Here is a 44,798-nt window from a genome sequence, read left to right as displayed (position 1 = left end):
GTCACCTTTGCCGGTGTGCCCGACGGTGCTGTTCTCAGTGCAGGCACTGACAATGGCGACGGCACATGGACGGTTGATGCGGCTGATCTGATTGGTCTGACCCTGACGCCACCAGCTGACTTTAGTGGAACGCTGAACCTGTTTGCGGTCGCAACAGCAACTGACGGCACAGAAAGTGCCACAACCAGTGCTGCTTTCTCTGTCGCAGTAACACCGGTGGCCGATGCACCGCTTCTAAGCGTTGGCCTCGCTGCCGGGGCAGAAGACACCGCCATTGCACTTGATGTTACTGTCGCCTCACCCGATACGGTCGCGGTCACCTTTGCCGGTGTGCCCGACGGTGCTGTTCTCAGTGCAGGCACTGACAATGGCGACGGCACATGGACGGTTGATGCGGCTGATCTGATTGGTCTGACCCTGACGCCACCAGCTGACTTTAGTGGAACGCTGAACCTGTTTGCGGTCGCAACAGCAACTGACGGCACAGAAAGTGCCACAACCAGTGCTGCTTTCTCTGTCGCAGTAACACCGGTGGCCGATGCACCGCTTCTAAGCGTTGGCCTCGCTGCCGGGGCAGAAGACACCGCCATTGCACTTGATATCAATACAGCCCTGACCGATGGCAATGAACTTTTGTCGGTTACGATTGGTAATATTCCCGATGGAGCAGTGCTTAATGCGGGCACGGTTAATCCCGATGGCACAGTAACGCTATCACCAACGGAATTGACAGGGCTGACATTGATGCCACCAGCAGACTTTAACGGAGATTTTTATTTGGACGTAACCGCTACCTCGGCAGCCGGTGCCGATACGGCATCTGTTTTTGATGTGTTGGCAGTTTCTGTTGCTGGCGTAGCAGATGCGCCGACGTTGATAACTGTCGATGGGAGCGGAGCAGAGGACAATGCCATTGCCCTGGACATTTCCATAGCCTCGATCGATACCACGTCCATTACTATTTCCGACATTCCGGATGGCGCAGTGCTAAATGCGGGGACGGTTAATCCTGATGGTAGCGTAACGTTAACTCCCCAAGAGTTGAGTGGATTAACCCTGACGCCGCCGGAAGATTTTTCTGGTACAATTAATCTGGCTATAAGTGCCACGGCAACGGATGGCACAAGTACTGCGGCGGTTCAGGATGTCCTGTCGATTACAGTCACCCCGGTTGTCGATGCGCCGACACTTACAGCTTCTCTTGGCTTGGGAACAACCGTGTCCCAAACAGCCCCTGTCACAAATGACTTTGTCGATGATGGCCGTTTCAATCATCAAGGGACGAGTGCCGACGAAGTGTATGTCATTGACCGTGACCTGAATATGAATGAATCATTTGATATGCAGGGCGGTAATGACGCCGTAACCCTGAACGGGAACACCACACTAGGTAACAACATAAAACTGGGCGATGGTAATGACAGCCTGACGCTCAATGGTGATATTTTGCTGGCCTCGGCGCTAGACGGCGGGAATGGCAGTGACGTCCTTTATCTCGGGAAGCCATCGACCTCTTATTTCTTACAGAATTTGACGATCAATTCAGGGGTTATCAATACGCAAATCCTCGATCTCGATACAGGGCAAATCCTGACAGTTAACAACATAGAAGCCATTGCGTATGGTGACGGCGTGATTGTTGGCGATGCCTCCATTGTTCAGGCACCCGCCCCTGACCTTGTTGAATACCCGGTTACAATTAATGCCGGTTTGGCCGATACGGACGGTTCCGAAACCTTGAGCATTGCTGTTTTCGGTGTTCCCGAGGGCGCAAGTTTAAATGCCGGTACGTTAAACCCGGATGGGAGCTGGACCGTTACCCCGGCAGACCTGGCGGGCCTGACATTAACAACCCCGGCCGACTATTCTGGTCCGATTGAATTGACAGTGACAGCCACATCGACCGAAATTGATGGCACCACGACAAGTACGAGTGCCGTGATTTCGCCAGACGGTTCAGGGTCGGGCATACCATCGCTGGGTGTTGGTTTGCCCTTGACCATCCTTGAAGACATTACGACGCCTTTCCCGATTGATATTGGGCCCCTTGCCCCTGGCGAAATACTGGAAGTGACCATAACCGGGTTGTCAGAGGGGATGACCCTGAGTGCAGGCACCATTAACCCGGACGGTAGTGTAACTCTTCTTGAGGCGGACTTGCAGGGGCTGACATTGACCGCGCTGGAACCTGGCAGTGCGCCGATTGAAGTTACTGCAACAATTACAGACCCGGTAACCGGAACAAGTACCAGCCTTAACACCAGTCTTGCGCTTGATGTGCTTAATGTTGCCGATGCGCCTGTGCTTGACATACCTGATGCATCAGGTTTCCAGTATTTGCCCATTCCGCTCGTAATCGGGGTTCTGGACCTGGCGATAACGGAAGACGTTTCGTTTAATATTGACGGCCTTGACGGCGCAACGCTGAGTGCCGGCACCCTTAACCCGGACGGCTCCTATACACTTGAAGCGGCCGACCTGGTCGGGTTGACGCTGACATCGGTGACGCCAGACGATGTGGTTCTATCCGTAACGGCGACGGTCACAGACGCCAGCACCGGGACAAGTGCCGATACAACCAGCCTTGTGGATGTCGACGTTATTCCTTTGATACCTATTTGATTTAAAACTGGAGCTCAATAAATGGAAATATCAGGAAACCAAGATTCCGGTGTTGAACCTGTCAAAGTTCTGATTTGTGATGATTCAGTTTTTATGCGTATGGCCATCAAAACCGTGTGTGAAGATCATCCGGAAATTCAGGTTATTGGCGAAGCTGAAGATGGGGAAGAAGCAATTGCGGCTGTTCGCGACCTGAAACCCGATATCGTGACCATGGATATTTCCATGCCGGGGCTCGATGGGGTATCGGCAACGACCGAAATTACCCAAATTGACGATGTCCCGGTGATTATCCTGAGCTCCCTGACCGAACGGCGCAGTGCGCTGGCGTTGCGGTTGCTTGAAATTGGTGCAGTCGATGTAATTTGGAAATCGGCATCGTTAATGGACATCGATATCGATGGCATTGTTACATCCATTTCAGAAAAAATTCTGTTTTGGGGCAAGCGCCATGTCGAAACCGTCGCTGATGATGATGCACCTGATCGCGATTTTGATACATCCGAAACCGGTTGTGTTTTGCTTAATCTGGGACAGGGAAGTGCTGCTGATCTGCGGGTGATTCTGGGGACGCTAGGCGACAACACCCCGCCGGTTATCTTACAGGCAGACGTCCCGGCCTCGTGCGTTGAAAACTTTTGCCGTTTCGTTCAGCGTATATCGGGTCGTCCGGTCCGGATTGCAGAAAACGGCCAACAACTTGTTGATGGCGAGATTTTTGTGCTGATAACGCCATCGCAATTCACAATTGCCCGCGAAGAAAGCGGAACGTGCAAGTTTTATCATGTGCCGTCGACAACAATGCCAAATATCTCGGCAAGTAAAATGCATGCCTTGCTGCGGCAGTCCGGCCTGGCACCCCTATCGATTGTGCTTTCAGGGGCGGTTCCTGTTGCCAGCAATGAAGTGGCCTATTATGGCGACAAAACCAAAGAAATTATCGTGCAGAGACCTGAGACCTGCGCTGTTGCGGGCAGCGTGAAATCAATCTTGGGCGTTCTTGGTCAGACCACCGGTGTTTATACGCCAGCGGGGATCGGGAAAATTTTAGGAGCGATCAAATGACAACCGATCCGGAACGCAAGCCAACGCTGCGCGAGAAACTTTTAAAATTACAGCAGGGATATGCCGACAAGGTGCCCGGGCGGCTTGAGGATATTCAGGGCATGTGGCAGTGCTATTTAGAGGATGGATCTGAGGATATTCTTGACCAGGTTACCAGCCAAATTCATAAAATGGCTGGAACGGCGGCCACTTATGGCTTTGCCGATCTTGGCCTACGGGCATCACAGGCAGAAGAAACCCTTCTTGATTTCAAGGAAAGCAATGCGCCCGAACGCAATGTTGATACCGCAAATAATGTCGTTAAAAATTTAACGACATTCAAAATTTCTCATAAGGTTACGATGTAAACAGGATGAATGTTGCCTGGCAGCACCTATGCACTGCCAGACAATGTCAAAATATCAGCCCTTCTTGCGCACATGAACCTTGTCTTCGCGGTCCCACAAACGCAAATCGCCGCACGCCTTGATAAATGTCTTGGCACTGGACGCATCGGAAATGGCGAAAAAGCCATCATCTTTTTTAATGCTGTCTTTTAAGCCAGCGGCTTCAAGCAATGGAACAGCCCCGTCATTGTAGCCAATGAATTTCAGATGCGCGAATGCATCGGACAGGAAATCGCAGGCAGTTGCTTCCACCGCCAGCGCGCGACTGTTCTCCGGCGTTCCCATTACTGTGATGGCATCGAACAGAACCGATGGACCGCCATCAATTTTATGATTGGCAGAAATGGTCTCGCCATCACTGGTTTTAACACCACTGATTGTCGGTGCAACAACTTCCACCACCCCTCCGGCGGCTTCGGTGGTCTCTTTTAAGGTCTTAAACATCTTGCCATCAATACCGTCGGTAACCAGCACACCCAGCTTGCGGCCCTTGAATGAGCCCGGCCCGTTTTTAAGGATGCTCAGCGCATCTGATGGTTTGAGATCATCACGGGTTTTTTGGGCGGCCGGTGCCGGATCGGGCATATTTTCCAACCCCAGATTTGCCGCAACCTTTTTGGCCAATCCCTTGTCGATGTTTAACAAATGGGAGACCACCCGTTTGCGAATGGCAAGTTTTTCAACCTTGCTAAGTTCAAACACCAATGCATCAACAATGTGGTTTTGCTCTGTGCTGGTCTGGCTTATGAAAAACTGTCGTGCCTGACTATAGTGGTCGGCAAAGGTTTCAGAGCGCACCCGGCATTTTTCGCCTTCTTCATGCGCGTTATAGGACGTAAATCCGTGTTGCGGCGATTCACGGGGGCCTTCATCCCATGAATTGGGCTCGTAATTTGCCCGACCTTGAACATTTTTAAATGCCATATGGCCGTCTTGCTGGAAATGATGCATCGGGCATTTCGGCGCGTTGATGGGCAACTGCGAAAAATTGGTGCTGCCCAAACGTTTGACCTGGGTATCGAGATAGGAAAAATTCCTGCCCTGCAACAGCGGGTCATTGGTAAAGTCGATGCCGGGCGGGACATTCTGGGTCATGAAGGCCACTTGCTCGGTCTCAGCAAAGAAATTGTCGGGCATGCGATCCAGCACCAGGCGGCCGACACAGATGGTCGGCACATCTTCTTCAGGGATGAGTTTGGTGGGGTCGAGGACATCAAATTCGAACTTTTCAGCAAATTCTTCATCAAAAAGCTGCAGATGCAGTTCCCATTCCGGCAACATACCGGACTTTATCGCCCCCCACAGGTCGCGCCGGTGGAAATCGGGATCGGCCCCGTTAATTTTCAGGGCTTCGTTCCACACAACAGACTGCAATCCAAGCTTGGGCTTCCAGAGAAATTTAACGAAGGTTGATTTGCCGTCTTCGGTGACCATGCGGAATGTATGGACCCCAAAGCCTTCCATAAACCGGAACGACCGGGGAATGCCGCGGTCAGACATGGCCCACATGACCATATGCATGCTTTCCGGTGTCAGGCTGATAAAATCCCAAAAGTTGTCATGCGCAGTTTGGGCCTGGGGAAAGTCGCTGTCAGGTTCCTGCTTGGCGGCGTGAATAAGGTCTGGAAATTTGATGGCATCCTGAATAAAGAAAACCGGGATGTTATTGCCAACAAGGTCCCAGTTCCCTTCCTTGGTATAGAATTTTACCGCAAACCCGCGCACATCACGCGCAAGATCACCCGAGCCCTTGTTGCCTGCAACCGTCGAGAACCGGACAAATACCGGGGTTTTTTCGCCTTCACGCTGGAAAATATCGGCGCGGGTATAGTTGGCAAGCGATTTGGTGGTTTCGAAATAGCCATGTGCGCCATAGCCCCGGGCATGAACCACACGTTCGGGAATGCGTTCATGGTCAAAATGGAAAATCTTTTCCCGGAAATGGAAATCTTCCATTGCCGTCGGCCCGCGTGAACCGATCCGCAAGGAATTCTGATCATCCGATACCGGCCCGCCTTGCGCGGTTGTCAGAACCGGATCATTTTCACCTGCGGTCTGGTGATATTCTCCGCCATTTCCAACTGTAACCTCTTGATCAACAATCTTTTGTGTTTTGGTTGCTGGTTTTCCGCCGTCGGATTGGCTGGGTGAATGTGCCATTACATGCTCCTCTCTCCGGGTTGGGTTTTCCTGAACCTGTCGTGGTATTCTCTGACTGTGACCCCGTATTGCTAACCCGCAAGATTGGTTAAAGTTCCCCGCGATGTTGCAGAATTCTGCCTGCAAAAGCACGTTAATCAGGAAAAACCCCGGAGCTTCATACAGTTACATATGGTTTTTCCGTTTATCGTTCGGAACAAAGACCACGCATGAAAAAGACATCAAACCCGGGAAATATCAGTTCGACTCTCCCATGAAATCCCCGTTAACTCGTTGATATCAAGCCCGAAAAATTCGCATAAGATAAATTTAATATGAATCAGTGTGCCAACACACGATTACAGCTATGATGTAATCAACCAGCTTGATAAAATTCCCAAATCCCCCAACCGGCTATGATCAGGAGGGCCTCCTATCATGCAATTGGATGACGCCCCGCCACACAATGATGCCGGCCAGGCAGAAGGCATTATCCATGCCGTTCGCGGTGCAGTTGTTGATGTGGTTTTCAAAGATGCAGACCTGCCAGCGATCAATTCTTCGCTGATCGTGAAATGGGATATTCCCACACCCTTGATCCTGGAAGTGCACAGTCATCTTGATCTGCACACCTTGCGGGCTGTTGCCTTTCAGTCCACGGCAGGGCTGGCACGCGGTGTTGCCGTTTATGCGACCGGTTCCGCTGTCACTGTTCCGGTTGGCGAGGCTGTATTAGGACGGCTTCTTGATGTTGTCGGCGAGCCAAAGGATAATGGCCCACAATTGCCAAAAGACACGCCGCACCGTCCCATCCATGGCCTGCCCCCGCCTTTAAAATCGCAAACAAGAACAACGGAAATCTTTGAAACCGGAATCAAGGTTATTGATCTGCTGACCCCGATGGCGCAAGGCGGCAAGGCGGCCATGTTTGGCGGTGCCGGGGTGGGGAAAACGGTTCTGGTCATGGAACTGATCCGGGCGATGGTCGAAAAATACGAAGGAATTTCGGTTTTTGCCGGCATTGGTGAACGATCCCGCGAAGGGCATGAACTGCTCACCGAAATGCAGTCCTCTGGCGTGCTGGAGCGAACCGTTCTGGTTTACGGCCAGATGAACGAGCCGCCCGGTGCCCGGTGGCGGGCCCCGCTGACCGCCCTGACGATCTCCGAATATTTCCGCGATCAGAAACATCAGAATGTTTTGTTGCTGATGGATAATGTCTTTCGTTTTGTTCAGGCCGGAGCCGAGGTTTCAAGCTTGTTGGGTCGTTTGCCATCACGCGTTGGCTATCAGCCGACACTGGCTTCGGAAGTTGCCGGGCTTCAGGAACGCATTGCCTCGGTTGCCGGGGCGGCGGTTACCGCCATTCAGGCGGTTTATGTGCCGGCCGATGATTTTACCGACCCGGCTGTGACAACAATTTCCAGCCATATGGATTGCGTGATTGTGTTGTCACGAAGCCAGGCTGCCGAAGGTTTTTATCCCGCCATCGATCCGCTGGCCTCGTCATCAATGTTGTTAGACCCGCTGGTTGTCGGCGAAGAACACTATGCCACGGCCGAGGCCGTCCGTCAGGCCTTAGCCAGATTTCGCGAGCTAACCGATATTATTTCGCTGCTTGGGATTGAGGAACTGGGGGTTGCCGATCGCAAGATCGTCAAGCGTGCCCGCCGGTTACAGCGTTTTCTCAGCCAGCCTTTCATGGTGACGCAGGCATTTACCGGTACGCCGGGCACCAGTGTCGCCCTTGCCGATACACTGTCGGGCTGTCGGGCCATACTAAATGGTGATGCGGACGACTGGGATGAAAGTTCGCTTTATATGGTTGGAACGCTGGAGGATGCGCGCGCCAAAGAAGCAAAAGCAACCACACCTGTAACGGATGATGCCGCCCCCGAGGTCTCATCATGAGGCTGACCATCATTACCCCGCTGTCCATTGTCGTTGACGAAGATATCGACAGCCTGCGGGCCGAAGATGAAAGCGGGAGTTTTGGTATCCTGCCCGGTCATGCGCCGTTTCTGACGGCCCTTGCGATTTCAATCGTGAGTTGGCGCGTTGCGGGTAAAGACCGGTTTTGCGCCGTGCGGAACGGTGTAATGACCGTAGAAGGACAGACAAAGGTTGCCATCGCAACCCGCGAAGCCGTCACAGGCGACGATCTTGCCACCCTGGATCAGGAAGTTTTGCAACGGTTTCAATCCGAGGCCGATGACGAACGGGTCGAGCATGTCGAAACCATGCGCTTGCAGATGCACGCCATTCGCCAAATGATCAGCCGTCTGCAGCCCGGCGCAAACAAGGAATCGTTCCGATGACGGCGGATCATAATGCACAACAGCCCCCAGCCCCGGCCGAAGACGACCCGCTGGTGCGCGAAACGCGCCTGCGCCGCGACCGACGGGAACGCTGGCAGCGCGAGGGGGATATGTCGATTGGCCGCCGTCTTGCGCAAATCGGCGTGCTGGGCTGGATCATTGTTATACCGACGCTGGCGGGATTATTCGCCGGACACTGGATAGATGCACGCCACGGAACTGGCATTTTCTGGACGGGCCCTTTTTTGGTGGCGGGGTTGGCCGTTGGTGGCTGGACCGCCTGGAAATGGATGAACTCACGATGATGTCTTCCGATACATTGCCCCTTCTGTTGCTGCTGCCCTTCTGCTTTGCGGGCGGGGTTCTGTTAGGCATTCTTTATTTCCGCTGCATTAAGGTAACTGCGGATCTGATTGTATCAGGGAGAAAACCGGTGCTGGCGATCGCACTGGCCATTGCGCGGCTGGGTCTTTTGGCTGGCGGCTTTGCGCTGGCCCTTCAGACAGGCGGGTTCGGGATTATCGCCGTGTTGGCCGGCGTTATTGTCGGACGCGAATGCGTGATCCGCCGCAAACGGGGGGCGCAGGCATGAAATCCCCGCTGGAATCCCTGCCGGTTTTCCATCTTGGCCCGGTGCCCATTACACAGGCCGTCTTGACGACATGGGCAATCATGATCGTTATGGTCATCGGGGCCTTTTTGCTAACCCGGCGGCTAGACCTGGTTGCAACCCGTCGCCAGGCGGCACTTGAACTTCTTGTTACGACACTCGATAACCAGATCCATGAAACAAGCGGCGCCAAACCCGTCCTCTATCGCAGTTTCATCGGAACGTTGTTCCTGTTTATTCTGATTGCGAACTGGTCCTCGCTTATCCCCGGCATTGAACCCCCGACGGCACGCCTTGAAACAGACGCCGCCCTTGCCGTTCTGGTTTTCCTGTCGGTCATCTGGTTTGGCATCAGGGGCACGGGAGTGGGAGGATATCTTCGGTCTTTCGCCACCCCGAACCCGGTCATGATCCCGCTCAACATGCTGCAAAGTATTACACGGGCTTTTTCAATGTTCGTGCGCCTGTTTGGCAATGTAATGAGCGGGGTGTTCGTTATCGGAATCGTCGCCTCGCTGGCAGGTCTTCTTGTTCCAATCCCCCTTATGGCGCTTGATCTGCTAACCGGGCTGGTGCAGGCCTATATTTTTGCGGTTCTGGCCATCGTATTCATTACATCCACCGTCGAAGACGGCGCACGTCATCCTGAAGACCCCAAGTCGCCTCTTCCCTCTGACAAAAAGGATATCTGATGGATTATCTCAGCCTTGCAAGCATCGTGTCCGCAGCATTCGCCGTCGCCTTTGGTGCCATCGGCCCTGCACTTGCAGAAGGCAAGGCGGTTGCTGCGGCACTCGATGCCATCGCGCGCCAGCCGGAATCTGCCAACACCATTTCACGAACCCTGTTTGTTGGCCTGGCGATGATTGAAACAACAGCAATTTATTGTCTGGTGATTGCCCTGCTGTTGCTGTTTGCCAATCCGTTATTGGCATAACACAATGACAATTGACTGGTGGACCCTTGGGCTGCAGGCAGCCAATGTTCTGATCCTGATGTGGCTTTTGTCGCGTGTTTTCTGGCGCCCGGTGGCCGGTGCCATTGCCAAACGCAAAGAAACTGTGCAAGCCATGCTTGATGTGGCAAAAACAACGCAAGAAAATGCCGATACGGCCCTTGTTGAGGTGACGAAAATCCGCGAAGATATTGCGGCTGAACGTGACGCGATCCTGAGTGCCGCCAGAGAAGATGCTGACAAAGCCGGCAAGGCTGCCCTTGATGAAGCGCACAAAAAAATTGAAAAAAACAATGCCGCAGCACAGCTTTCGCTCGCACACGATACGGATGTTGTCCGCAAGAAAACAGCGGCACAAGCCGCCGAACTGTCGACAGAAATTGCAGCAAAACTTTTGGGAAGCCTGAACAAATCTACTGTTCAGACAGCTTTTCTTGATGCCCTTGTAAACGCCATTAAAAATATGTCCGCAAAGGACAGGGCAACACTGGCTGAAAGCACGGAAGGCATCAATCTGGTGAGTGCCGCCGATCTCGAAGATGCGGATAAAGAGCTGATCACGAAAGCTGTCACCCGGGAACTGGGCAACAATTCGGGCATCCATTTCGCAACCGATCCCGACCTGATTGCCGGGCTGGAAATCCGCACTGCACATTTCACCCTTCATAACAGTTGGCAATCCGATCTGGCCCGCATTTTAAGGGAGATGAAGGATGCCATCTGATGACACCGACTGGCGCATTGCTGCGCGAGTTGCCATAGGCAAGGCATCTGTGGGACCTCAGGCCGAACATAAAGGCCGGGTCGAGGAAATCAGCGACGGTGTTGCCATGATTTCGGGCCTGCGGAATGTTCGCCTCGACGAAGTTCTGCGTTTTGAAGGGGGACAGGTTGGTTTTGCCCGGGTTCTTGACCCCGATCTGATCGGCTGCGTTTTATTTGACAGTGCCACCGACGTTGAGGCTGGCGATGCGGTATTTGGCACCGGCGAAATTGTTCAGGTTCCGGTCGGTGAAACGTTGCTTGGCCGCGTTGTCGATCCGCTGGGTCGCCCGTTGGATGGCAAAGGCGACATTACATTTGGTACAAAACTGCCAATCGAACGCCCTGCCCCCTCCATCATCGAACGCGACCTTGTCACCGAACCGGCGCAAACCGGACTGGTGGTGGTCGACACTCTTTTTGCCCTGGGGCGTGGCCAGCGCGAACTGATCGTTGGCGACCATTCAACCGGAAAAACCACCCTGGCAATCGATGCCATCATTGCCCAGCGCGACAGCGACATGATTTGCATTTATGTCGCTGTTGGCCAAAAAACATCAAGTGTGCGCCGTGCGATTGATGCCCTGCAATCCGAAGGGGCCTTTGAAAAATGTATCGTCCTTGTCGCCGGATCGGCTAGCGCACCGGGCTTGCAGTGGATTGCCCCTTATGCCGGAATGACGATGGCGGAATATTTTCGCGACAAGGGCCAACATGCCCTTGTTGTGATTGATGACTTGTCAAAACACGCCGCAACCCATCGTGAAATTGCCCTGTTAACCCGCCAGTCGCCCGGGCGCGAAGCCTATCCCGGCGATGTTTTTTACATCCATGCCCGCCTGTTGGAGCGTGCAGCCAAACTGTCAAAAGAACTGGGCGGCGGGTCGCTTACCGCGCTGCCGATTGCCGAAACAGATGCCGGCAACCTGTCGGCCTATATTCCGACCAATCTGATCTCGATCACGGATGGGCAGATTGTGCTCGATGCTGCCCTGTTTCACCAGGGCCAGAAACCCGCCGTCGATATTGGCCTCAGTGTCAGCCGGGTCGGCGGCAAAACACAAGCCCCGCTGTTACGTGATGCGGCGGGCACCCTTCGGCTCGACTATGCCCAGTTTCTTGAGCTCGAGGTCTTCACCCGCTTTGGCGGCATGCCAGAAGGCCGGGTGCGCCAGCAACTGACGCGCGGGGCACGGATACGCGAAATTTTAAAACAACCTCAACATAAGCCGTTTCGCCTTGCCGATGAAATTGCCCTGATGCTTGCCGTTCAGTCAGGACTGCTTGATCCTTTACCGCTTGATACGGTTGGCACCTTTCGCGCCCGTTTGCCCGAAACCCTGGACAAGGACGCCGCCGAAATTGTCGGTGCGATTGCCAAAACAGGCAAAATTGATGACCGCGCCCGCACCATTCTGACCAAGGCAATGACAGAGCTGATTGCATCATTACCCGTCCCGGCCGCAGACACGCCGGCTAATACCCCGCGCGAGACACCAGACAACAGTTCTGACAGCAAGGGGGCAAAGGTGTGACCGAACGTTTGGCAGATGTTAGTGCACGGATCGACGGCATTCATCAACTCGGCGCGGTTGTTAACGCCATGAAAGGCATTGCCGCTGCCCGGGCCCATGTTGCACGCACACAACTTGCCGCCATCGACGGCTATAGCGATACAATTGCATCTGCCATTGCCAGTGTTCTTGCCAAGGATGACCGCACCCCCCTGGCAACGGGTTCTGGCAAGGCGCACAAGGGATTGCTTGTATTTTGTGCCGAACAGGGGTTTGCCGGAGCGTTCAGTGAGCATGTTTTAGCCAGCATTACCGACGATCCGGCGCGCACAACCCTGTTTTTAGTCGGCACCCGAGGGTTATCCACTGCCACAACGCAAGGACGTGCACCGTTCTGGAGCATTGCAATGCCATCGCATACAGCCGGTATTCCCAAGATGGGCGATCTGATCGCCAAAACCATCTATCACAGTGTGGAAGAAGGCAGGATCGAAAGCCTTGATGTCATTTATTCGGGTTGGCATTCGGGCCATTTAAAAATCGTTCGCCAGGCTATTTTCCCAATTGATCTGGCAGGATTTAGCCCCGGCAACACCCCGCCCCCCCTGATACAGCTAACAAAGGCAGACCTGGTCGAAAGCCTTAGCGCAGACTATTTCCATGCATTGTTATGCAAGGCATCCCTGCATGCATTTGCCGCAGAAAACGAAGCCCGCCTGGAAGCCATGTCGTCGGCGGGGAGTCAGATCGAACGGGAACTTGAACTATATCGGGCCAAATTGCGCCGGGTTCGACAAGAAGAAATCACAGCCGAAATTATTGAACTTAGCACGGGCATAGTATCCGCAAATCATAAGTAAATAATATGATTGCTGTTCATTTATGACAAATCCGCCTATACTAACGAAACTGTGCTTCATCTATCCCTCATGAAAGTACAGTGGGATCAGTCAATTTGGCTGATCCACATTTCGCTGATTAAGGATCTTGCCTTGGCACATGTTCCAATACCACTTGGTCTGGATGCGAAATTCGATCAATTCCTGCAAACACCGGTCGGTAACGACCACACAGGTGCCAGCGTTACGGTGCTTTCCATGCTTGCGCGGCTTGGGCTTGACCCGTGGCGCGAAGCATCCGATCTTGCCGCGCTGCCCAAAAGTTCCGCCTGGCAACGGCTTGACACGCTGATGGCACGTTTCACCGATGTGCCCATTGTGATTGCCGACCGCGCCGAAGTGACGACACGCCTTATTGCGTCTTTGCCCAACGGTTCGCTCTATGACAATACCAAACCAACAGGCAATCGGGTTTCAAAAAAAATCGACACCCGCATTTATTTTGTTGTCGCAATTGCGGTTCTTATTGTTCAAATCGGCCTTTTGATATTCCGGGACTAAAGCATAGTACCGTTAATTAAGACGGTGTCGCCAAATGTAATCGCAGCCCCCTGCACCACGGCCGAGTTCGAAGCAAACGCCACATTAAAAAAAGAAGCTATTTAAGGCGTTGGATCACGGCCTGAAGTGCTTTCATCGCCGCTGAAAATTCCAGCTGCCGAATGTTCTTCTCTACGCGGTCAACTTCCTGTGTCGACGCAATATCAGATAATCTTCCCTTGATTTTTTGATATTCCTCGATCGCTTCGGGGTCTCCTGCACCCAACAGTTCAACAAGTTTTGAAATTGCCCCAACGTCGTTTTGAGATTTACCCGTCGATGTGCCCTCTTGCGTATCTGTTGGGCTATCCGATGATTTGCCCGATGGCGTATCGTTCAAATATTCCTCAATAACGGCAAGGGTTTCTTCCACTACAGTGGAAAACGCATCAATACCGTCCTTCACCTCGGAGAAGTCTCTTTCTCGCGCACTGATTTCAAGGTCTTTTGCCAAACGCGCAGCACGTTCCGCCGCAATCTGTGACGCGGAGCCCTGTATCGTGTGCAAAATTTTCATGGCGCTGTCGCTATCTTCTTCGTCAACAGCACCAAGCAATGCACGCAGATGTTCTCTGGCTTGCGCAGGATAGAGCTTTATTAGCCGATCAAGAAGTTCTTCACTGCCGCCAACAAATGTCAGCGCCCGTGAACGGTCCCAAAGGGGATATTCAGAAATATTCCCCGCCGAGGCATCCTCTTCGGGTTGGGAAACCCCCTGTGGAGCGCCAAGGATGTCACGAATTTTCGACACCACAATGTCGAAGTCAAACGGCTTGCCAATAAAGTCATTCATGCCCGCTTCGCGGCATTTTCGACGTTCGCTATCAAGGACACCTGCCGTTAACGCAATGATCGGCAGGGTCGCCAGTTTCGGATTTTGGCGAATATGTTTGACCGCCTCGATCCCATCCATCTGAGGCATTTGCACATCCATCAAAACCAGATCAAAGCGATGTTCCTCAAGGACACTGATGGCTTCTACGCCATTACCTACAATCACAACCTTTGCGCCAGCTGACCGTAACAACTCCCGGGCAACCTGCTGGTTCATCGGGTTATCTTCCGCTACCAGAATTTTAATCCCTTCAAGCAGATTCGGTCCCTTCAGATCAACCGGGGCAGATTTCTTGCCATAGGACCCATTCTTTTCAACAGCACCATAAACCGCATTAAACAGCGTCGACCCCGTCACCGGTTTGGTCAGGATCTGAAAGATTTCGCCTTCGTTATCCGTTGCGCGTTCCAGATATTCACGTTGATAAGCGGTAACCATAATTACCGAGGGAACAACACTTAAGCCTGTATTGTTATGCATGGTCGTAACAGCTTGCAGGCCATTCATATTTGGCATCTGCCAATCTATGATCAGAACATCAAACGGCAGCCCGAGTGAATCATTTCGCTGAATAATTTTCAGGCCTTCCGCACCCGAAGATGCTGTTTCAACGGCCAGATTTAAACTTTTCGCCAAGGCCTCCAGCGCTTCAAGTGTGTCTGGATGGTCATCAACAATCAAAACGCGAATTTTTTTGTCATTGGGGTTATTTCCCCCGCTTTGGGCCACTTCCGAACCTTCCCGACATGGCAAGATCAGACTGAACGTGCTGCCGACGCCAATTTGGCTTTTCGCCGTAAGCTCGCCACCCAAACATTCAGTCAACCGCTTACTAATCGTCAGGCCCAGCCCCGTGCCACCGTATTTGCGCACGGTAGACGTATCAGCTTGCATGAAGGCGTCAAATATATGTTCCAGCTTGTCGCCTGGTATTCCAATCCCGGTATCGCTTACCTCAAACAGTATTTTATCGTCACCCCTATCGTCTGAAATACGATGAGCCGTCAGCTTGACGCTGCCTTTCTCGGTGAATTTTATCGCATTGCTAGCAAGGTTAACCAGTATTTGCTTGGTACGGTGCGCATCCCCCATCAGGATATGTGGCAAGGAAGCATCAACATCGATAACAACATCAATTTCCTTGTCTTCCATTGCGACAGACATAATTGATCCAACATTATCAATTACATCTGACAAGCGATAAGGTTCGTTCTCCACCGAAACCTGGTCAAATTCCACCTTGGAGAGGGTCAGAATTTCGTCGACAATTCCTAAAAGAAATTTGCCTGAAAGCCCTATCTGGCGCACATATTCATGCTGTGTTCGTGTAAGGGATGTGCGTTCAAGAAGCTGGGAAAGTCCCATAACGGCGTTCATGGGCGTGCGAATTTCATGGCTCATATTGCCGAGAAATTCTTCTTTGATCCGGGCAAGGTTTTCTGCATTTTGGCGCTCTTTTTCAATTCGGTGATTGGCAGCCTGCAGTTCTTTATTCGCCGCCTGTGTGGCAACTTCCCGGGAATGCAATGAACGTAAGGTAAACAGAATAAATATCAGCAAGACAATTGACGCCAAACTGATCAAAAATGTTATTGTCTTCCATGAAGACATTGCGGCGGCATAAGAGCGCGACGTAGACAAGATCAGGCTACCGTCAAAAATGCGTTTCGCAACTCCGAGCCTAATTTCGTTATCATTATAATCGGTATAAACCCCGGCTACCGGTCCGCCGTCCGATAGAACCAGATCCCTGAATATTTGGGCATTCGCCAAAGATGTTCCCGTTAGCTCCTCTTTGGCAGGAAACCGGAAAATCAGATCGAACCGACTATCGAGCAACGATATATAATCGCCACTTGCCGCGGCCTTGCCGATCCGTTCAATCATAAGGGCAGGATCGATCACCGCTGTGATAACCCCGGTCAGCTTCCCATCCTGATCGCGAATAGGCCGCGACATCGATATTTGCCACCGATTGTCGACGGCATTGCGGATGGCGCCAGACAGATATCGCGTCCCTTTGCCCCCGCCAATAAAGTAGTCGATATAATCCCGCCCGGTGAGATTAACGTCAGGGGGCGGAAATGTTCTTGACGAATGAACCACCCGACCGGTCGCATCCACTATGCCAATCACGCGAACAATCGCCAGCGCCTGCGCTGTCTGATTAAGCAAAAGGTGTTTTTCGCGCGGGGTATAACGGTCAGACGCCACCGTGCTAACAAGCGCGGCCATGGCGGTATCGATCCCGGAAAGCTGGCTTTCAACTTCCTGGGAGTAACTGCCCGACAAATGGCTCAATGCACGCAATTCACGCTGTTCGAGACGATCCGTGAACTCATATTGAATAAAATAATTAAGCACCGCAACCAGGATAATAATCATGGCAATGAATGCGACAAGCACGCTATTGCTGCTTAAAAATCTGGGGCCCGAGAATGGGGTTCTGGCTTTTTCAATCATTGCATCAGGTCCATGGTTGAACGTTTCTCGAAGGTTATTTGCGCAAGCGGCCAATTACCTAATTGTCAACTCAGCGAGGCGTTTACGGGACCAATGTTTTATCTTTTCAATAAAAACTTCCGCTTCGATCGGTTTGGTTATGTAGTCTGACATTCCAGCAGCGATGCATTTTTCGCGCTCGCCTGACATGGCATTTGCCGTCATGGCAATAATGGGTATCTCTGCGAATTCTGCGACCACAGCCCCGCTGCGGATTTGTTCTGTTGTTTCAAATCCATTCATACCGGGCATCTGGCAATCCATAACGACGCAATGAAAAACATGGCCTTCTGCCGCCGATTGCCTGAGAATTTCCAGTGCTTCCATCCCGTTTCCTGCAGTTCGAACATCGGCATCGGTGTCGCGTAAAATCCCTTTGGCGACCTCCAGATTGATTTCATTGTCGTCGACAACAAGCAAATTCATTTTCTCGTGTGTAGCTTCCGGCAAAGAAGAAGGGTCGGTGCCAAGCACCACATCGGTTGTTTCAGCCTGATCAGACATCACCATTTTGGCAGCCTTAGCCAAACGAGGGAGCGGCTGCATTTTTTGCAACAGTTCCGAATGGGTCAAAGGCGACGACAGCCAAATGATTTCGCCATCATAATGCGGTTTATTGCCATCGACACTTTTAACAACCAGCAAACGCGGCATTGTCCCGTCTGCTGTTTTCATAGCGCTGATGATTTTACAAAGTTCTTGCAGCCGATTATTGGCGCGATCCGTCATGACAAGATCTATGACCTTGTTTTCCGTGCGCCCTTTCGCACCGAAATAATCAACAATCTCGCCGCCCAGATATTTTACTTCCCTTTCTGCGGCATCTGTTGCGCGTTCCTGGTTCATCAGGATCAACACACGTTTTCCGCTCAGTACCGTACTGTTATTTCGCACTGTGGCCTGGGCCGCATCAAACCGGACATGAAAAAAGAACCGGCTGCCTTTGCCCTTGGTGGATTCAAATCCGATATCGCCCTTCATCAATTTGCAAAGCTGCTTGCAAATTGACAATCCAAGTCCTGTGCCGCCATACTCGGCAGATATAGAACTGTCTTCCTGCGAAAAAGCCGCGAAAAGCTTATGTTTATTGCTTTCAGCAATGCCAGTCCCGCTATCTTCAACCGAAAACTCAAGCCGAACCTCGCCCTGGTCCAAACGGCTGGACGCCACAATGGCAACATACCCTTCCTGGGTAAACTTCTTGGCATTGCTGATGAGGTTATTTAGCACCTGCTTTAACCGATTGGCATCGCCACACAGTTCAGTATGTTGCAAACCGGTTGTATCAAGGACCAGGTCAATACCCTTTTCCCGGGCCCGAATGACCGAAGAATTGGCCACAGCCTCGACCATCGCCAACGGGTTAAAGGGCTTGTTCTCGAAATCGAGTTTGCCAGCTTCGATCTTGGACAAATCAAGGATATCATTAATCAGGGTCGCAAGTGCTGAACTGCTGGTTTCCGCCATCGCCAGATATTTGGTTTGCGACGGGCTAAGCGGTTCGCGTTTAATCAGGTTGAGGGTGCCAATCATGCCATTAAGCGGTGTCCGCATTTCGTGGCTGACATTTGAAATAAAGGCACTTTTCATCTCGCTGGCCTGAATGGCCTTTTGATGGGCCTCGGCCAGTTCCTGTGTCCGTTTGGCAACCTGGGCTTCAAGTCCGGCATTGGTTTGCCGGATCTGACGCTCGGCAGAGCGTTCCTGCGTTACATCACGTGCGATCATCGCAATGCCGACAATCTGTCGGCTCTGGTTCACGATGGGTGAAAAGTTCAGCGACAATTCAAGATTTAAGGCACCATTTTCCGTGAAATTTGCATCAATTGTCACCGCTGATTTTGTTTCTTGAACGCGACCAATTTGTTCGTTGATATCCACGTCCGGAAACAGGGCAAGTTGCCTGACATTTTGTCCAACTGCAGAGTCCCGCGGAATTCCCAATAGCGAGATGGCGGCGTTACTCCAGCTCGATATCTGCCCGTCAAGTTCCATCCCGACAATTGCATCGGATGACCCGTTGATAATGGCTTCATGTTCAGCGCGCGCTTCAGACAACCTGATACTATTGCGGTATCCCCGCATAAACATTGCCAGCGTAAACACAAGGATCAAAAGCGCGATACCGGCAAATCCATATGTTGCTATCCGGCGCTTCCAAAGTTGATCCGATATCCACGACGGCGAGGCCGCAGCATAAATATGCATAACTGAAGCAGGGTCAGCGGAAAAGCGAACAGCTGTGTGATGAATCACCAGGGAGGTTTGAGTTGCAAGTTCCGTCGCAAGGTCTGCGTCGCTGTTTGGCGTGTGGGTTATTGCGTAATCATTCAACCAGTTACGTTCGGGGTGCAGGTCGCGGCTGAACCGGTAATCCGCTATTGGATGGTCGATATAATACCCCTTGTCGTCGGTCAAAATCATGCTGAACTGTCCGCTGGTTTCGTTCCGAAAGTTATTCAGAAGGAAAGTTGCGTTAACGTTCATAATGAGAAATCCGTACCGACGGCCACCATCTGAAAAAATTGGCGTTGCCAAACGGATTGTCGGGCGAACGGGATATTCGATGCGGCCAAATTCCCGGTTGAGATTGATGCGTGAAATATACAGCTCGCCCGGCTGTAATTTCATTGAATCCTGAAAATAGTCACTGCCGCTCTTCTTCTGCAGCCACTGCCTGGTAATAACGTTAATTTTGCCAGTCAATCTGTCAACGCGCACCAGTTCCGAACCGTCGTCATCGCCGCGGATGACGCGCAATTGATCAATCTCTGGATTGTTTTGCAGCATGGCAACAAAGATTGTTTCCAGCCGCCCTTTCCATTGTGAAAACCGGGTGCCGTCAAATGGGTCAAGCCCATCATTCTCATCCGCCCGGGTCAAACCTGAAATTGGGGGTGTGGCGTGCAAAAAATTAAGGGTATCGCGATATTGGCCGATCTTGCTAATCAAAATTGAATGACCATGCCCCGCCAGACGCGAAAGGGCACGATCAGTTTCTATTCGAACATCACTTTTAAGGGTACGTTCATAAAAAGTCGTTAATCCAAGGGATACAAGCAGCAATAATAGAACACTCAGCGAAAGGAACAGGCGTTGCTTTTTCTCGCCGCCTGCCCCTTGAAATTTTTGCATTCCGGAATTACCCCCTCACCACAATATTCACCCCGGCCCAATCATCTAACTTGCTAACATATTGTGCTATATCGGGAAAGTGTGAATACAGAACTCTGAATATTTACAATATATTCTCGAAAACATGGCACGAAATCAACAAATCATACTCAATATTTGTACACGAACTCTGCCCCGAACGCACGGCGTATCTGTTGACAGTCGTTTGCAGCACGCGAAAACCGGGCGTTCTGACCTTACCCGTGAATTAACCCCTCCCACCCACACATCACAAAGGCACAGCGTTTCTATGGCTTGTGTATGGAGGCCCTGTCTGCCGTCTGGATGCTGATTGGCACGGCGCGAGCGGATAGGGCTGTTAATCTCGCCACAGGATACGCACCGACATGGTCGCTGCGGCGGTTCTGTTCTCCACGGCAAGTTTCACAAATATCTGTTCAAGATGCTTGTTCACCGTTCTGGGTGACATTTGAAGAATTTCGGCGATTTCCTTGTTGGATTTGCCATGTGTAATCCACAACAGAACTTCGGCTTCGCGCAACGTCAGGCCAAAGGCCTGTGCGAGCTGTTCCTCGTCCGATCCCCTGCTGGCATCGACAAGGCGGATCAACCTTTCCCCGTTCTCCGCGTCGTCAAGCAGGCGAAAATCGATATCGACACCCCCACGCGAAAAACGAATAACACCTCGGCTTTCTGCCGTGTCCGGGCCATCCGCGCTTAAAAGTGCGTCTGTAATTTCCCAGGGCAAGCGGGCGGTTTCGTCGCAGCGCAACCCGGCACGACGCATCAATTCCCCCGCCTGCGGCGTAACCCAAAGAATGACCCCTGCCGGATCGCAGGCAACAATTCGCCGCCCGGTTGAATCAAGCGCCTTGCGGGCCGAGCGTGCCCTACGTGCATTGGCCAGATGCACCCGTATACGCGCAAACAGCTGATCCAAAATAACGGGCTTGGCAACAAAATCGACCCCGCCAGACGCCAGTGCCCGCACAACATGTTCACTTTCCTGAAACCCGGTCATGAAAACAACCGGAACATCTTCGCACCCCTTTTCCGATTTCAAAACCCGGCAGGTTTCAAAGCCGTCAATGCCTGGCATCATCGCATCCATCAGGACAAGGTCCGGGATGTTGTTTTCAACCAAACCAAATGCCTGGCGGCCGCTGGTGGCGACCTCGACATTCATCCCTTCCATGCTCAGGGCGTCGGTTAACATTGTTAACGTTTCAGGTGAATCATCGACCACCAGAATATGGGTCATTACATTCAGGTCAGGCATCTTCTCGTCCGACCTCCTCAATCGCGGTAATGAAATCCTTCAGGCGGAAGGATTTGGTCAGTTTCAACATGTGCTGGCAAAACCTTGCCGTGTCGGGCTGTGATAATTCGATATCTTTTAACGTCACCTCAATCGAGCGGATAAAACCGATCTGGCCCAATGTTGTCAGCTGGCGCAGCTTTTCCGGCGGTGGGATTTCATGACTTTCAAAACGAATGGCGGGAATATCCCCGGCCCCGTCATCATTGTCTTCGTAAATCCATGACAGCGACATCAGGCTGGCAAGATGGTCGAACAAATCATCAAGCACAAAGGGCTTAACCAGATAGGTATCGTAAAGCTGCTTGTATTCCTGCCTGGTCCGCTCGCCACCGGCATCGGCCGATAACATCAAAATCGGGACTTTGAAATCCATGCCCTGTCGCACCCGCTTGGCGACCTCCCATCCCGAAAGACCGGGCATAGCAATATCAAGGATAATCAAATCGGGCCGGTTCAACGCAATCGCCGACAAACAGGCGTGCCCATCCATGGTCAGTACCACGTTAAAACCAAGCGGAAGCAGGGTATCTTCCAGTAAAGCACGCTGATCGGCATCGTCATCGGCAACCAATATGGTTCGCGGCGGCCCCGCATAGCCCGATATTGCCTGATAGGGACGGATTTTCTGGTCGGGTTCGCCGGTCGAAGACAACATTAAACGGATGGTAAAGCGTGTGCCCTTCCCGGCCTCGCTTTTAATGGCAAGATCGCCGCCCATAATTTCGACCAGCAACTTGGTAATCGTCAGCCCCAGCCCGGTTCCGGGTGTTTGCTGCATGCCGACAGGCTGTTCGGCGCGTTCAAACGGTAAAAAAATACGTTCAATATCTTCTTGCGCAATGCCAATGCCAGTGTCGCATATTTTAAATGTAGCAATTTGATTGCTATAACTGACGGAAAAACTGACCATCCCACGATGGGTAAATTTAATCGCATTTGACAGCAAATTGATCAGCACCTGGCGCAAGCGTTTTTCATCGGTATAGACATAAGACGGGATCGCCGATATTGGCTGAAATTCAAAGGCAATGCCCTTGCTTTGCGCCATCAGGGTGAACATGTCGACGATCTGGTCCAGAAACGGGCGCAACGCTGTTTTATAGCGATAAATCTCCAGCCGTCCGGCCTCGATTTTGGAAATATCGAGCAAACCCTCGATCATATCGGCCAGATGTTCGCCACTACGCTTGATCGTTTGTGCCGCGTTATGAATATAGGGCGGCTGCCCGCCCGATTTGCGTTCCAGTAATTGAGCGTATCCCAAAATGGCACTTAATGGTGTGCGCAATTCATGGCTAAGCCCCACCATATACCGGCTTTTTGCCAGATTGGCCGATTCTGCGGCTTCCTTGGCCTGTTTTAACTGGCGGTCGGTTTCGTTATGGGCGGCAATTTCATCCATCAAAAGCCCGGTATGGCGGCGGGCTTCTTCTTCGGCAAAACGGCGGTTTTCCTGGGCCAGAACAAACAACCACACCACAATGCCCGATATTACAAAAATAATGACAAACAGCTTGGTCAATGTCAGTTCGATCAGGTCGGTTGAATTTCGGGCATCCAGCCGGGTTTCGAAATAAATCAGCCAGAAAACAAGGCCCAGCACCCCGGTCACGGTCAGCAACATTCCCAGATAATGGGCAATGCGTGTGTTGACCCATTTGCCCACACCGGCCGAAAAATGGGTTGTCGCAAAGGTTCGCAACTGCCCGGAAAACCGGCCATGGGGCTTGCACATGTCATGGCAGCGTGAATCAAGCGAACAACATAACGAACAGATTGCCCCGCAATAAGCAGGGCAATACGCCATGTCTTCGCGGTCAAAACGATGTTCGCAAATACAGCAGGCCTCGGTTTCGCCGGTCGCCCAGTCTGTTGCTGTGCTGCGCGCCAGATAATACCGGCTTTTGGTCAGAACCGCGATCACAGGCACCAGCACAAAGGCCGATATCAACGCCACATAGGAATACAGCTTTGAGATTGTCTCGCCAAACAAACCGGAATAGGCCAGCAACGCCAGCAAAATGGCGATGCTCATCGCACCACACCCCACCGGGTTCACATCATAAAGATGGGCGCGTTTAAATTCGATGTGGCGCGGGGCCAAACCAAGCGGCTTGTTAATCACAAGGTTCGATACGATGCACGCCATCCAGGCCACGGCGGCAATCGAATACAGGCCCAAAATATGCTCAAACGCCCGATAGACACCAAACTCCATCAACAACAGCCCGATCAGCACATTAAAAACCAGCCAGACAACGCGGCCCGGATGACTGTGTGTGAGACGGGAGAAAAAGTTCGACCATGCAATCGACCCGGCATAACTGTTGGTAACGTTGATTTTAAGCTGGCAGATCACCACAAAAATGCCGGTAAGGCCCAGGGCGAGTTCGGGCGACGCCGCCATTTTTTGAAAAACATTCAGATACATCCGGGTCGGGTCGGATGCATCGGCAAAGGTCACGCCACTTTGAAAGGCAAAAAACGCCAGAAACGACCCCGCCAGAATTTTCAGCGCCCCGATCACGATCCAGCCCGGCCCGGCGCTAAGCAATGCAGTCCACCATGCAACCCTGTTTTGGTGGTCTTTACGCGGCAAAAATCGCAAAAAATCGACCTGTTCGCCAATTTGGGCGACCAGCGAAAACAGAACTGCCGACGCGGCACCAAATGGCGCGATCGCAAACGACCCGTCTATGGGCCCGAACAAACCGGTATAGCCCGTCCACTGGCGAATGCTGTCATGGCTGTTAAGTGCGACAAAAACAAAAGGGGCAATCTGCAAAATCACCCAGAACGGCTGGGTCCATGCCTGAAACTTGCTGATAAAGGTTACGCCATGTGTCACCAGCGGAATAATGACCAGAGCGCTGATAATATAGCCAAGCGAAACCGGAATACCGGCACATAACTGCAAGGCTGTCGCCACAATGGCGGCCTCGATGGCAAAAAAGATAAAGGTGAAACTGGCGTAAATCAGCGATGTAATGGTGGACCCGATATAACCAAAACCGGCACCCCGACTAAGCAGGTCAATATCCACACCGAATTTCGCCGCGTTATAAGAAATCGGCACACCCATCAGGAAAATAATGATCGCGGCAACCACAATGGCGCTGATCGCATTTTGAAAGCCGTAATTAAGCGTGATCGACCCGCCAATGGCTTCAAGCGCCAAAAAAGACACCGCCCCGATCGCGGTATTGGCAATGCGCCAGCTTGAAAACCGCCTGACCTTGTAGGCGGTAAATCGTAACGCATAATCTTCCAGTGTCTGGTTTGCCACCCAGCGGTTATAGGTCCGCCGGATCCGTGGAATCCTGATTGTTGTTCCCAAAGCCTTTTACCTGCCCTGTTTTTTGCAAATGCGAAATTTTAGCGTTTTCACCTTGGTGCATCGCCAATAACCCCCACTTGCGTCCCTGATTAATCGCCTTATGAATGATTTTTTATCATTATTTTCATTCAAACAATCATGACCGAAAAACAGGAAAATCAACAGCTTTACTGCCAGACTTGCCCTTTCATTTTTCAATGCAAGACCATGGTAGGGGTAAAATGCCCCATGGCATATACGTCAAATGCCCGATTGTTGCGTTGCAAAAATTCTGACGAACTAAGCCGCAGTTGGCACGCCGATAAGCCAGCACTGCTTAAAAATCAAATGTCAGAATGAGGCTTCGCAATGAGACAGAAAACGATCTCTCCATTTTCCATTACACGCAGGGCGTTACTGGCCGGTATCGCGGTTCTTCCCGCCCTTACCTTTGCATCCGCACCGCTTCGGGCACAGGAAGTTGCCACCGCCGATGCCAACACCACTGGTTTGGCTGTTACCGACGACACGGTAACGGTTGGCATCCTGCATTCCATTACCGGCACCATGGCGATTAGCGAGACCGGCTCGGTCGAGGCCGAAAAACTGGCCATCGACCAGATCAACGCCGCAGGCGGTGTGCTGGGTCGCAAGATTGAATATATTCAGGAAGACGGCGCGTCGGACTGGCCAACCTTTGCCGAAAAAGCCAAAAAACTGTTGGTCGAAAATAAAACCGCTGCCGTTTTTGGCTGCTGGACATCGGCATCGCGCAAGGCCGTTTTGCCGGTTTTCGAACAATATAACGGCATGCTGTATTACCCGACCTTCTATGAAGGCCTCGAAGAATCACCAAACGTGATTTACACCGGCCAGGAAGCCACCCAGCAAATCATCGCCGGGATTGACTGGGTTGTGCGTGAAAAAGGTGCCAAATCCTTTTATTTGCTGGGGTCCGATTATATCTGGCCGCGCACCGCCAACAAAATTGCCCGCAAACACATCGAAAAACTGGGCCTGAAGGTTTCCGGCGAGGATTATTACCCGCTGGGTAACACCCAGTTCAATTCCGTGATCAACAAGATCAAACTTAAAAAGCCTGACGTGATTTACGCCATCGTCGTTGGCGGCTCCAACGTTGCTTTTTACAAGCAGCTCAAGGCAGCCGGCATTGATATGTCGAAAGAAAAACCGTTATTGCTGACAATTTCGGTAACCGAGGATGAAGTTCGTGGCATTGGCGGCGAAAACATCGCCGGTGCTTATGCCTCGATGAAATATTTCGAAAGCCTGCCTAACGACAACAACAAGGCTTTTGTTTCCGCATTCAAGAAAATGTGGGGCGAAGACAGCGTAATTGGCGATGTGACACAGGCCGCCTATCTGGGCCCGTGGCTGTGGAAAGCTGCTGTTGAAAAAGCTGGCAGCTTTGACATCGACAAGGTCCGAGCCGCATCGCCGGGCATCGAGCTGACCACCGCGCCTGAAGGTTATGTTCGTATCCACGAAAACCATCACCTGTGGTCGCGCACCCGCATTGGTCATGCCCGTGAAGATGGCCAGTTCGATGTCGTCTTCGAGACCAAGGACCTGATCGAGCCAAATCCGTTCCCGGAAGGCTACCAGTAAGTCTTTGGTTTGCACCACGCCATCCCGGTTTCTTGGCCGGGGTGGCGTCCCCTTTCGGATGATTTTTCATCCCAACAGGCAATCGTGGTGAGGCGACAATGATCGGCGACTACACATACACCGAATTTACATCCATTCTGGCCATGCAGGGTTTTGCCGGGCTGACACTTTTCTCGGTCTTCGTTTTGATGGCGCTGGGGCTGGCGATCATTTTCGGCCAAATGGGCGTCATCAATATGGCCCACGGCGAATTTATGATCCTTGGCGCCTACATGACCTATCTCTGTTCGCAATTCTTCAGCGTATATTTGCCGTCGCTGTTTTCGATCTATTTTTTCTTCGCAATGATCCTGGCCTTTGCCGCGTCGTTCCTGTTGGGAATGCTGGTTGAATGGGGATTGATCCGGTTTTTGTATCGCCGCCCGCTCGATACCCTTCTGGCAACCTGGGGATTATCGCTGATCTTGCAGCAGGCCTATCGGTCGATTTTCGGGGCGCGTGAAGTTGGCGTTACCCTGCCCGACTGGCTGATGGGGTCCATCGCCCTGACCGACATCATCGAAATTCCGATCAATGGCCTGTTTGTGATGGGGCTAACAGCCCTGATCACGCTGGGTGTCTATTTCGGCATGTTCCGGTCGAACTGGGGCAAACGCATGCGGGCGGTTGTACAAAACCGCACCATGGCCGGGGCTGTTGGCATCAACACCAAAATGGTTGACCGCATGACCTTTGGCCTTGGTTGCGGCATTGCCGGCATTGCCGGGTCGGCCTTTACCATGATTGGCTCCACCGGGCCAACCGCCGGGCAGCTTTATATCGTTGATACCTTCCTGATCGTTGTTTTCGGCGGGGCTGGCAGCCTGATCGGCACCATTGCATCGGCCTTCTCGATCTCGCAGGCACAATCAACCATCGAATTTTTCCTGAGCGGATCAATGGCCAAGGTTCTGACCTTGCTCACCGTTGTCGGGATTTTGATGCTGCGTCCACAGGGCCTGTTCACCCTTAAGATCCGTCGTTGAGGAGGATGAAACCATGTCTCCTGCACTGTTCCTGTTTCGCAAGCGTGAATGGATTTATTTTGCCATTCTGGCCTTCGTCCTTGTCATCGTTTTCCCGTCACTATTCGATAATTTCCGCCTCAATCTGATTGGCAAATATCTGACCTACAGCTTTGTCGCCCTGGGTCTGGTACTGTGCTGGGGATATGGCGGCATCCTTAGCCTGGGTCAGGGAATTTTCTTTGGCCTGGGCGGGTATTGCATGGCGATGTTTTTAAAACTTGAAGCCTCAACCCCCGAGGCAACTGCCATCCAGTCCACGCCGGGTATTCCCGATTTCATGGACTGGAACCAGATAACGTCGCTGCCTTTCTGGTGGGAGCCGTTCCATTCCTTTACCTTTACCCTGTTTGCCACCATTGCCGTTCCGGTTGCTTTGGCCTTTATCATCAGTGTCGCTATGTTCAAGCGCCGGGTTGGCGGGGTTTATTTTGCCATCATCACGCAGGCCATCGCTGCCATCCTGACCATTCTGATCATTGGGCAGCAGGGTTACACCGGCGGGGTTAATGGCATCACCGATTTACGGACCCTTCTGGGCTGGGATATCCGCAGCGACAATGCCAGATACGTTTTCTATTTTATCTGCGTCGCCTTGTTGCTGGTGTCCCTGATTGTGGCGCAATTTATCCGAATTTCAAAGTTCGGGCGTTTGTTAATCGCCATGCGCGACAAGGAAGACCGGGTGCGGTTTTCGGGCTATGACGTTGCCAATTTCAAGATTTTCATCTTTTGCCTGGCCGCCGCCCTTTCGGCCATTGGCGGGGCGATGTTTACCCTTCAGGTCGGCTTCATGTCGCCGTCCTTTGTTGGCATCGTGCCGTCAATCGAAATGGTGATTTTCTGCGCGGTTGGCGGTCGCCTGTCGATTTTTGGGGCGATTTACGGGGCTTTGCTGGTTAATGCGGCAAAAACCTCGCTGTCAGAAACCTTTCCCGAACTGTGGCTGTTTGCCATGGGCGGCCTGTTTATCGCCGTTGTGATGGTGTTCCCCGAAGGTGTCGCCGGATTATACCGCCAGCATATCGAACCGTTGATCGTGCGGGGCACGTCGCTGCTGCGGATTGGCAAGGTTCGCAAACCCCGCCCGGCTGCGGAATAAAGGAAGATCATCATGGATGTTGAACAACCCAAAGAATTCCTTTTGAGCATCGAGGGACTAAGCGTTTCGTTTGACGGTTTCAAGGCGGTTAACGACCTGTCCCTTTATGTCGAGGAAAACGAGATCCGCGTCATTATTGGCCCGAACGGGGCGGGCAAAACCACGGTACTGGATTTGATTTGTGGTCGCACACGGGCCACCGAAGGATCGATCCGGTTTCGCGGAAAAGAACTGACCAAACTGCGCGAGCATGAAATTGTTCATGCCGGTGTCGGGCGTAAATTTCAAAACCCGTCAATTTATGAAGATTTGACGGTATTTGAAAACCTGGAGCTGTCCTTTCCGCGCGGGCGTAGCGTGCTGGGCGCGCTGACCTTTCGCCGCGATGCCGAGGTGATTAACCGGGTCGAGGAAATTGCCGAGATGATTTTCCTTAAAGATCATCTTGAAACCGATGCCGCAATTCTCAGCCACGGCCAAAAGCAATGGCTTGAAATCGGCATGCTGTTAATTCAAAGCCCGGAACTTTTGATGCTTGATGAACCTGTTGCCGGAATGAGCGTTTCCGAACGCCTGAAAACCGCCGAGCTTTTAAACACCATCATTAAAAAACATTCCGTCATCGTCATCGAACACGACATGAAATTCGTCGAGGACATCGCCCACCGGGTGACGGTTCTGCATCAGGGCAAGGTTCTTTCCGAAGGTTCGATGGAGCGGGTCCAGAGCGACCCGAAAGTCATCGAAGTCTATCTCGGTCATTAGGAGGGACTGTTATGTTATCGATAGATAAACTTCACGTCGCCTATGGTCAGAGCAAGGTCATCAATAATTTGTGCCTTGATGTCAAACCGGGCGAAATTGTTGCCATCATGGGCCGCAACGGCATGGGTAAAACCACGCTGATGAAATCGCTGATCGGTATCATTCCATCGCGCAGCGGCTCGATCAAAATCGGCGAGACACCGCCTGAAAGCCTGGAAAACCTCGAAAGTTATCAGCGCGTGGCCAAAGGGCTGGCTTATGTCCCGCAGGGCCGTATGATTTTTCCGGCTTTAAGTGTGCGTGAAAACATCGAAACCGGCTTAACAGTAACCGGACAAACAACTGTCCCGCCCCTCATCTATGAACTGTTTCCGGTTCTTTTGGAAATGAAAGACCGGCGTGGCGGCAACCTGTCGGGCGGGCAACAACAACAGCTTGCCATTGCCCGGGCGCTGGCCTCCAACCCCAAAGTCCTGCTTCTTGATGAACCCACCGAAGGCATTCAGCCCTCCATCATCAAGGAAATCGCCCGAACCCTTTGCCGCATCCGCGACGAAATGGGCCTGTCGATTGTTGTCTCGGAACAGGTTCTGAGCTTCACGCTCGACATGGCTGATCGTGTGCTGGTGATCGAAAAGGGCGAATTTGTTCACGATAGCCCGCGTGCGGGTATCGATGAAAAGAAAGTCTCGGCATTCCTGTCGGTTTAACCGGGACAGCTACAAAACCACATTCCATATCAGGGAGTTTTATTATGGTTGATACGCTTATCAAGGTAGATCTTTCAGAATCCCCTTACACCAATGAAAAGATCCATAACCGCTGGCACCCCGACATTCCGATGGCGTGCTGGGTTGAACCAGGCGACGATTTTCGCGTCGAAACCTATGACTGGACCGGCGGGCAGATCAAGAATGACAACGACGCCGCCGATGTCCGCGATGTAGACCTCAAACAGGTTCACTTCCTCTCAGGTCCCATCGGGGTCAAAGGTGCACAGCCCGGCGATTTGCTTGAAGTCGAAATTCTCGATATCGGCACGTTCGATAACAGCCTGTGGGGTTTTAACGGCTTTTTCTCCAAGCAAAATGGCGGCGGCTTCCTGACTGAACATTTCCCCGAAGCCCAGAAATCGATCTGGGATTTTCACGGCATGTTCACCAGTTCGCGCCATGTTCCCGGCGTTAAATATGCCGGATTGATCCATCCGGGTCTGATCGGGTGCCTGCCCGACCACAAGATGCTTGATATGTGGAACACACGCGAAAAGGCACTGGTCAGTACGGACCCGGATCGCATCCCGGAACTGGCAGCCCTGCCCGATGGCGGGCCATCCGCCCATATGGGCAGCCTGAAAGGCGATGCCCGCGACAAGGCCGCGGCGAACGGTGCCCGTACCGTACCGCCGCGCGAACATGGGGGTAACTGCGACATCAAGGACCTGTCGCGCGGGGCGAAAGTTTATTTCCCCGTTTATATCGATGGCGCGGGTCTTTCGATGGGTGATCTTCACTTTAGCCAGGGCGATGGCGAAATCACCTTTTGCGGTGCCATTGAAATGGCAGGCTGGCTACATATCAAGGTGTCATTGCTTAAAGACGGGATGCAAAAATACGGGGTTAAAAACCCGATTTTCAAACCCTCGCCGATTGTTCCAAAATATGACGACTATTTGATTTTCGAGGGCATTTCCGTCGATGAACAAGGCACGCAGCATTATCTTGATGTGCATATTGCCTATCGTCAGGCCTGCCTGAATGCGATCGAATATCTCAAAAAATTCGGATATACCGGCGCACAGGCTTACGCCATTCTCGGTACCGCCCCGGTGCAAGGACATATTTCAGGTGTGGTCGATATTCCCAATGCCTGTGCAACGCTGTGGCTGCCAACCGACATTTTCGAATTCGACATCATGCCCGGCGCAGACGGGCCGACCAAATACCTTGATGGCAAAATCGATGTGCCACTGGCCCCTGACCTGTAAGGCCATTGGCCACATCCATTATTGAACCTTGTTCAAGGAAATATGCCATGCCTTATTACGATTATGAATGCACATCCTGTGGGCCGTTTACAGAAGTACGGCCGATGGCGCAATCTGCTGCACCGTGCACCTGCCCCGATTGCGGGCAAATGGCGGCACGCGCCATCCTGACTGTGCCCAACTATGCCATGATGGATGCCGGAAAACGGTTTGCATCCTCCACCAATGAACGTGCATCCCATGAACCCAAAAGCACCCAAAAGCATGGTCACGGCCCGGGATGTTCATGTTGTAGCGGCGGCAATAAAAAATCCAGGGCCATCTATCGACCTGATGGCAGCAAGGTTTTCCCTTCTGCCCGCCCCTGGATGATCAGCCACTAACGTTTGCAGCAACTATCGCAAAGTCCGGAAGGGTGCATCGTGGCATCCCTTCCGGAGTTTCTTTTCGTGACGGTTAATTTGCACCATCCGGGCTGCGCGAAAAATGCCCCTTAAAACGGTGCAGTTTTGGTGCCAATAGCGCCTATTTTGGCACGCTCGCACTTTCGCCAATGTCCCAGAATACGCCCGCCATAATTTGCAAGGCCTCCCGGCTTAACCCCTTTAGAATATGTTCATTGGGGGCGTGCTGCGAACAGGCTGCATAGGAATGCGGTATCCACACCGTTGGCATGCCAAGGATATAGGCAAATGTTTCATTAGGCAGCGATCCGCCAAGATTGGGGAGAATGGCCGGTGATTTGCCCGTCGTGCGCACGATCGATTCCCGTGTCCAGGATACCCACGGATGATCCGGGTCAAGACGGGTGGCCTTAAAGAACCCCTTCTCGGCTGGAATGATTTCGATATCGGTAAAGCCGCGGCTGTCAAGATGACGGCGCAGGGCGGGAAGAATATCATCGGGGTCTGTGCCAACAACATAGCGCAACTGGCAATGCGCAATCGACCACGGGGCAATGGCATTAACCGGCTTTTCAGGATTACCGCTTTTCATCGCCAGAATGGCAAAGCTGTTCCAGCCAAAAACCTTTTCAGCAAGGCTGAGGCTTTCTTCACCCCAGTCGGGGTCAATTTTTGGGCCGGTGGCATTTTCGGTAATGGCGCAATCTTCCAGTGCCTTGCGCACCGGGGCGCTCAGGCTGTCGGGGCGCCATTCGGGGATTTGAATTTGCCCGCGCACGTCAGTAATTGTCGCCAGCGCGTGCGATAAAACCATGCCGGGATCTTTTAACAAACCACCCCAATTGCCCGAATGATGGCCACCGTCGCGATATTTCAGCGACAGGGCAAAATTAATCGCCCCGCGCGACCCCATAAACATGGTCGGACGATCGGCACTCAGGCGAGGGCCGTCCGATGCAATTAAAACATCGGCAGCAAACAGTGCCTTGTTTTGTTCAAACAGTTCGGCCAGCCCTGGTGACCCGGTTTCTTCACCGCTTTCAATGATCACTTTGCAGTTAAAACCCAGCTTGCCCCGTTCCTGAATAACGGCGCGCAAGGCCGCAAGGTTGATGCAATGTTGCCCCTTGTTATCGGCGGTTCCACGGCCATAAATACGGTCGTCTTCCACCGTGATTTTAAAGGGCGCCAGGCCTTCACGCCATTCACCTTCCTGTCCCAAAATCACATCGCCATGACCATAGGTCAGAATAGTTGGTAAATCATCGCCTTCGTGGCGCTCAGCCAACAAAAACGGGCCAAAACCGGTTTTAGGGTTTTCGATGACACGGGTGGCAAATTCCATCGCGCGGAGCATCGGGATCATCTGTTCATCAAGATAGCGCTGCAATTCGTTCGCACGCGCCGGGTTCTGGCTTTCACTGGGAATTTCGACAAGGGCGGTCAGTTCCCGAAGGAAGTCGCCATCATCAAAATAACGAGAGATACGGTCGATTACCTGTTCGCGGGTGGTCATGGTCACTATTTCCTTTTTTAACTTTATGCTTTTTCCGCCACCGCATCGCCCCACGGCGACATGATTTCGGTCGCGCCGTAATTAACGTTCCCGGCCCGCTCCACCCCGGCAGGGCAGGCAAAGGCATAGGGGAACATTGTGCGTCGCGTTGTTATGGTCGGGTACTTCTGTTGCAATCCGGCAAGGATTTCGTCTGGCAGGCTTTGATCGGCAATGACGGTATCGCCGCCACTGCTGTCAACACGTTGCTGATGGATCGCGTCTTCCAGGCTCATGCCGAAATCGGTCATGAACGATGTCAGTTGCAATATCGCCGGTAAAATCTTGCGCCCGCCCGATGCCCCAATGGCAAAACGGCGGCCATTAACCTCGCCCAGTGCCGGGCACACATTCATCAGGCACCGTTTTGCCGGGGCCAGCGAGTTGGGTTTATTTTTTTCCGGGTCAAACCATAGGATGCCGTTATTCATCAAAAGCCCGCTGCCCGGCAGCACAACCTTGGAGCCAAAGATAGACAGCAAGGTTTGGGTAACCGCCACCATGTTTCCATGCCGGTCCACTACACTGAAATGCGTGGTGCAGGTTGGTGCACGGTCATCGTTGATATCGCCCATTTCACGCAGGCGCCGATGATAGGTTTTACGTAAAGCATCGACATAGGCGATATAGGCCTGCGCACCCGGCTTATCGCCCGAAAATGTTTGTTGGCCCAAAATATCAAGGCATTCGGCCAGGTTTTCACCCGCAGTTAACTGCGCAGGCGCAAACACCTTGCCCCCGCGATAGTCAATTTCAAGCGGTGCCTGAATTTCAGCACGGTAATCGCGCAAATCCTGCGCAGTCAGGCAGCCACCGGCATCCTGAACCTCAGAAGCAATCTGATCGGCAAGGTCGCCTTCGTAAAACGCGCGGGGTCCGCTTTCCGCCAGCCGCCGCAAGGTGCCCGCCATCGCCGACATATCAATGCGCTTGTCCGAAAGGGCCGTCCAACCCGCAATTGTCGGCCATTGGCCGTTTTCAAGATAGGTGGCTGCTGCGGCCGGGTTTTTTGCCAGATCGCGTGTGCTCGAGGCGATAATCAGGGCGGCATACCAGTCGACATGCAAGCCTTCATCGGCAAATTTCACCGCCGGGGTTACCAGATCGCGCCAGGGAAGGTTGCCAAATTTATCGTGTGCCGCCTCCATCCCGGCGACAGTGCCTGGCACCGCGATCGAGGTCGCGCCGATCTGATTGCGGTCATCAACAACATGCGGCCACGGGAACAAGTCCCCCGCCCGTCCCTGCCCTGACAGCGGATAATCATCGGGGTTAAGGTTTGCTGGCGCGCGCATCCCGAAATAGACCGTGTAGGCGCGGTCTTCATCGGCGCGGTAAATCATCATGGTGCCGCCACCTGCCGGGCCGCTCATCCAGGGTTCAAGAACCCCCATGGCAAAGGATGTGGCAACAGCCGCATCAACCGCGTCCCCGCCCTCGGCAAGGATCGCGGCACCGGCAGCGGCACCGCGTTTGTGCTGGGCCGCAACGATCCCGCCATTGGCACTTTTGGTCGCGGGTTTTCGAATAATCTGGGAATTGGAAAAACTGTCCATTATCTATGCTTCTCGTTGCGCCGGATCAGGAGGACACGGTAGTGCCGTGTTCTAGGCATCGGCATAAAGGTGGCATTCGACGCGGCGATGTTCTTCGCGCAAACAGGGGGGTGCCGTTGTCGAACAAATGTCCATCGCCTTTGCGCAGCGCGGGTGAAAATGGCAGCCGCTGGGCGGGTCAATTGGATTAGGATAAACCGCGCCCAGATGGGTTTCAGGAACCCCCAAAAACGGGTCGGGTGTCAGCACCGATTCCAGCAAGGCCGCACTATAGGGATGGCGCGGTTCGGCAAATAAAGGTGCGGCAGCCGATTCCTCGACCACACGGCCCAGATACATCACCGCAACCCGGGTTGCCAGATGTTCAATCACCGCAAGGTTATGACTGATGAACAAATAAGTCAGGCCAAGTTCGTTGCGCAGATCAACCAGAAGGTTAAGGATTTGCGATTGCACCGACACATCAAGTGCAGAGGTTGGTTCGTCGCAAATAACAATTTCCGGCTTCATGATCAGGGCACGTGCAATGGCCACGCGTTGACGCTGCCCCCCCGAAAGCTGATTGGGAAAACTGCGCAAAACCCGTTTGGGCAGACCAACGAAGTCAAGGATATCGGTGGTTTTCTTGTCCCATTCGCGGGCATCGCCAATCTTGTGAACGCGGAGCGGCAGGGAAATGATATCGGCAATGCTTTTACGCGGGTTCAGCGAGGAATAGGGGTCCTGAAAAATCGGCTGGATCCGCCGTGCCAGATAAGATCGGTCCTGCGTCCCGATATCTTCGCCATCGACCAGAACCTGACCCGCCGTCGGTTTTTCCAGACCAAGAAGAATACGCGCGAGCGTACTTTTGCCGCAGCCAGATTCCCCAACAAGGCCAAGCACCTCGCCCTTGTTGAGGCGCAAGTCAACTTCATCGACCGCCTTAAGCGGCTTGCGTTTGCCAAACATGCCCTGCTTGATCGAGAAGGTTTTTGAAACATTTTTCAGTTCAAGAACAGGTGTTTCATAAGAGGAGGTCATGGGCGGCCCTCGCTTTGGCTGGCGGTGTTGAAGCCACCAGATGCCTTCGGTGGCATTTGGCTGTTATCATGCACACACCGGTAAAGGTGGCCCTCGGCACCGGCACGTTCGGGAATGTCATGCGCGCAGGCATCAACAGCAACATCGCACCGCCCGCGAAAGGCACATCCCTGTGTTTTACCAATCAACGAGGGAACAATGCCCGGGATTGATCCCAAATGTTCGCCGGGTTTGGTTTTGCCCGGCACGGGAATACAGCGTAACAAACCTCGGGTATAGGGATGCTGCGGGGCGGTGAAAACATCCTTTGAACGGCCAGATTCAACCACCTCGCCTGCATACATGATCGCCACCTTGTCGGCGACACGTGCAACCACGCCAAGATCATGGGTGATCAAAATCATCGCCATGTTCATTTCGCGCTGCAAATCAACCAGCAACCGCAAAATTTGGGCCTGGATCGTCACATCAAGGGCCGTTGTCGGCTCGTCAGCAATGATCAAATCAGGTTCCGCCATCAAGGCCATCGCGATCATCACGCGCTGGCGCAGCCCGCCCGATAATTGATGGGGATATTGCCCCAACCGACTGGCCGCCGCCGTAATGCCAACTTTTTCCAGCAGTTCAATGGCACGGGCAGTTGCCGCCTTGCGCCCGACCTTGCGATGAAGCAACAAGGCCTCGGTCAACTGGTCGCCAATCGTGTAGGCCGGGTTAAGCGAGGTCATCGGTTCCTGAAAGATCATTGAAATCCGGTCACCCCGCAGGCTGCGCATCTGTCTGTTTTTTGCAACAGACAGATCGATACCAGCGAATTCAAGTTTTTTTGAATGTCGTTGGGCCATTTTGGGCAAAAGCCCCATAATCGCCAGCGATGTCAGCGACTTGCCACTACCAGATTCCCCGACGATACACAGGGTTTCGCCGCGTGCGAGATCAAAGTTGAGGCCGCGCACGGCGTGAAGTGTTCCGCCGGCCAGCGGAATATCAACCCTGAGATCGCGTACAGAGAGAATGTTATCCATGGGTTCTCTCCTTTCCTTAATTTCGGTTTTCCGGGGCGGACACATCGCGCAGGCCATCGCCCAGCAAATTGATCACCAGCACAAGTACAAACAACGCAATCCCCGGAATGGTAATCAGCCATGGTTCGAACAACAGCATCTGTTTGCCTTCTGCCACCATCAAACCCCATGACGGGGTTGGCGGCTGCACACCAAGGCCAAGAAACGACAGGGCCGCTTCAAGCAAAATGGCATGCGCCATTTCCAGCGTCACAACCACGATCAGGTTGTTAACGATGTTAGGCATGATTTCGCTAAAGATGATGCGCGGAGTTGAACACCCGATCGCTCGCGCCGCGTTGACATATTCCATCGAACGCAATTGCTGGGTTGACGAGCGCATCACGACAGCAAACCGGTCCCATAAAAGAAACCCCAGCACCAGAATAACGACCTGAAGCGAGCCGCCAAAAACGGCGACCACTGCCAAGGCAACCAGAACCACCGGCATGGCAAGCCGCACATTGATGATAAAGGTGACGACGGTATCAACCTTGCCGCCAAAATAACCTGCGGCCACCCCCATCAGCGTGCCAATCAACCCGGAAATCAGGGCTGCGACCCCGCCAATCAAAAGCGAGATGCGGGCACCATAAATCAGACGCGACATATAATCGCGCCCAAGGTGGTCGGTGCCCAGCGGGTGGTCCCATGTCCCCTTGTCAAACCAGACAGGGGGCTGCATGCGCGCCAGCAAGTTTTGGGCGTATGGATCATGCGGGGCCAGGACGGGTGCCAGCACGGCAATAATACAAATTGCCGCCAGAACCACACCGCCGAACATCAGCCCGCGATGACCAAAGACGCGGCTGCGCAAAACTTGCCCGGGCGTCGGCCCGCTTAGGGCCGCTTCGACAGTTTCAATTGTTTTTGCCATGTCAGCCCACCCTCATACGCGGGTCAAGCCACGCATTTAGCAAATCGGAAAGGAAGGTAAAAACGATATAGAATAGTGCGAAAATCAGGATAAGGGCCTGCACTGTCGGTAAATCGTTGCGTCCGATTGATTCCCACGCCAGATACCCGGCGCCGTGCAAGGCAAAGATCGATTCAACCACAATCGACCCGCCCAGCATAAACCCCATCTGCACCGCTGACAGGCTGACGACCGGGATGATCGCGTTGCGAAGCGCATGTTTAAACATCACCCGCATTTCGCTGGCACCCTTGGCGCGTGCGGTCCGAACATAGTCCGCACTTAAAACGTCCAGCATCCCGGCCCGTGTCAGGCGCATGATGGCGGGCATTGCGTAATAGCCCAGTACCACGGTTGGCATGATGAAATTCTTCCAGCTTTCTGTGCCCGAGGGCGGCAACAGCCGGAACTTGATACTGAAGATAACAACCAGAACCAGGCCAAACCAGAAACTGGGCATGGCCTGCCCCATAACCGAGATGAACAGTGCCATTCGGTCGATCATGCTGTTGGGACGGACGGCGGCGGCAACCCCTAAAGGCACAGCCGTCAGGATGGCAAAGGAAATGCCACAAATGCCAAGCGTCATCGTGATCGACAGCCTATCGCCAATCAGTTGGGCAACGGGCAGTTGAAAGTAATAACTTTCGCCAAAATCACCCCGAAGCGCACTAAAAAGCCAGTCAGCATATTGCACGATCAATGGCCGGTCGAACCCGTAAAAGGCACGAATAGCCGCAATGTCTGCATCGGTTGCGGATTCACCGGCAATTGCCGATGCCGGATCACCCGAAAGATGCAGCAAAGCAAAACTTAGCATCGAGACGGCAAGGGCGACCAATACAGCCAACCCCAGCCTTTTAAGTGTATAAATCAACACCGTCCGTTACCCCGTTTTCTGGTTACTGGAAGTTTATTTCCAGCTCATCTGGAAGAACCGCGGAATAGCGTCGGTTGTCGGCGTGTAATCCAGATCCTTGGTGAAAACGTAATTGGCATTATACGAGAACAACGGCACCCAATAAGCCTGATCGGCAATCTTTTTCAGGGCCTTGGCGTAATATTCCTTACGCTTTTCCGGATCAATCGAGCTATCGGCGACATCCAGCCATTTCTTGATTTCCTCATCCCGCGCGGTGTCGAGCGAGCCAAGTTTAAAGAACTGGCTAACAATCGCCGAGGCATCATTGATCGAGTACGACCCCCAGGTCTGAAAGGACATCGGCGTTCCCTGCTTCATACGCAATTCACGCAATGCAGAATATTGCAGAAGTTTGAAATTGGTCTTGATGCCAACCGCATTCAAATAGTTCGCAAGGGCTTCAGCATATGAACGATCGCGATAGGCATAGAAATCGATGGTAAAGCCGTCGGGATATCCGGCTTCCGCCAAAAGCTTTTTGGCCTTTTCAGGATTGTATTCGTATTTGGTGACATCCTGGGTGCAGCCGAACTGGGTCGGGAAGCAGGCCGCATTAACAACCTTGGACTTCCCCTTAAGCAACCCGTCAACAATGGCCTGACGGTCAATGGCATACGCCACGGCGCGGCGTACGCGCACATCCGTCATCGGGTTTTTTTCGCCCGTGCGGCCTGCGGCATCCATATCGATATAGCCAATCCGCATCGTGCTTTCATTGGCAACGGTGAACTGGTCCATTTCCTTTAGCTTCTCGGCCTGATCGGCAGGAACCTGCCAGATCCAGTCAAGCCCGCCGCTAAACAGTTCGGCGGCTTCGGTATTGATATCGGGGATGGTGCGAATATCAAGATGGCCGATCTTGGCCTGCCCCTTGGGGCTGTCCTTGAAATAACCATCAAATTTTTCAAGCACAAAATGCTTGCCCGGCTCGACCGAGACAACTTTATAAGGACCGGTACCAACAGGATGCTGCCCCATGCCACTTGGCCCGACCTTGGCATAATATTCATGCGGATAAATCGGAACCGGGCCGGAAAGATATTCAAATGCCGCCGGGAACGGGGCCTTTAGATGAAGGCGCACCTTGTAATCGCCCAGCTTTTCGGCACTTTTCATCCAGTCAACATTCCGCTGCGTCTTCACACCATGCGATGGATCGGCAACCCAGTTAACAGTGTAAACCACGTCGTCAGCGGTAAAGTCTGCGCCATTGTGAAACTTCACACCCTTGCGCAGATTAAGGTCAAGGGTAACATCGTCGACCCATTTCCAGTCGGTCGCCAGATTGCCCTTATATTCACCCGTAGCAGGGTCGCGATACATAAGGCTGTCCCAGACGGTACGCTGCATAATCACTCCTTCACGGGATGAATTGAAGTAACCGTCTACGTTTTCAAGTTCCTTGGTAAATGCGATGTTAAGCGTGTCGTCTGCTTTGCTGGCATAAGCAGAATTCGCGGCAGCCAGCATCGACAGGGCGAAAAGGCTCGCCCCTTTAAGAACCGTCTTCATGATGCCTCCATGACATATATGTTTTTTGGTGACGGCGTTGTTCGCCGAAACATTTTGTATTATATTGTAATACATATTACTGTATATCAATCAACGATAAGAAGCCTGCGTTTATGTGTCAAGCTTCCTGAACAAGTTTAACGGGAAGTCCGGGGGAAAATTCAAAATGACGGATCGCGTAAAACCGCGCCAAAACACACTTTATGTTTCATCTCTGGAAAAGGGATTACGCATTCTCGAGGTTTTTTCGGAAGACAAGCTGGAGCTTGGACTGACCGAAATTGCCCGCGAAACCGGGTTGGATAAAAGTGCAGCACAGCGTTTTGTGAATACGCTGCACCAATTGGGTTATCTTGATAAAAACGCCGAAACGCGCCGCTACCGGCCATCGCTTAAATATCTCGATATGGCCTATGCCTATTTATGGTCCGATAATCTGGTGCAGCTTGCCATGCCCCGCCTGATCGAGCTTAGCCGCCAGCTTCAGCAAACCATCAACATGGCGCGGCCGATCGAACAGGAAATTATGTATGTTGTGCGCATTCCAGGTTACCGCACAAGCTATGGCGCCTCGGTCATTGGCCGGCGTGTACCGGCCCTGACAGCGTCATCGGGCCGCGTAATCCTTAGCCGCCAGGACGATGCGACGATCCACAATTGCGTAAATGAATGGCCGCTTAAACGGTATACCCCGTGGACAACGATGGACCGTGGACAAATCCTTGAAAGCATCATGGTGGCCCGCGAAAAAGGGTATTGCATGAGCCTGCGCGAGGTCCTGCCCGACGAAATCAATATCGCCGCTCCGATCTGCACTCTGGATGGAACCCCGGTGGCCGCTATCCATTGCTCCTTGCCAATCATTCGCTGGACAATGGAACAGGCCGAACAAGAAATCGTTCCTCATATCGTCGAAACAGCACGCTCCATCTCGCCGCCACGATAATCTGACATAGCGCCCTAACAAGCATTGGGACCCAGAGCAAATTTTTGCAATACCTGCACCAAAGCAGACCTGTTTATGGTTGCATGGTGCTCAACTGGTTTCCGCGTGGTCACGTGTGACCATCGACCATCCGATGCGGACCTGATTCAACGTGCTGCCGTCCTGGCATCGTTGTTCGGCGGGTTTGTCAGAATCGCGCTCGTCATAAGATAAACCAGATGATCTGCCCGTGGCGCGAACGAGGGTTGATCGACCGCCCAACCCAGCGCTGTCATCAAAGCGAACAGGTCATCCCCATTCATATCAGCACGCGCCGTACCTTCGGCCTGAGCCCGAAGCAGCAATCGCGCGCTCGTTGAGTGCACCGCTGCGCAAGAAGCATAAAGCGCGGAGTCCGGGTTCGTGTGGGCTGCCGCCATCAGGGCGACAACGCCCCGGTAGCTTTGGGCGAATGTCACCCACTCGCGAAACCACGACACAAGCGCTTCACCCGGTAAATTTGATGTCTCCAACTCGTCGGCCTTCTGCGTCAGTGCGTCCAGATCCGTACACAGCAATGCTTCAAACAAAGCTTCTCGCGTCGGGAAATGGCGCAGAAGCGTCGCCAAGCCGACACCCGCGCGGCGGGCAATATCGCGCATGGACGCATTGGCACCGTGCTCTGTGACAACGTCACGCGCGACGGAAAGCAGGAGGGTGTAATTTTTTCTGGCGTCGGCTCGCATTGGTGCCTCTTAACAAATGGATCACTGGTCCATATATACGGATCAGTGATCCAAATAATGTTTATCAAAATTCGGATCACTGATCCACAAGATACAGCGCACTGTATCATTTAGAAAGTGCGAGCACCACCCAAGGCACGAGGAGACCGCACTTGAGTACGATCAGCATCATCGGAGCTGGCGGCATGGCCGCAGCGATTGGCGGCCTTGCCGCCAAGGCCGGATACACGGTCGAGGTGACAAGCCGCGACGCCATGAAGGCGCGAGCACTGACCGAAAAAATCGGAGCTGGTGCGACGACAGCGACGTTTGGCACCGCCCCGACCGGGGACATCGTCATCCTGGCGGTTCCTTACGCAGCCGTTCTCGACGTGGTGAAGCAGTATGGCCAAGCGCTGGCTGGCAAGCTCCTCGTCGATATCACCAACCCCGTCAATTCCGACTTCACAGGCTTCGTGACCCCGAAGGACAGTTTCGGCGCGCAGGAAATCGCCAAGGTCGCCCCGGCCGATGCGAATATCGTCAAAGCGTTCAACACCCAGTTCTCCCACGTCCTGGCGGCGGGGGCAGTCGAAGGCCAGCCGTTGGATGTGTTCCTCGCCGGAGACGATGCACAGGCGAAGGCGCGTGTCTCGGATTTCATCAAGAACCTCGGATTGCGCCCTATGGATGCCGGAAAGCTGTCCATGGCGCTGCCGCTCGAGCACGCCTGCCTGTTGTCGCTGGGGCTGCTCGCCCATTCCGTCCAACATACCAACTTCTCAATCGGCGTCAGCCTCCTTGGCTAAATACGCCCGCACCACGCCTTCTCACATCACATTACCCACCAGGAGCACTATCATGCACGTATTCGTCACAGGCGGAACCGGCCATTCCGGTCCCTATATTATTTCCGACCTCATTGCCGCGGGTCACGAGGTCACGGCACTTGCCCGGTCGGACAAGTCCGCAGCGGCGGTGTCTGCGCTTGGCGCCAAGGTGCGTCGCGGCGACCTAGATGATCTCGACGGGCTAAAAGCAGCGGCTGCGGATTCCGACGGTGTCATCCACGTCGCGCACAGGCAAGACCTGCTTCCCACCGGCGGCCTCGACGCGGTGGCTGCCGCGGAACAGACGATCATGCTCGCATACGGCGAGGCATTAAAGGGCACCGGAAAGCCGCTGGTCACGTCCGGGAGCATCGGCTCGCCGGGTTGGGAACATCTCGGTCGTCCGGCCACCGAAGAGGATCCCACCCTCTCTGGCGGCGATAAGTTCAAGGGCACCTTGCGCGTTCGGAACATCGTCGAAACGACTGTACTCGGTCTCGCCCGGCAAGGCGTGCGATCCTCGGTCGTGCGGATTCCGACCATCATGCACAGCACGACCGACAAGGCCGGCTTCCTGCCGATACTGATCGGACTTGCGAAGGAGAAGGGCGTCGTAGGCTATCCCGGTGACGGCCAGAACAACTGGTCGGCCGTGCACGCCCGCGACCTTGCCGCTGTGTTCCGTCTGGCACTGGAGAAGGGCGCTGCCGGCAAAAACTGGCACGCAGTTGCCGACGAGGCTATTGCATTCCGCGAGATCGCCGAGGCAATCGCCCGCCGCCTCAACCTGCCCGCCGTGCCGATTCCGGCCGACGAGCTGATGCTGCCGGGCTTTTTCGGGTTCCTCGCTAATCTGGTCAAGCTGGACGTCCCCGCGTCCAGCGCCATCACCCGCCAGACCCTCGGCTGGGAACCCGCTCAGCCGGGCCTGCTCGCCGATCTGGACAACGGTCATTATTTTCCTGCCAGCTAAGTTGAACCGCGGCAGCACGCCGCGTTGCAACGACCCCGGCTGACAGCAATGTTGCGTACGTCATGACAGGAATGGCGTACGCAACCCGACACACACAGAACGGGGATGCCCCGTTCGATGAGCCCACCAGCAATCTACACACGAGGAAACTGAACATGAGCACTATCAGCATTATCGGCGCTGGCGGCATGGCTGCCGCAATCGGCGGGCGAATCGCGAAAGCTGGACACACCGTCGAGGTCATTAGCCGCGATCCCGCCAAGGCGCAAGCACTGGCCGACAAGCTTTCAGCTGGAGCGACCACAGGAACGTACGGCGCGGTACCGACTGGCGAGATCGTCATCATCGCTGTGCCGTACTCCGGCGTGGCGGCGGTGGTGGCCGACTTCGGGGACGCACTTGATGGCAAGGTGATCATCGACATCGTAAACCCGGTCGCCCCCGACCTCTCGGGCCTCGTCACCCCCCACGGCAGTTCCAGCGCGCTGGAAACCGCCAAAGCCCTCCCCGCCGGGGCACATGTTGTAAAGGCTTTCAACACAATTTTCGGCCACGTTCTTGCCAAGGGTGAACGCCTTGACGCATTCATCGCAGCCGACGATGCAGAGGCCAAGGCACGCGTCTCGACATTTCTCGAGAGCCTCGATCTGCGCCCGCTTGATGTCGGCGGCCTGCCCATGGCTCAAACGCTTGAGGCGCTCGGCCTGATGCTCATCGGGCTGGCCAGGAACGGTGCTGGCACCTTCGACATCGCCATGAACGTCGATATCGGCTGAATTAGCAACACCATGTCTGTACCGGCAAGTACACAGCGTGTGCAACAAGGCCTGACATGCTTCGATGTAACATAAACGGAGGAACTCGATGAGCATCGAAGGGAACATTCAAATTGTGAAGGATTTCTTTGCTGCGTAAGCGCTGCGTGCA

The 44,798-nt window shown here is 53.3% G+C and carries 37 protein-coding genes; 24 read left to right on the top strand and 13 right to left on the bottom strand.

From position 1 onward, the window contains the following. The 3 genes from TMES_RS22850 to TMES_RS21465 all read left to right on the top strand — a co-directional run. A partial coding sequence (locus TMES_RS22850; protein ID WP_483887649.1) for a beta strand repeat-containing protein occupies positions 1–2,622 on the top strand: 2,622 nt, incomplete at its 5' end. Between the two features lie 21 nt (positions 2,623–2,643). Next, complete coding sequence (locus tag TMES_RS21470; protein ID WP_085586458.1) at positions 2,644–3,687, top strand: response regulator; 1,044 nt, start codon at positions 2,644–2,646, stop codon at positions 3,685–3,687. Beyond that, positions 3,684–4,034 (top strand): Hpt domain-containing protein, encoded by a 351-nt coding sequence (locus TMES_RS21465; RefSeq protein ID WP_085586456.1) that lies wholly within the window; start codon positions 3,684–3,686, stop codon positions 4,032–4,034. The genes TMES_RS21470 and TMES_RS21465 overlap by 4 nt, the downstream gene beginning before the upstream one ends. Positions 4,035–4,088: 54 nt before the next feature. On the opposite strand, the gene katE is transcribed toward TMES_RS21465, so the two are convergent. Then, positions 4,089–6,233, bottom strand: coding sequence for a catalase (katE, locus tag TMES_RS21460; protein WP_085586454.1), 2,145 nt, complete (start codon positions 6,231–6,233; stop codon positions 4,089–4,091). 417 nt (positions 6,234–6,650) lie between these two features. On the opposite strand from katE, the gene atpD reads away from it, so the two are divergent. From atpD to TMES_RS21410, 10 genes are all read left to right on the top strand, one after another. Beyond that, a complete protein-coding gene (gene atpD / locus TMES_RS21455; RefSeq protein ID WP_085586452.1) occupies positions 6,651–8,123 on the top strand; it encodes a F0F1 ATP synthase subunit beta in 1,473 nt (490 codons plus the stop codon). Further along, on the top strand, positions 8,120–8,530 hold the full coding sequence (locus tag TMES_RS21450; RefSeq protein ID WP_085586450.1) for a F0F1 ATP synthase subunit epsilon: 411 nt from the start codon (positions 8,120–8,122) through the stop codon (positions 8,528–8,530). Before atpD ends, TMES_RS21450 begins: the two co-directional genes overlap by 4 nt. Next, on the top strand, positions 8,527–8,835 hold the full coding sequence (locus tag TMES_RS21445) for an AtpZ/AtpI family protein (protein ID WP_085586449.1): 309 nt from the start codon (positions 8,527–8,529) through the stop codon (positions 8,833–8,835). Before TMES_RS21450 ends, TMES_RS21445 begins: the two co-directional genes overlap by 4 nt. Further along, positions 8,832–9,122: an ATP synthase subunit I gene (locus TMES_RS21440; RefSeq protein WP_158091290.1), complete on the top strand. Its 291-nt coding sequence runs from the start codon at positions 8,832–8,834 to the stop codon at positions 9,120–9,122. The genes TMES_RS21445 and TMES_RS21440 overlap by 4 nt, the downstream gene beginning before the upstream one ends. Then, positions 9,119–9,832 carry a F0F1 ATP synthase subunit A gene (locus TMES_RS21435; protein ID WP_085586445.1) on the top strand — a complete coding sequence of 238 codons (714 nt, stop codon included), beginning with the start codon at positions 9,119–9,121 and terminating at the stop codon, positions 9,830–9,832. Before TMES_RS21440 ends, TMES_RS21435 begins: the two co-directional genes overlap by 4 nt. Beyond that, positions 9,832–10,077, top strand: a complete 246-nt coding sequence (locus tag TMES_RS21430; RefSeq protein ID WP_085586443.1) for a F0F1 ATP synthase subunit C — start codon at positions 9,832–9,834, stop codon at positions 10,075–10,077. The genes TMES_RS21435 and TMES_RS21430 overlap by 1 nt, the downstream gene beginning before the upstream one ends. A gap of 4 nt (positions 10,078–10,081) precedes the next feature. Beyond that, positions 10,082–10,819, top strand: a complete 738-nt coding sequence (locus tag TMES_RS21425; RefSeq protein WP_085586441.1) for a F0F1 ATP synthase subunit delta — start codon at positions 10,082–10,084, stop codon at positions 10,817–10,819. Beyond that, positions 10,809–12,392, top strand: a complete 1,584-nt coding sequence (locus tag TMES_RS21420) for a F0F1 ATP synthase subunit alpha (RefSeq protein WP_085586439.1) — start codon at positions 10,809–10,811, stop codon at positions 12,390–12,392. The genes TMES_RS21425 and TMES_RS21420 overlap by 11 nt, the downstream gene beginning before the upstream one ends. Continuing rightward, positions 12,389–13,231, top strand: a complete 843-nt coding sequence (locus tag TMES_RS21415) for a F0F1 ATP synthase subunit gamma (protein WP_085586437.1) — start codon at positions 12,389–12,391, stop codon at positions 13,229–13,231. Before TMES_RS21420 ends, TMES_RS21415 begins: the two co-directional genes overlap by 4 nt. Before the next feature lie 132 nt (positions 13,232–13,363). Next, positions 13,364–13,771 carry a hypothetical protein gene (locus TMES_RS21410; RefSeq protein ID WP_143589770.1) on the top strand — a complete coding sequence of 136 codons (408 nt, stop codon included), beginning with the start codon at positions 13,364–13,366 and terminating at the stop codon, positions 13,769–13,771. A gap of 97 nt (positions 13,772–13,868) precedes the next feature. On the opposite strand, the gene TMES_RS21405 is transcribed toward TMES_RS21410, so the two are convergent. The 4 genes from TMES_RS21405 to TMES_RS21390 all read right to left on the bottom strand — a co-directional run bounded on the left by TMES_RS21405 (position 13,869) and on the right by TMES_RS21390 (position 24,889). Further along, positions 13,869–17,108 carry a hybrid sensor histidine kinase/response regulator gene (locus tag TMES_RS21405; protein WP_085586433.1) on the bottom strand — a complete coding sequence of 1,080 codons (3,240 nt, stop codon included), beginning with the start codon at positions 17,106–17,108 and terminating at the stop codon, positions 13,869–13,871. Between the two features lie 54 nt (positions 17,109–17,162). Then, positions 17,163–20,282 (bottom strand): ATP-binding protein, encoded by a 3,120-nt coding sequence (locus TMES_RS21400; protein WP_085586431.1) that lies wholly within the window; start codon positions 20,280–20,282, stop codon positions 17,163–17,165. 358 nt (positions 20,283–20,640) lie between these two features. Next, positions 20,641–21,561: a response regulator transcription factor gene (locus tag TMES_RS21395; RefSeq protein WP_085586429.1), complete on the bottom strand. Its 921-nt coding sequence runs from the start codon at positions 21,559–21,561 to the stop codon at positions 20,641–20,643. Then, positions 21,554–24,889 (bottom strand): hybrid sensor histidine kinase/response regulator, encoded by a 3,336-nt coding sequence (locus TMES_RS21390; protein WP_245835544.1) that lies wholly within the window; start codon positions 24,887–24,889, stop codon positions 21,554–21,556. Before TMES_RS21390 ends, TMES_RS21395 begins: the two co-directional genes overlap by 8 nt. A gap of 399 nt (positions 24,890–25,288) precedes the next feature. Here TMES_RS21390 and urtA point away from each other — a divergent pair, with 399 nt between their 5' ends. The 7 genes from urtA (at position 25,289) to TMES_RS21355 (ending at position 31,849) form a co-directional block, all read left to right on the top strand. Beyond that, on the top strand, positions 25,289–26,548 hold the full coding sequence (gene urtA, locus TMES_RS21385) for an urea ABC transporter substrate-binding protein (RefSeq protein WP_085586425.1): 1,260 nt from the start codon (positions 25,289–25,291) through the stop codon (positions 26,546–26,548). Between the two features lie 98 nt (positions 26,549–26,646). Beyond that, on the top strand, positions 26,647–27,573 hold the full coding sequence (gene urtB, locus TMES_RS21380; protein ID WP_085586423.1) for an urea ABC transporter permease subunit UrtB: 927 nt from the start codon (positions 26,647–26,649) through the stop codon (positions 27,571–27,573). Between the two features lie 13 nt (positions 27,574–27,586). Beyond that, a complete protein-coding gene (gene urtC, locus TMES_RS21375; protein ID WP_085586421.1) occupies positions 27,587–28,714 on the top strand; it encodes an urea ABC transporter permease subunit UrtC in 1,128 nt (375 codons plus the stop codon). A gap of 12 nt (positions 28,715–28,726) precedes the next feature. Further along, complete coding sequence (urtD, locus tag TMES_RS21370) at positions 28,727–29,479, top strand: urea ABC transporter ATP-binding protein UrtD (RefSeq protein WP_211275985.1); 753 nt, start codon at positions 28,727–28,729, stop codon at positions 29,477–29,479. Between the two features lie 11 nt (positions 29,480–29,490). Then, complete coding sequence (urtE, locus tag TMES_RS21365) at positions 29,491–30,189, top strand: urea ABC transporter ATP-binding subunit UrtE (RefSeq protein WP_085586417.1); 699 nt, start codon at positions 29,491–29,493, stop codon at positions 30,187–30,189. 44 nt (positions 30,190–30,233) lie between these two features. Beyond that, positions 30,234–31,466 carry a formamidase gene (gene fmdA / locus TMES_RS21360; RefSeq protein WP_085586415.1) on the top strand — a complete coding sequence of 411 codons (1,233 nt, stop codon included), beginning with the start codon at positions 30,234–30,236 and terminating at the stop codon, positions 31,464–31,466. A gap of 47 nt (positions 31,467–31,513) precedes the next feature. After that, a complete protein-coding gene (locus tag TMES_RS21355) occupies positions 31,514–31,849 on the top strand; it encodes an FmdB family zinc ribbon protein (RefSeq protein ID WP_085586413.1) in 336 nt (111 codons plus the stop codon). Positions 31,850–31,991: 142 nt separating this feature from the next. On the opposite strand, the gene TMES_RS21350 is transcribed toward TMES_RS21355, so the two are convergent. From TMES_RS21350 to TMES_RS21320, 7 genes are read right to left on the bottom strand one after another with little or no spacing between them, the layout of a single operon-like run. Further along, positions 31,992–33,386, bottom strand: a complete 1,395-nt coding sequence (locus TMES_RS21350; protein WP_085586411.1) for a M20 family metallopeptidase — start codon at positions 33,384–33,386, stop codon at positions 31,992–31,994. Positions 33,387–33,409: 23 nt separating this feature from the next. Continuing rightward, positions 33,410–34,981 (bottom strand): gamma-glutamyltransferase, encoded by a 1,572-nt coding sequence (locus TMES_RS21345; RefSeq protein ID WP_085586409.1) that lies wholly within the window; start codon positions 34,979–34,981, stop codon positions 33,410–33,412. A 51-nt stretch (positions 34,982–35,032) separates the two neighbouring features. Then, on the bottom strand, positions 35,033–36,004 hold the full coding sequence (locus TMES_RS21340; protein WP_085586407.1) for an ABC transporter ATP-binding protein: 972 nt from the start codon (positions 36,002–36,004) through the stop codon (positions 35,033–35,035). Then, positions 36,001–37,029, bottom strand: a complete 1,029-nt coding sequence (locus tag TMES_RS21335; RefSeq protein WP_085586405.1) for an ABC transporter ATP-binding protein — start codon at positions 37,027–37,029, stop codon at positions 36,001–36,003. The genes TMES_RS21340 and TMES_RS21335 overlap by 4 nt, the downstream gene beginning before the upstream one ends. A 16-nt stretch (positions 37,030–37,045) precedes the next feature. Then, positions 37,046–37,945: an ABC transporter permease gene (locus TMES_RS21330; RefSeq protein WP_085586403.1), complete on the bottom strand. Its 900-nt coding sequence runs from the start codon at positions 37,943–37,945 to the stop codon at positions 37,046–37,048. Position 37,946: 1 nt separating this feature from the next. After that, positions 37,947–38,864 carry an ABC transporter permease gene (locus TMES_RS21325; RefSeq protein ID WP_085586401.1) on the bottom strand — a complete coding sequence of 306 codons (918 nt, stop codon included), beginning with the start codon at positions 38,862–38,864 and terminating at the stop codon, positions 37,947–37,949. A gap of 33 nt (positions 38,865–38,897) precedes the next feature. Further along, on the bottom strand, positions 38,898–40,418 hold the full coding sequence (locus tag TMES_RS21320) for an ABC transporter substrate-binding protein (RefSeq protein WP_085586462.1): 1,521 nt from the start codon (positions 40,416–40,418) through the stop codon (positions 38,898–38,900). 166 nt (positions 40,419–40,584) lie between these two features. Between TMES_RS21320 and TMES_RS21315 the strand changes: the two genes are divergently transcribed. Further along, positions 40,585–41,364: an IclR family transcriptional regulator gene (locus TMES_RS21315; RefSeq protein WP_085586399.1), complete on the top strand. Its 780-nt coding sequence runs from the start codon at positions 40,585–40,587 to the stop codon at positions 41,362–41,364. Between the two features lie 146 nt (positions 41,365–41,510). Here the strand turns inward: TMES_RS21315 and TMES_RS21310 are convergent, their stop codons facing one another. Further along, positions 41,511–42,089, bottom strand: coding sequence for a TetR/AcrR family transcriptional regulator (locus tag TMES_RS21310; RefSeq protein WP_085586397.1), 579 nt, complete (start codon positions 42,087–42,089; stop codon positions 41,511–41,513). Between the two features lie 152 nt (positions 42,090–42,241). Between TMES_RS21310 and TMES_RS21305 the strand changes: the two genes are divergently transcribed. From TMES_RS21305 to TMES_RS21295, 3 genes are all read left to right on the top strand, one after another. Continuing rightward, a complete protein-coding gene (locus tag TMES_RS21305; protein WP_085586395.1) occupies positions 42,242–42,877 on the top strand; it encodes an NADPH-dependent F420 reductase in 636 nt (211 codons plus the stop codon). Positions 42,878–42,929: 52 nt separating this feature from the next. Beyond that, positions 42,930–43,871 carry an SDR family oxidoreductase gene (locus TMES_RS21300; RefSeq protein WP_085586393.1) on the top strand — a complete coding sequence of 314 codons (942 nt, stop codon included), beginning with the start codon at positions 42,930–42,932 and terminating at the stop codon, positions 43,869–43,871. Positions 43,872–44,026: 155 nt separating this feature from the next. Continuing rightward, entirely contained in the window at positions 44,027–44,647 is a 621-nt protein-coding gene (locus tag TMES_RS21295; protein WP_085586460.1) for an NADPH-dependent F420 reductase, read from the top strand. The last annotated feature ends 151 nt before the right edge of the window (positions 44,648–44,798 follow it).

It is taken from the genome of Thalassospira mesophila (assembly GCF_002115755.1).
Lineage (GTDB): Bacteria > Pseudomonadota > Alphaproteobacteria > Rhodospirillales > Thalassospiraceae > Thalassospira > Thalassospira mesophila.
The sequence above is the reverse complement of the archived record's forward strand: the minus strand, read 5'-3'. Positions and strand labels throughout refer to the sequence as shown.

Excerpts from the sequence above, each read along its gene's own strand:
- TMES_RS21470 (WP_085586458.1), top strand. The coding sequence starts at position 2,644 with ATGGAAATATCAGGAAACCAAGATTCCGGTGTTGAACCTGTCAAAGTT.
- TMES_RS21465 (WP_085586456.1), top strand. The coding sequence starts at position 3,684 with ATGACAACCGATCCGGAACGCAAGCCAACGCTGCGCGAGAAACTTTTA.
- katE (WP_085586454.1), bottom strand. The coding sequence starts at position 6,233 with ATGGCACATTCACCCAGCCAATCCGACGGCGGAAAACCAGCAACCAAA.
- atpD (WP_085586452.1), top strand. The coding sequence starts at position 6,651 with ATGCAATTGGATGACGCCCCGCCACACAATGATGCCGGCCAGGCAGAA.
- TMES_RS21450 (WP_085586450.1), top strand. The coding sequence starts at position 8,120 with ATGAGGCTGACCATCATTACCCCGCTGTCCATTGTCGTTGACGAAGAT.
- TMES_RS21445 (WP_085586449.1), top strand. The coding sequence starts at position 8,527 with ATGACGGCGGATCATAATGCACAACAGCCCCCAGCCCCGGCCGAAGAC.
- TMES_RS21440 (WP_158091290.1), top strand. The coding sequence starts at position 8,832 with ATGATGTCTTCCGATACATTGCCCCTTCTGTTGCTGCTGCCCTTCTGC.
- TMES_RS21435 (WP_085586445.1), top strand. The coding sequence starts at position 9,119 with ATGAAATCCCCGCTGGAATCCCTGCCGGTTTTCCATCTTGGCCCGGTG.
- TMES_RS21430 (WP_085586443.1), top strand. The coding sequence starts at position 9,832 with ATGGATTATCTCAGCCTTGCAAGCATCGTGTCCGCAGCATTCGCCGTC.
- TMES_RS21425 (WP_085586441.1), top strand. The coding sequence starts at position 10,082 with ATGACAATTGACTGGTGGACCCTTGGGCTGCAGGCAGCCAATGTTCTG.
- TMES_RS21420 (WP_085586439.1), top strand. The coding sequence starts at position 10,809 with ATGCCATCTGATGACACCGACTGGCGCATTGCTGCGCGAGTTGCCATA.
- TMES_RS21405 (WP_085586433.1), bottom strand. The coding sequence starts at position 17,108 with ATGATTGAAAAAGCCAGAACCCCATTCTCGGGCCCCAGATTTTTAAGC.
- TMES_RS21400 (WP_085586431.1), bottom strand. The coding sequence starts at position 20,282 with ATGCAAAAATTTCAAGGGGCAGGCGGCGAGAAAAAGCAACGCCTGTTC.
- TMES_RS21395 (WP_085586429.1), bottom strand. The coding sequence starts at position 21,561 with ATGCCTGACCTGAATGTAATGACCCATATTCTGGTGGTCGATGATTCA.
- urtA (WP_085586425.1), top strand. The coding sequence starts at position 25,289 with ATGAGACAGAAAACGATCTCTCCATTTTCCATTACACGCAGGGCGTTA.
- urtB (WP_085586423.1), top strand. The coding sequence starts at position 26,647 with ATGATCGGCGACTACACATACACCGAATTTACATCCATTCTGGCCATG.
- urtC (WP_085586421.1), top strand. The coding sequence starts at position 27,587 with ATGTCTCCTGCACTGTTCCTGTTTCGCAAGCGTGAATGGATTTATTTT.
- urtD (WP_211275985.1), top strand. The coding sequence starts at position 28,727 with ATGGATGTTGAACAACCCAAAGAATTCCTTTTGAGCATCGAGGGACTA.
- urtE (WP_085586417.1), top strand. The coding sequence starts at position 29,491 with ATGTTATCGATAGATAAACTTCACGTCGCCTATGGTCAGAGCAAGGTC.
- fmdA (WP_085586415.1), top strand. The coding sequence starts at position 30,234 with ATGGTTGATACGCTTATCAAGGTAGATCTTTCAGAATCCCCTTACACC.
- TMES_RS21355 (WP_085586413.1), top strand. The coding sequence starts at position 31,514 with ATGCCTTATTACGATTATGAATGCACATCCTGTGGGCCGTTTACAGAA.
- TMES_RS21350 (WP_085586411.1), bottom strand. The coding sequence starts at position 33,386 with ATGACCACCCGCGAACAGGTAATCGACCGTATCTCTCGTTATTTTGAT.
- TMES_RS21345 (WP_085586409.1), bottom strand. The coding sequence starts at position 34,981 with ATGGACAGTTTTTCCAATTCCCAGATTATTCGAAAACCCGCGACCAAA.
- TMES_RS21340 (WP_085586407.1), bottom strand. The coding sequence starts at position 36,004 with ATGACCTCCTCTTATGAAACACCTGTTCTTGAACTGAAAAATGTTTCA.
- TMES_RS21335 (WP_085586405.1), bottom strand. The coding sequence starts at position 37,029 with ATGGATAACATTCTCTCTGTACGCGATCTCAGGGTTGATATTCCGCTG.
- TMES_RS21330 (WP_085586403.1), bottom strand. The coding sequence starts at position 37,945 with ATGGCAAAAACAATTGAAACTGTCGAAGCGGCCCTAAGCGGGCCGACG.
- TMES_RS21320 (WP_085586462.1), bottom strand. The coding sequence starts at position 40,418 with ATGAAGACGGTTCTTAAAGGGGCGAGCCTTTTCGCCCTGTCGATGCTG.
- TMES_RS21315 (WP_085586399.1), top strand. The coding sequence starts at position 40,585 with ATGACGGATCGCGTAAAACCGCGCCAAAACACACTTTATGTTTCATCT.
- TMES_RS21310 (WP_085586397.1), bottom strand. The coding sequence starts at position 42,089 with ATGCGAGCCGACGCCAGAAAAAATTACACCCTCCTGCTTTCCGTCGCG.
- TMES_RS21300 (WP_085586393.1), top strand. The coding sequence starts at position 42,930 with ATGCACGTATTCGTCACAGGCGGAACCGGCCATTCCGGTCCCTATATT.
- TMES_RS21295 (WP_085586460.1), top strand. The coding sequence starts at position 44,027 with ATGAGCACTATCAGCATTATCGGCGCTGGCGGCATGGCTGCCGCAATC.